The 54,135-nt window shown below is 57.9% G+C and carries 47 protein-coding genes and 11 pseudogenes (1 of these 58 only partly in view); 33 read left to right on the top strand and 25 right to left on the bottom strand.

The window, feature by feature from the left end; all coding sequences use genetic code 11:
* Positions 1 to 361: 361 nt before the first annotated feature.
* From traI to trbI, 12 genes are read left to right on the top strand one after another with little or no spacing between them, the layout of a single operon-like run.
* Positions 362 to 997 (top strand): acyl-homoserine-lactone synthase, encoded by a 636-nt coding sequence (gene traI / locus N2599_RS37560; RefSeq protein ID WP_027513407.1) that lies wholly within the window; start codon positions 362 to 364, stop codon positions 995 to 997.
* Positions 994 to 1,965 (top strand): P-type conjugative transfer ATPase TrbB, encoded by a 972-nt coding sequence (trbB, locus tag N2599_RS37555; RefSeq protein ID WP_027513406.1) that lies wholly within the window; start codon positions 994 to 996, stop codon positions 1,963 to 1,965. Before traI ends, trbB begins: the two co-directional genes overlap by 4 nt.
* Positions 1,955 to 2,362, top strand: a complete 408-nt coding sequence (locus tag N2599_RS37550; protein ID WP_027513405.1) for a TrbC/VirB2 family protein — start codon at positions 1,955 to 1,957, stop codon at positions 2,360 to 2,362. The genes trbB and N2599_RS37550 overlap by 11 nt, the downstream gene beginning before the upstream one ends.
* Complete coding sequence (locus tag N2599_RS37545) at positions 2,355 to 2,654, top strand: conjugal transfer protein TrbD (RefSeq protein ID WP_027513404.1); 300 nt, start codon at positions 2,355 to 2,357, stop codon at positions 2,652 to 2,654. Before N2599_RS37550 ends, N2599_RS37545 begins: the two co-directional genes overlap by 8 nt.
* A 9-nt stretch (positions 2,655 to 2,663) precedes the next feature.
* On the top strand, positions 2,664 to 5,132 hold the full coding sequence (locus N2599_RS37540) for a conjugal transfer protein TrbE (protein WP_027513403.1): 2,469 nt from the start codon (positions 2,664 to 2,666) through the stop codon (positions 5,130 to 5,132).
* Positions 5,133 to 5,151: 19 nt separating this feature from the next.
* Positions 5,152 to 5,913 carry a P-type conjugative transfer protein TrbJ gene (trbJ, locus tag N2599_RS37535; RefSeq protein WP_245209324.1) on the top strand — a complete coding sequence of 254 codons (762 nt, stop codon included), beginning with the start codon at positions 5,152 to 5,154 and terminating at the stop codon, positions 5,911 to 5,913.
* Positions 5,910 to 6,137, top strand: coding sequence for an entry exclusion protein TrbK (trbK, locus tag N2599_RS37530; protein ID WP_027513401.1), 228 nt, complete (start codon positions 5,910 to 5,912; stop codon positions 6,135 to 6,137). The genes trbJ and trbK overlap by 4 nt, the downstream gene beginning before the upstream one ends.
* Complete coding sequence (gene trbL, locus N2599_RS37525; protein ID WP_027513400.1) at positions 6,131 to 7,321, top strand: P-type conjugative transfer protein TrbL; 1,191 nt, start codon at positions 6,131 to 6,133, stop codon at positions 7,319 to 7,321. Before trbK ends, trbL begins: the two co-directional genes overlap by 7 nt.
* 18 nt (positions 7,322 to 7,339) lie before the next feature.
* Complete coding sequence (locus N2599_RS37520; protein WP_027513399.1) at positions 7,340 to 8,002, top strand: conjugal transfer protein TrbF; 663 nt, start codon at positions 7,340 to 7,342, stop codon at positions 8,000 to 8,002.
* 17 nt (positions 8,003 to 8,019) lie between these two features.
* The gene (gene trbG, locus N2599_RS37515) at positions 8,020 to 8,865 is read left to right on the top strand and encodes a P-type conjugative transfer protein TrbG (protein WP_027513398.1); all 846 of its coding nucleotides are present in this window, start codon (positions 8,020 to 8,022) and stop codon (positions 8,863 to 8,865) included.
* Positions 8,865 to 9,326 (top strand): conjugal transfer protein TrbH, encoded by a 462-nt coding sequence (trbH, locus tag N2599_RS37510; protein ID WP_027513397.1) that lies wholly within the window; start codon positions 8,865 to 8,867, stop codon positions 9,324 to 9,326. Before trbG ends, trbH begins: the two co-directional genes overlap by 1 nt.
* A 13-nt stretch (positions 9,327 to 9,339) precedes the next feature.
* On the top strand, positions 9,340 to 10,644 hold the full coding sequence (gene trbI, locus N2599_RS37505) for an IncP-type conjugal transfer protein TrbI (protein ID WP_027513396.1): 1,305 nt from the start codon (positions 9,340 to 9,342) through the stop codon (positions 10,642 to 10,644).
* 89 nt (positions 10,645 to 10,733) lie between these two features.
* Here trbI and N2599_RS37500 read toward each other — a convergent pair.
* Both N2599_RS37500 and N2599_RS37495 read right to left on the bottom strand, forming a co-directional pair.
* A pseudogene (locus tag N2599_RS37500) lies at positions 10,734 to 12,211 on the bottom strand (NAD-dependent succinate-semialdehyde dehydrogenase).
* A gap of 133 nt (positions 12,212 to 12,344) precedes the next feature.
* A pseudogene (locus N2599_RS37495) lies at positions 12,345 to 12,428 on the bottom strand (Rid family hydrolase); the annotation flags it as partial.
* Here N2599_RS37495 and N2599_RS37490 point away from each other — a divergent pair.
* Positions 12,423 to 12,701: pseudogene (locus N2599_RS37490) on the top strand (transposase); the annotation flags it as partial. The pseudogenes N2599_RS37495 and N2599_RS37490 sit on opposite strands and share 6 nt — an antisense overlap.
* A gap of 13 nt (positions 12,702 to 12,714) precedes the next feature.
* On the opposite strand, the gene N2599_RS37485 reads toward N2599_RS37490, so the two are convergent.
* The 6 genes from N2599_RS37485 to N2599_RS37460 form a co-directional block, all read right to left on the bottom strand.
* On the bottom strand, positions 12,715 to 13,689 hold the full coding sequence (locus N2599_RS37485; RefSeq protein WP_051336826.1) for an ornithine cyclodeaminase family protein: 975 nt from the start codon (positions 13,687 to 13,689) through the stop codon (positions 12,715 to 12,717).
* A 617-nt stretch (positions 13,690 to 14,306) separates the two neighbouring features.
* The gene (gene dapF / locus N2599_RS37480) at positions 14,307 to 15,194 is read right to left on the bottom strand and encodes a diaminopimelate epimerase (protein ID WP_037143937.1); all 888 of its coding nucleotides are present in this window, start codon (positions 15,192 to 15,194) and stop codon (positions 14,307 to 14,309) included.
* Between the two features lie 14 nt (positions 15,195 to 15,208).
* A complete protein-coding gene (gene lysA, locus N2599_RS37475) occupies positions 15,209 to 16,552 on the bottom strand; it encodes a diaminopimelate decarboxylase (RefSeq protein ID WP_156915372.1) in 1,344 nt (447 codons plus the stop codon).
* Between the two features lie 263 nt (positions 16,553 to 16,815).
* Entirely contained in the window at positions 16,816 to 17,634 is an 819-nt protein-coding gene (locus N2599_RS37470; RefSeq protein WP_087003020.1) for an IS5 family transposase, read from the bottom strand.
* A 230-nt stretch (positions 17,635 to 17,864) separates the two neighbouring features.
* Positions 17,865 to 18,134 (bottom strand): aldehyde dehydrogenase family protein, encoded by a 270-nt coding sequence (locus tag N2599_RS37465; RefSeq protein WP_027513393.1) that lies wholly within the window; start codon positions 18,132 to 18,134, stop codon positions 17,865 to 17,867.
* Between the two features lie 500 nt (positions 18,135 to 18,634).
* On the bottom strand, positions 18,635 to 19,624 hold the full coding sequence (locus N2599_RS37460) for a M14 family metallopeptidase (protein ID WP_027513391.1): 990 nt from the start codon (positions 19,622 to 19,624) through the stop codon (positions 18,635 to 18,637).
* 412 nt (positions 19,625 to 20,036) lie between these two features.
* Between N2599_RS37460 and N2599_RS37455 the strand changes: the two genes are divergently transcribed.
* A complete protein-coding gene (locus N2599_RS37455; protein ID WP_027513390.1) occupies positions 20,037 to 21,143 on the top strand; it encodes an aminotransferase class I/II-fold pyridoxal phosphate-dependent enzyme in 1,107 nt (368 codons plus the stop codon).
* A gap of 610 nt (positions 21,144 to 21,753) precedes the next feature.
* On the opposite strand, the gene N2599_RS37450 is transcribed toward N2599_RS37455, so the two are convergent.
* A complete protein-coding gene (locus N2599_RS37450; protein WP_087003020.1) occupies positions 21,754 to 22,572 on the bottom strand; it encodes an IS5 family transposase in 819 nt (272 codons plus the stop codon).
* A 333-nt stretch (positions 22,573 to 22,905) separates the two neighbouring features.
* On the opposite strand from N2599_RS37450, the gene ehuB reads away from it, so the two are divergent.
* From ehuB to N2599_RS37430, 4 genes are all read left to right on the top strand, one after another.
* Positions 22,906 to 23,784: an ectoine/hydroxyectoine ABC transporter substrate-binding protein EhuB gene (ehuB, locus tag N2599_RS37445; RefSeq protein WP_027513898.1), complete on the top strand. Its 879-nt coding sequence runs from the start codon at positions 22,906 to 22,908 to the stop codon at positions 23,782 to 23,784.
* 67 nt (positions 23,785 to 23,851) lie between these two features.
* On the top strand, positions 23,852 to 24,466 hold the full coding sequence (ehuC, locus tag N2599_RS37440; protein ID WP_375714172.1) for an ectoine/hydroxyectoine ABC transporter permease subunit EhuC: 615 nt from the start codon (positions 23,852 to 23,854) through the stop codon (positions 24,464 to 24,466).
* Positions 24,456 to 25,109: an ectoine/hydroxyectoine ABC transporter permease subunit EhuD gene (gene ehuD / locus N2599_RS37435; protein ID WP_027513899.1), complete on the top strand. Its 654-nt coding sequence runs from the start codon at positions 24,456 to 24,458 to the stop codon at positions 25,107 to 25,109. Before ehuC ends, ehuD begins: the two co-directional genes overlap by 11 nt.
* A 107-nt stretch (positions 25,110 to 25,216) precedes the next feature.
* A complete protein-coding gene (locus tag N2599_RS37430; RefSeq protein WP_375714171.1) occupies positions 25,217 to 26,011 on the top strand; it encodes an amino acid ABC transporter ATP-binding protein in 795 nt (264 codons plus the stop codon).
* A 245-nt stretch (positions 26,012 to 26,256) separates the two neighbouring features.
* On the opposite strand, the gene N2599_RS37425 is transcribed toward N2599_RS37430, so the two are convergent.
* Both N2599_RS37425 and N2599_RS37420 read right to left on the bottom strand, forming a co-directional pair.
* A protein-coding gene (locus N2599_RS37425) for an IS630 family transposase (protein ID WP_156915391.1) occupies positions 26,257 to 27,338 on the bottom strand; the annotation gives its coding sequence in 2 pieces (ribosomal slippage) (positions 26,257 to 26,799 and positions 26,802 to 27,338; 1,080 coding nt in all).
* Between the two features lie 55 nt (positions 27,339 to 27,393).
* Positions 27,394 to 28,517 (bottom strand): annotated as a pseudogene (locus N2599_RS37420) (IS3 family transposase); the annotation flags it as partial.
* 345 nt (positions 28,518 to 28,862) lie between these two features.
* On the opposite strand from N2599_RS37420, the gene glyA reads away from it, so the two are divergent.
* The 3 genes and pseudogenes from glyA to folD all read left to right on the top strand — a co-directional run bounded on the left by glyA (position 28,863) and on the right by folD (position 32,074).
* Positions 28,863 to 30,140 (top strand): serine hydroxymethyltransferase, encoded by a 1,278-nt coding sequence (gene glyA / locus N2599_RS37415; RefSeq protein ID WP_260308676.1) that lies wholly within the window; start codon positions 28,863 to 28,865, stop codon positions 30,138 to 30,140.
* A 155-nt stretch (positions 30,141 to 30,295) separates the two neighbouring features.
* Positions 30,296 to 31,180 carry a formyltetrahydrofolate deformylase gene (gene purU / locus N2599_RS37410; protein ID WP_260308675.1) on the top strand — a complete coding sequence of 295 codons (885 nt, stop codon included), beginning with the start codon at positions 30,296 to 30,298 and terminating at the stop codon, positions 31,178 to 31,180.
* A 3-nt stretch (positions 31,181 to 31,183) separates the two neighbouring features.
* Positions 31,184 to 32,074, top strand: a pseudogene (gene folD, locus N2599_RS37405) (bifunctional methylenetetrahydrofolate dehydrogenase/methenyltetrahydrofolate cyclohydrolase FolD).
* A 66-nt stretch (positions 32,075 to 32,140) separates the two neighbouring features.
* Here folD and N2599_RS37400 read toward each other — a convergent pair.
* The 5 genes and pseudogenes from N2599_RS37400 to N2599_RS37375 all read right to left on the bottom strand — a co-directional run bounded on the left by N2599_RS37400 (position 32,141) and on the right by N2599_RS37375 (position 36,683).
* Positions 32,141 to 32,794, bottom strand: a complete 654-nt coding sequence (locus N2599_RS37400) for a LysR substrate-binding domain-containing protein (RefSeq protein WP_260308674.1) — start codon at positions 32,792 to 32,794, stop codon at positions 32,141 to 32,143.
* Positions 32,795 to 32,799: 5 nt separating this feature from the next.
* Positions 32,800 to 33,021: a LysR family transcriptional regulator gene (locus N2599_RS37395; protein WP_245209344.1), complete on the bottom strand. Its 222-nt coding sequence runs from the start codon at positions 33,019 to 33,021 to the stop codon at positions 32,800 to 32,802.
* A gap of 404 nt (positions 33,022 to 33,425) precedes the next feature.
* A complete protein-coding gene (locus N2599_RS37385) occupies positions 33,426 to 33,929 on the bottom strand; it encodes a nuclear transport factor 2 family protein (protein ID WP_037144521.1) in 504 nt (167 codons plus the stop codon).
* A 228-nt stretch (positions 33,930 to 34,157) separates the two neighbouring features.
* A pseudogene (locus tag N2599_RS37380) lies at positions 34,158 to 36,315 on the bottom strand (xanthine dehydrogenase family protein molybdopterin-binding subunit).
* Positions 36,316 to 36,329: 14 nt separating this feature from the next.
* The gene (locus N2599_RS37375) at positions 36,330 to 36,683 is read right to left on the bottom strand and encodes a (2Fe-2S)-binding protein (protein WP_084606784.1); all 354 of its coding nucleotides are present in this window, start codon (positions 36,681 to 36,683) and stop codon (positions 36,330 to 36,332) included.
* 29 nt (positions 36,684 to 36,712) lie between these two features.
* On the opposite strand from N2599_RS37375, the gene N2599_RS37370 reads away from it, so the two are divergent.
* From N2599_RS37370 to N2599_RS37350, 5 genes and pseudogenes are all read left to right on the top strand, one after another.
* Positions 36,713 to 37,702 carry an IS701 family transposase gene (locus N2599_RS37370; RefSeq protein WP_260308673.1) on the top strand — a complete coding sequence of 330 codons (990 nt, stop codon included), beginning with the start codon at positions 36,713 to 36,715 and terminating at the stop codon, positions 37,700 to 37,702.
* Complete coding sequence (locus N2599_RS37365) at positions 37,699 to 37,908, top strand: hypothetical protein (protein ID WP_260308672.1); 210 nt, start codon at positions 37,699 to 37,701, stop codon at positions 37,906 to 37,908. The genes N2599_RS37370 and N2599_RS37365 overlap by 4 nt, the downstream gene beginning before the upstream one ends.
* A gap of 21 nt (positions 37,909 to 37,929) precedes the next feature.
* Positions 37,930 to 38,606, top strand: a pseudogene (locus N2599_RS37360) (IS3 family transposase); the annotation flags it as partial.
* Between the two features lie 648 nt (positions 38,607 to 39,254).
* Positions 39,255 to 40,784: a group II intron reverse transcriptase/maturase gene (gene ltrA, locus N2599_RS37355; RefSeq protein ID WP_027513924.1), complete on the top strand. Its 1,530-nt coding sequence runs from the start codon at positions 39,255 to 39,257 to the stop codon at positions 40,782 to 40,784.
* Between the two features lie 64 nt (positions 40,785 to 40,848).
* Positions 40,849 to 41,306 (top strand): annotated as a pseudogene (locus N2599_RS37350) (transposase); the annotation flags it as partial.
* A gap of 28 nt (positions 41,307 to 41,334) precedes the next feature.
* Here N2599_RS37350 and N2599_RS37345 read toward each other — a convergent pair.
* The gene (locus N2599_RS37345; RefSeq protein WP_087003020.1) at positions 41,335 to 42,153 is read right to left on the bottom strand and encodes an IS5 family transposase; all 819 of its coding nucleotides are present in this window, start codon (positions 42,151 to 42,153) and stop codon (positions 41,335 to 41,337) included.
* A 545-nt stretch (positions 42,154 to 42,698) separates the two neighbouring features.
* Positions 42,699 to 42,878: a hypothetical protein gene (locus tag N2599_RS37335; RefSeq protein WP_027513719.1), complete on the bottom strand. Its 180-nt coding sequence runs from the start codon at positions 42,876 to 42,878 to the stop codon at positions 42,699 to 42,701.
* A 119-nt stretch (positions 42,879 to 42,997) separates the two neighbouring features.
* On the opposite strand from N2599_RS37335, the gene N2599_RS37330 reads away from it, so the two are divergent.
* Genes N2599_RS37330 through N2599_RS37315 form a run of 4 tightly spaced genes read left to right on the top strand, consistent with a single transcriptional unit; the run spans position 42,998 to position 44,234 of the window.
* A complete protein-coding gene (locus tag N2599_RS37330; RefSeq protein ID WP_051336849.1) occupies positions 42,998 to 43,207 on the top strand; it encodes a hypothetical protein in 210 nt (69 codons plus the stop codon).
* Complete coding sequence (locus tag N2599_RS37325; protein ID WP_245209334.1) at positions 43,194 to 43,520, top strand: helix-turn-helix domain-containing protein; 327 nt, start codon at positions 43,194 to 43,196, stop codon at positions 43,518 to 43,520. The genes N2599_RS37330 and N2599_RS37325 overlap by 14 nt, the downstream gene beginning before the upstream one ends.
* 10 nt (positions 43,521 to 43,530) lie before the next feature.
* A complete protein-coding gene (locus N2599_RS37320; protein WP_027513720.1) occupies positions 43,531 to 43,923 on the top strand; it encodes a helix-turn-helix domain-containing protein in 393 nt (130 codons plus the stop codon).
* Between the two features lie 8 nt (positions 43,924 to 43,931).
* On the top strand, positions 43,932 to 44,234 hold the full coding sequence (locus tag N2599_RS37315) for a Y4lK-related protein (RefSeq protein ID WP_037144213.1): 303 nt from the start codon (positions 43,932 to 43,934) through the stop codon (positions 44,232 to 44,234).
* A gap of 26 nt (positions 44,235 to 44,260) precedes the next feature.
* Here the strand turns inward: N2599_RS37315 and N2599_RS37310 are convergent, their stop codons facing one another.
* Both N2599_RS37310 and N2599_RS38125 read right to left on the bottom strand, forming a co-directional pair.
* A complete protein-coding gene (locus N2599_RS37310) occupies positions 44,261 to 44,761 on the bottom strand; it encodes an ATP dependent DNA ligase (RefSeq protein WP_027513721.1) in 501 nt (166 codons plus the stop codon).
* 44 nt (positions 44,762 to 44,805) lie between these two features.
* Positions 44,806 to 45,162: pseudogene (locus N2599_RS38125) on the bottom strand (ATP-dependent DNA ligase); the annotation flags it as partial.
* A gap of 82 nt (positions 45,163 to 45,244) precedes the next feature.
* On the opposite strand from N2599_RS38125, the gene N2599_RS37305 reads away from it, so the two are divergent.
* Positions 45,245 to 45,442 carry a hypothetical protein gene (locus N2599_RS37305; protein ID WP_027513722.1) on the top strand — a complete coding sequence of 66 codons (198 nt, stop codon included), beginning with the start codon at positions 45,245 to 45,247 and terminating at the stop codon, positions 45,440 to 45,442.
* 109 nt (positions 45,443 to 45,551) lie between these two features.
* On the opposite strand, the gene N2599_RS37300 is transcribed toward N2599_RS37305, so the two are convergent.
* The 4 genes from N2599_RS37300 to N2599_RS37285 all read right to left on the bottom strand — a co-directional run bounded on the left by N2599_RS37300 (position 45,552) and on the right by N2599_RS37285 (position 49,179).
* Entirely contained in the window at positions 45,552 to 46,388 is an 837-nt protein-coding gene (locus tag N2599_RS37300) for a hypothetical protein (RefSeq protein ID WP_051336851.1), read from the bottom strand.
* A gap of 34 nt (positions 46,389 to 46,422) precedes the next feature.
* Complete coding sequence (locus tag N2599_RS37295) at positions 46,423 to 46,935, bottom strand: hypothetical protein (protein ID WP_027513724.1); 513 nt, start codon at positions 46,933 to 46,935, stop codon at positions 46,423 to 46,425.
* A 62-nt stretch (positions 46,936 to 46,997) separates the two neighbouring features.
* The gene (locus N2599_RS37290; RefSeq protein WP_051336852.1) at positions 46,998 to 48,428 is read right to left on the bottom strand and encodes a nucleotidyl transferase AbiEii/AbiGii toxin family protein; all 1,431 of its coding nucleotides are present in this window, start codon (positions 48,426 to 48,428) and stop codon (positions 46,998 to 47,000) included.
* Complete coding sequence (locus N2599_RS37285; RefSeq protein WP_209444092.1) at positions 48,418 to 49,179, bottom strand: type IV toxin-antitoxin system AbiEi family antitoxin domain-containing protein; 762 nt, start codon at positions 49,177 to 49,179, stop codon at positions 48,418 to 48,420. Before N2599_RS37285 ends, N2599_RS37290 begins: the two co-directional genes overlap by 11 nt.
* 653 nt (positions 49,180 to 49,832) lie before the next feature.
* On the opposite strand from N2599_RS37285, the pseudogene N2599_RS37280 reads away from it, so the two are divergent.
* Both N2599_RS37280 and N2599_RS37275 read left to right on the top strand, forming a co-directional pair.
* Positions 49,833 to 52,852 (top strand): annotated as a pseudogene (locus N2599_RS37280) (TrlF family AAA-like ATPase).
* Positions 52,853 to 53,040: 188 nt separating this feature from the next.
* Positions 53,041 to 53,380, top strand: a pseudogene (locus N2599_RS37275) (OB-fold nucleic acid binding domain-containing protein); the annotation flags it as partial.
* Positions 53,381 to 53,868: 488 nt separating this feature from the next.
* Here the strand turns inward: N2599_RS37275 and N2599_RS37270 are convergent.
* Positions 53,869 to 54,135: the 3' portion of a helicase-related protein gene (locus N2599_RS37270; RefSeq protein WP_260308687.1), read on the bottom strand. Its footprint extends 36 nt past the window's final position; 267 of the gene's 303 nt are visible here — the last part of the coding sequence; its start codon lies off the right edge, out of view; it ends in the stop codon at positions 53,869 to 53,871.

Raw genomic sequence — 54,135 nt, 5'->3', positions numbered from 1 at the left:
TTTGCCCTACGACGGTTTTTTGCCGATCGTCTCTGATTTTCCGTCGCACCACAGTTACCCGATTCCCATCTTCCGTCAAACTTTACTTGGTTAACCAATGGTTAAGACGGATTCGCCTTCTCTCCGGCCGGCCGCCAATTCCTCATTGTATCTCAGTTAGTTAGGCTATGTCCTGTTGCCCGCAACAGCGTGCAACAACTGCAAATTTGCACGTCTTATCAACAATTCGTCTCCCGCATCCGTTCGAAGTTCCAGGACTATGCCGTTGATTCGGTAGAATCGCCGAGGTGCAAATTTGCACGTTGCCACATGTGGGTCGTGTTGCTCTTCCTAACGCCGGTTCGTTTTCACGGAGGGGAGCATGCACATCACTATTGTTTCGCCAGACCTCTACGAGCAGCATTCCGGCCTGCTCACCAAGATGCATCGCCTTCGAGCCGAGGTCTTTGGATCGCGCATGGGCTGGGATGTAACGGTCGCTGCCGGCAAGGAGCGAGATCGCTACGACGCCCTTGGGCCCACCTATGTCTTGGCTATCGACGCCGAACGGGTCGCCGGCTGCGCGCGTCTTCTTGCCGCCTCCGGGCCGACGATGCTCGAGGACACGTTTCCGCAGTTGTTGGCCGGCGGCTCGCTAGCCGCTCATGCGGGAATGGTCGAGAGCTCACGCTTTTGCGTCGACACCTCGCTCGAAGCGGGAAGGGGAGGCGGCCAGTTGCACATGGCGACACTCACCACGTTTGCAGGCATCATCGAGTGGTCGATGGCAAACGGCTATGACGGGATCGTCACCGCAACAGATCTTCGGTTCGAACGCATCCTGACGCGCGCCGGATGGCCGATGACGCGCCTCGGCGAGCCTGCCCCGATTGGCAACACGATCGCTGTCGCCGGCAGTCTTCTCGCCGATCACGCAAGCTTCGAGCGCGTCCGCCCACCAAGCTACCGATCGGAAATCACACTCGCGAGCGACGCGCGTGACAGGAGTGCCGCATGACCCAGCTCCGCTCTCACTCCCGCCTGGTGCGCAAGCTGCAGGACGCGCTCGGCGACCAGCTTTGCGTGGCGCTGGACGATGCGACCGTTGTCGAGATCATGCTGAACCCGGACGGACGGCTATTCATCGAACGGCTCGGCCGCGGCATCGCCCCGGCCGGAGAGATGTCGCCGGCTGCGGCCGAGGTCGTGATCGGCAGCGTCGCCCACGCGCTCCAGTCCGAGGCAGATCACGAGCAACCGATCATTTCCGGCGAATTGCCGATCGGCGGCCATCGTTTCGAAGGACTGCTTCCGCCGGTGGTTTCGGCGCCAAGCTTTACGATCCGACGCCGGGCATCCCGTCTCATTCCGCTCGACGACTATGTGAAGAACCAGGTGATGACCGAAGCGCAGGCCTCGGTGCTCAGGAGCGCCATAGCATCACGCCTGAACATAGTTATCTCCGGCGGAACAGGGTCGGGCAAGACGACGCTGGCCAATGCGGTGATCGCCGAGATCATCAAGACCGTGCCGGAGGATCGCATGGTGATCCTCGAGGACACCGCGGAGATCCAGTGCGCGGCCGAGAACGCGGTGTGCCTCCACACGAGCGACGGCATCGACATGGCGCGACTGCTCAAGAGCACGATGCGCTTGCGCCCGGACAGGATCATCGTCGGGGAAGTCCGCGATGGCGCGGCTCTCACGCTGCTCAAGGCCTGGAACACCGGTCATCCGGGCGGCGTCACCACTGTGCATTCCAATACGGCAATGTCCGCCCTGCGCCGCCTCGAGCAGCTCACCGCGGAGGTCAGCCACCAGCCGATGCGCGAGGTGATCGGTGAAGCCGTCGATCTCGTCGTCTCAATCGAGCGAGCGGGGAGAAGCCGGCGTGTTCGCGATGTGATCCATGTCGCAGGTTTTAGCGGCGCGACGTATCAAACCCAACACTGTGCCCAGATAGATGAGGTCAGCCATGCAGCGTAAGCGTCACACTATATTGAGAGCTGGAGCTGTTGCTCTTCTATTGTCGGTGATGCTGGCGTCGCCGGCACTCGCATCATCCGGTGGCGGTGGCCTGCCCTGGGAGGCGCCGCTCCAACAGATACAGCAATCGATCACTGGCCCTGTCGCCGGCTTCATCGCGCTGGCGGCGGTGGCAATCGCCGGCGGCATGCTGATCTTCGGCGGCGAGCTCAACGACTTTGCCAGACGGCTTTGCTACATCGCGCTGGTTGGCGGCGTTCTGCTCGGCGCCACCCAGATCGTCGGCCTGTTCGGCGCAACCGGTGCCACGATCGGCAGCCTCGAGCCAAAGATGCACGAGAGCCTGAGCTGGCAGATGGCGTCCGCCGAGCGGGAAGGGGAGAGGGCGCATGGCTGAGTCCGGCTCCAATCTTATCCGCTCACGAATCCATCGTGCATTGTCGCGGCCCAATCTGCTGATGGGCGCGGATCGCGAACTGGTGCTCCTGAGCGGGCTCGCGGCCGTGATCCTGATCTTCGTCGTGCTTACCTGGTATGCGGCAATCTTCGGGATGATGTTCTGGCTGGTTGCCGTCGCGGCCCTTCGCATGATGGCCAAGGCCGATCCGCTGATGCGCCGGGTCTATCTCAGGCACGTCTCTTACAAATCGTTCTACAGGGCCACTCCGTCGCCCTGGCGGCGTTACTGAGGCCGCGACATGGTAGCCTTGAAGCAATTCCGGCATTCCGGTCCGACGTTTGCCGACCTCGTTCCCTATGCGGGCCTGGTCGACAACGGCATCATGCTCCTGAAGGACGGCAGCCTGATGGCCGGCTGGTATTTCGCCGGTCCGGACAGCGAGAGCTCGACCGACACTGAACGAAACGAGATCAGCCGTCAGATCAATACGATCCTGGCGCGCCTCGGCTCCGGCTGGATGATCCAGGTCGAGGCGGCGCGCGTTCCGACCACCGATTATCCTGATGAGGCAGATTGCCATTTTCCGGATGCGGTGACGCGTGCGATCGATGCGGAGCGGCGGGCGCATTTCGGGCGGGAGCGGGGGCATTTCGAGAGCCGGCATGCGCTGATCCTGACGTGGCGGCCACCGGAGCCGCGGCGATCCGGATTGACACGCTACGTCTATTCGGATGCCGCCAGCCGTTCCGCCTCCTATGCCGATGGCGTTCTCGACGCCTTCCGCACCTCGATCCGCGAGATCGGGCAGTATCTCGCCAATATCGTTTCCATCCGCCGGATGATGACGCAGGAGACCGGGGACCGCGGCGGATTCCGGGTCGCACGCTACGACGACCTCTTCCAGTTCATTCGCTTCTGCATCACCGGCGAAAATCACCCGGTACGCCTGCCGGATATCCCGATGTATCTCGACTGGCTGGTGACAGCAGAGCTTCAGCACGGTCTGACGCCGACGATCGAGAACCGCTTTCTCGGCGTCGTGGCGATCGATGGCCTGCCGGCTGAGAGTTGGCCGGGCATTCTCAATGCACTTGATCTCATGCCGCTGACCTATCGCTGGTCCTCGCGCTTCGTCTTCCTCGATGAACAGGAGGCGCGGACGCGGTTGGAACGCACCCGCAAGAAATGGCAACAGAAAGTACGACCCTTCTTCGACCAACTGTTCCAGACGCAGAGCCGCTCGCTCGACCAGGACGCCATGACGATGGTGGCCGAGACGGAAGATGCGATCGCGCAAGCGGCCTCGCAGCTCGTTGCCTATGGTTATTACACACCCGTCATCGTCCTCTTCGACGACGAGCAGCCGCGCCTGCAGGAAAAGTGTGAAGCCATTCGCCGGCTGATCCAGGCGGAAGGGTTTGGCGCGCGGATCGAGACACTCAACGCAACGGACGCCTTCCTCGGCAGCCTGCCGGGTGTTTCCTATGCCAATATCCGCGAGCCGTTGATCAATACCCGCAACCTTGCCGATCTCGTGCCGCTCAATACGGTCTGGTCGGGAAGTCCGGTCGCTCCCTGCCCGTTCTACTCGCCCGGCTCGCCGCCGCTGATGCAGGTCGCGAGCGGCTCGACGCCTTTCCGGCTGAACCTGCATGTCGACGATGTCGGCCATACCCTGATCTTTGGCCCGACCGGATCGGGCAAGTCAACACTGCTGGCGCTGATCGCCGCGCAGTTCCGCCGCTATGACGGCGCCCAGGTCTTCGCCTTCGACAAGGGACGGTCGATGCTGCCCCTAACACTTGCTACCGGCAGCGACCACTACGAGATCGGAGGTGAAACCAGTGGGGGAGGGGAGGCGGCCTCTCCCCCACTGGCCTTTTGTCCGCTCGGCGAGCTGTCTGGGGATGGTGACCGCGCCTGGGCGGCCGAATGGCTGGAGACGCTGGTGGCGCTGCAGGGCGTCACCGTGACGCCGGATCATCGCAACGCCATCTCGCGGCAGATCGCCTTGATGGCGCAGTCGCGCGGCCGGTCGCTATCGGATTTCGTGAGCGGCGTGCAGATGCGCGAGATCAAGGATGCGCTGCATCACTATACCGTCGATGGGCCAATGGGCCAGCTTCTCGATGCCGAAGAAGACGGCCTGACGCTCGGCGCCTTCCAGTGCTTCGAGGTCGAGGAGTTGATGAACATGGGCGAGCGCAATCTCGTGCCCGTGCTCACCTATCTGTTCCGGCGGGTCGAGAAGCGGCTGACCGGCGCGCCGAGCCTGATCATTCTCGACGAGGCCTGGCTGATGCTCGGTCATCCGCTATTCCGCGACAAGATCCGCGAATGGCTGAAAGTGCTGCGCAAAGCCAATTGCGCGGTGGTGCTCGCCACCCAGTCAATCTCGGACGCCGAGCGCAGCGGCACTATCGATGTGCTCAAGGAAAGCTGTCCGACCAAGATCTGCCTGCCGAATGGTGCCGCGCGCGAACCCGGCACGCGGGAGTTTTACGAACGGATCGGTTTCAACGAGCGGCAGATCGAGATCGTCGCCACTGCCCTTCCGAAGCGCGAATACTACGTCGCCTCGCCCGACGGACGCCGGCTGTTCGACATGGCGCTTGGGCCCGTCGCGCTCTCCTTTGTCGGCGCATCCGGAAAGGAAGATCTCAAGCGCATCCGGGCGCTGCACTTCGAACACGGGAACGAATGGCCGAAACACTGGCTCAAACAGAGAGGGATTGCTCATGCGCCAACCGACCTTCAAATCGACTGATCATCGCTACACCGCCGCCATGCTCGCCATTGTGGCAGCGTTGGCTCTGCCAGCTGCTAGTATCGCCGGGGGCGTCACTGGCGAAGCGACGGAGTTCACCCAGCTCGCCAACAATGCCGAGCTCGTCGCGCTGGTCGGCAAATCGGCCGAGCAGGTGAACAACCAGATCACCCAGATCAACCAGTTGGCGCAGCAGATCCAGAACCAGCTGAGTATCTACGAGAACATGCTGCAGAACACGGCGCAGTTGCCGGAGCATGTCTGGGGTCAGGTCGAAAACGATCTCAACCGGCTGCAGAGCATCGTCGGGCAGGGGCAGGGGATCGCGTTTTCGATGGGCAATATCGACGACCAGCTCCAGCAGCGGTTTCAGAGCTACGCCGAGATGAAGAGCAGCCTGCCCAGCCAGGCAAGCTTTTCGACCACCTACCAGTCCTGGTCGGACACCAACCGTGACACGATCGCCGGGACGCTGAAAGCCGCAAACCTCACCGCCGAGCAGTTTTCCAGCGAGGAATCCACCATGTCGTCGTTGCGCTCGATGTCCGAAAGCGCCGACGGGCAGATGAAGGCATTGCAGGTGGGCCATGAGATCGCCACCCAGGAGGTGGCGCAGATGCAGAAGCTCAGAGGCCTCGTCTCCCAGCAGATGACCATGATGGGCACATGGTATCAGTCAGAACAGGCCCAGAAGGATCTCGCCCAGGCGCGGCGTGAAAAGTTCTTCAACGCGCCTGAGCACGATATCCGCAGCGGCCAGACGATGGAGCCGCGCTGGTGAGCCCGCGTCTGATCATCGGCCTTGCATTGGCAGGGATCGTCGCGCTTTCCGCTGGTGCCAGCTGGATGCTCGCGCAGCCGCGACCAGAGGCGCAATCCGGCGTAGGTGCTACCGCCGCAGAGCCCGCCAACGACGCCAGGCGCCGGGCGCATCGCGAAAAGTTCTTCAGTGGCGACCCCGAACGGGATGTGCGCGGTGGACAGGAGATGAAACCGAGATGGTGATCACCCGCCCCTCACGCAAACTGGAGCTGACGTTCATCACGTTCGGCATGCTGCTGTTGGCGGCTGTTCCAGCGCTCGCCCAGCAGGGTCAGGTCTTGACGACGCTTGAGAACTCCGTCGTCACCGCGGCCAAGGGGTGGGAAACCACCATCATGAATGCCGCGCGATCCCTGTTCTGGATCCTGGCGGGGATAGAGGTCGGTATCGCCGCCGTGTGGCTGGCGATCAATGCCGCCTCGCTTGACGCCTGGTTCGCAGAGCTTGTCCGGCGGATCATGTTCATTGGGCTCTTCGCCTTCATTCTCGACCACGGCCCAACGGTCGCCCGCGCCGTCGTCGACAGCCTCTACCAGATCGGTGCCGGCAGCGGCTCGGCGTCGCCGGCAAACATCTTCGATGCGGGTATCCGGGTGGCGTCAAAAATGTCCGAGCAAGCGAAGTTCGGGCTTTGGGAGGATAATGCGCTGGCGATCGCCGCGGTCTTCGCCATGGTGATGGTGGTCGTTTCCTTCAGCCTTGTCGCCGCGATCTTCGTGGCCGTCATGGTAGAGATGTATATCGGCCTGCTCGCGGGCATGATCATGCTTGGTCTCGGCGGCTCCTCCTATACCAAGGACTTCGCGGTTCGGTATCTCGTCTACGCCTTCTCCGTCGGCATGAAGCTGATGGCGCTGGTGATGATTGCCAAGATCGGTTCCGACATCCTGCTTTCGCTTGCCGAGACGCCATCCACCGACACCGACCAGTTCATCTCGACGCTCGCGGTCGCCGGCATCTCCGTCGTCATTTTTGTCATTGCCATGTATGTGCCGCCGATCATCCAGGGCGTGGTGCAAGGCGCTTCGGTTTCGGGTGGCATGGAGGCGATCCGGCATGGCGGGCACGCGGCGAGCTTTGCGGCGGGCGGCGCCTTTCTCGGAGCAACTGCCGCAAGAGCAGGCGCCGAGACCGCACAAACTGCAAGGGCAGGGGGATCGTCGATCGCAAGTGCGGCGTTGCGCGGCATGGCGTCGACCATTGGCAACGCGGGATGGGCTGCCGGATCGGCGGCCAAGGAAAAGGCGATCGGTTCTCCCGGCGCGTATGCCGGCTCGCTGCTCGGCCTGGCCAATGCCAAGCTGGACGGCGGCCGCAGCAGTCGTAGCGCGCCGAAGCCACCTCCCGAACGCAACGATCAAGCATAATCAGAGAGGACGGGAGAAATGGCAGCGAACCGCGCGCCCGACAACCCCTATCTTGCCGCACGAAACGAATGGAACGAGCGCTACGGCTCGTATGTGAAGGCGGCCTCGGCGTGGCGCATCGTCGGCATCACCGGCATGGTCATGGCCGTGGTCGGCTTTTCCTATGCGCTTTATCAGAGCACGCAGGTCAAGCTCGTGCCCTATATCGTCGAGGTCGACAAGCTCGGCACGGCCGCAACGGCCGGGTTCCCGCAACAGATCGAATATGCCGACGCGAGAGTGGTGCGCGCCACCCTTGGCGGCTTCGTCTCAAACTTCCGCTCGGTGACGCCGGATGCCGTGGTCCAGAAGCAATATATCGACCGCACCTATGCGCTGCTCAGAACGACGGATCCGGCGACCGAGAAGGTCAATGCGTGGTTTCGGTCGAGCTCGCCGTTTGAGAAGGCGAAGACGGCCACTGTCTCCATCGAGGTCAATAACATCGTCGCACTGTCGAACCAGTCCTATCAGATCGACTGGACCGAGTTCGAGCGCGATCGCAAAGGCAAGGAGACCGCTGTGCGCCGGTTTCGCGGCATTGCCACGGTGACGCTCACACCGCCTCAGGACGAGGGTATCATCCGCTTGAACCCAATCGGGCTTTATCTCCGCGACTTCGACTGGACTGCACAGCTTTGAAAGGCATGGCCACGCACATGAACATGAGAACAAACACGCGACGCGCCGGGCTGATCCTTGCCCTGGCAAGCGGGCTGATCACCGGAACAGGTCTGACGTCGGGCGCGCTTGCAGGCGGTGTGTCGGCCAACGAAGAGAAGGGCATCGACATCTCCGGCAAGTGGCGGGCGAGCCGCGGCCTGGTGACCCGGGGCGACGACGGCAAGGTCATCTTTTTCTTTGGCGAGGTGCAGCCTTCGGTCGTCTGCTCTCCCTTGCAGGTCTGCGATATCGAACTCCAGCCCGGCGAGGTGGTGCGCGACGTGCTGGTGGGCGACACCGTGCGCTGGAAGGTCGAGCCCGCGACCTCGGGCGCTGCCGGAGGCCAGGCAATCCACCTGATCGTCAAGCCGTCCGAGTCAGGTCTTGTCACCTCCATGGTGGTGACGACCTCGCGGCGGACCTATCATATCCAGCTGAAATCCCATCCGACGCAATATATGGCCCGGGTCGGTTTCGAGTATCCGGAAGACGTGTCGGACAAGCTCGCCGACATCAATGCCCGGCTGGAGGCCAGCACGATCCCCGGCGCCGACGTGCCGGCCGAAAAGCTCAGCTTTTCCTACTCCGTCTCCGGCCGCGCCGGTTGGCGACCGACGCGGGTCTATAGCGACGGGCAGAAGACCTACATCCAGTTCCCTCGGCGGATTTCCGGGCGGGACGCGCCGGTGTTGTTCGTCGTTTCCGGTGGCCAGAATCGGATCGTCAACTATCGGATGAAGAACGACATGATGATCGTCGATTATAATGTCGAAAAAGCCGTCCTCGTTTCGGGCGTTGGCTGGAAACAGGAGAAGGTGACGATCCGGCGGGGAGGGCGGTGATGCGAGCTCTTCTCCTTCGCCCAATCCGCCAGCTCGCCGCCGCCGGCCTCATCGTTCTCGTTCTTTCCGGATGCCAGACCGGTGGCACCGATGACGTCGTCGCCAGCGAGGCGCCGCCGGATGTTTCCGGTCCGGCGGCAAGCGCCATCGCCGGCGATATGGTCAGCCGCCTCGCCGAGCAGATCGGGCCTGGCAAGGTGACGATCGCGCTCAAGCCGGACGCGTCGCCCTTCGGTCAGGCGCTGGAGGCGGCGCTCAAGGGCTGGGGCTATGCCGTCGTCACAGACCAGAAGACGGACAGCAGCAAGAGCGTCATCCCGCTCGCCTATGTGCTCGTCCCCTTCGAGGGCCAGGTCCTGGCGCGGCTGTCGACCGGCAAGGTAGAACTCGGGCGTGCTTATACGGTATCCGCCAGTGGTGCGACGCCAGCGAGCGCGCTGTCGCTGCTCAAGCGCGGGTAGGGGAGAGAAGAACATGGTACAATCTCTCAAGCTCGGTGGCAGCACCGCCGAGGACGCGCAGTCAGGCATGCGCCGGATCAACCGCCTGCCGATCATCGTCGTGATCGCGCTGGTGATCCTTTTCCTCGGGGTGATCTTTTACGGCCTTACTTCCCGCGGGCTGTTTTTCAAGGATGCGGGGCTGGAAACGAGTTCCGGAACGCCCGCCTCAACCTTTGCCGATCAACTCAAGCGCGGTGTCTCCGACGGCATCATCGGCGACACCGAACAGCAGGTCACTTTCCAGCCGACACCGGTCGAGAAAAAGGAAGACAAAGCGACAAATCCCTTCACGGAGCAGCCGGTCCGGGAAGAACCGCAAAGGAACCAGCAACTCGAGCCGGAGGCGATTTGGCGGGCCCGCCTGAAGCGGGAGCAGCAGGAGCAATATCTGCGTGAGCGGCAACGTCAACGCATGGCACGCCTGCAGGCGAATGACGCGGCCTATGACGCACCACTCGCCATCGACCGAAGCAAGCTGGAGGCAAGAGCTGACAAGACAAGCGACCAAACCTCGGCCGACAAGTCGACGGCATCATCCGCGACCACCACCCTGCCGGATCTTTATGCCGCTGCCCTGAAAAACGGGCTCGTGGGGCAGGACCTCGACCAGAACGGCCAGAAGTCAAAGGAGGATTTCTTCAACACCGATCTCAAGGAGCTTGGATATCTGTCCAACCGTGTTGTGCCGCAGCAATCGCTCTTTGAGCTGAAGCGTGGCTCGGTGATCCCCGCAACCTTGATCACAGGAATCAATTCGGACCTTCCAGGCCGCATCACCGCCCAGGTCAGCCAGAACGTCTATGACAGCGCCACCGGTTACCGGCTGCTGATCCCGCAGGGGGCAAAATTATTCGGGCGCTACGACAGCAAGGTTTCCTTCGGGCAAAGCCGCGTTCTCGTCGTCTGGATAGATCTTATCTTCCCTAATGGATCGACACTTCAGATCGGCGGCATGGCGGGCACCGATGCGCAAGGCTACGGCGGTTTCCATGACAAGGTGAATAACCACTACTGGCGGACGTTCGGTTCCGCAGCGTTGATCGCCTTGATCGGAACCGGCATCGACGCGTCGATGCCGGAAAGCTCCACGCTCGCCACCCAGGAGACCGCGTCGGATGCGGCACGGCGAAACTTTGCAGAAAGCTTTGGCCGCGTTGCCGAGCAGACGATCAGCCGAAATCTGAATGTCCAGCCGACGCTGGAAATTCGACCCGGCTACAAGTTCAATGTCCTGGTTGATCAGGACATTATATTCCCAGAGACATACCGAAACTAGGGTCGACGTGCTGTTAGCACCGGGGACTCCCAGCCGCGGGAAAAGCGCACCGCCGAGTTAGACACACGGCGCCGGGACCCCGGTTTCGTTCAAAGCCCGCCGATGCAGAGATACTTCATCTCGAGATAGTCCTCGAGCCCGTGCCGGGATCCTTCACGTCCGATGCCGGACTGCTTGATGCCGCCGAAGGGTGCTGCCTCCGATGACATGCGGCCTGTGTTGATGCCGACCATACCGTACTCTAGAGCTTCGGCAACGCGCCATACGCGCCTGAGATTGGAGGCATAGAAGTAGGCGGCGAGGCCATAGATGGTGTCGTTGGCTTCGCGCACGACGTCATCGGAATCGTCGAAGCGGATGATCGGCGCCAGAGGTCCGAAGGTTTCCTCCTGAGCCAGCCGCATAGAGCTGACGACTTCGGTAATCACGGTCGGCTCGAAGAATGTGCCCGAGGTACCGATACGATGACCACCGCATTGAACCTTTGCACCTTTCTTGACGGCGTCATCGACATGCGCCTCGATCTTTGCCAAGGCCTGGGTATCGATCAGAGGGCCGATGGCGACGTCCGGATCAAAGCCGTCGCCGACCCTGAGCGTGCGGACGCGCTCGGTGAACTTTTCGGCAAATGCGTCATAGACGCTCGCCTGGACGTACAGCCGATTGGCGGACACGCAGGTCTCTGGCCGGCATTGCGGAACTTGGCCTGTATCGCGCCATCGACGGCAGCGTCGATATCCGCGTCGTCGAAGACGATAAAGGGCGCATTGCCGCCGAGCTCGAAGCTGATCCGCTTGATTTGGTCCGAGCACTGCCGCATCAGCAACCGGCCGACCTCGGTCGACCCGGTGAAGCTGATTTTCCGCACCTTCGGATTGGAACAGAGTTCGCGGCCGATCGCGTCGCCTTCTGAGGCATAGACCAGATTGAGAACACCTTCCGGGAAACCGGCCAGTCCTGCCAGAGCAAACATGGCGCCGGCGACCAGAGGCGTTTGCTCGGCCGGCTTGAGAATGACGGTGCAGCCGGCGGCCAGGGCCGGCGAGATTTTGCGCGCAACCATTGAGGCGGGGAAGTTCCAGGGCGTGATCGCGCCGACGACACCGATCGGCTGCTTGATCACCAGCATGCGCCGGTCATTCGAGGGGGCCGAGATCGTCTCGCCATAAATCCGGTTAGCCTCTTCGGCATACCATTGAAGATAGGCTGCCGCGTGCAGGATTTCGGATTTGGCTTCGGCCAGCGGCTTTCCCATCTCGGCCGTCAGGATGGCCGCAAGGTCGTCGCTGTTTTCGAGGATCAGCCGGTGCCAGTTCCACAGAATGTCCGACCGCTCGCGAGCGGTGAGCCCCGCCCAGTCTTCTTGTGCGGCATGCGCTTTGTCTATGGCCGCGGAAACATCCTCAGCGCTCATGTCCGGGATCTCGGCTAGCAGTTCGCCTGTTGACGGGTTGAAGACGGGGAAACGGTTCCGCGACTTGGCCGCAAGCGCATCGGGGCCCGCAGCAAGGCCGGCGAACCGCTCCGCGTTTTTCAGATGCCTCGTCAGTGCCGGTGTCAGCGTCATCCTCTTTCCTCCTCGAATGGTCAACTTTCACTGATCGTGTCTTGCGACACCTGTATGCGGAAACGCAAAACCGGAGCAATGGGTGATCATTGCTCCGGCTCGCTCCTTTGCTCGCGGGGCTGCCTATGTGCCGTTAGCTCAAGGCGATGACGGCCTCGATCTCGACCTTTGCGCCTTTCGGCAGGGCCTTGACTTCATAGCAGGCGCGCGCGGGGTACCCGCCGACGTCGTAATGACCGACACCGCTTATGACAGCGATCGCCTGCGCAATGCCATCGCTGATAAAGGCGCTGTGGCGGTGATCCCCAACAATCCTTCCCGCGCGCAAAAATACCCGCTGGACAAGCATCTCTACGCCCAGCGCCACCTGATCGAATGCTGCTTCTCGAGACTCAAGCAGTTCCGCAGGGTCGCTACGCGCTTCGAAAAAGCTGCCGAAAACTACCTCGCAGTCGTCACTATCGCAGCAATCGTCCTATGGATCAGATAACTGTCCACACTTGCTAGAGCGGCAGAGTGACGCCAATATTCATTTCGGATGCTCGTTGAAAAATGAGCGAGGCGATAGCCGTATCGATTATACCGGGCCCACTGAAGATTAAAGCAACGCGATCACTATCGGCACGGCGAACAAGCTCGCCGCGAGCTACCGCGATCAAGTCTCCAGAGAGATGCTGTGCGTCAAAGTTAATCGCCTCCATTCCACCAGGACCGCTTAAAGCCATATCGTCGGTGATCACGGTATCAAGTGAAAGTAGTGATTCAGCATTCCAGCTGTAGCCCCTGTCGACCATCGAAATAAATGTGCCAGATGCAACAGCGTCCCCGCGCAGCTGAAGGTTTGTTTCGGAGGCGTGCGGAACGCTTGTAATTATGATGGAAGCTTGCTCCAACACCGCTTGCGGGGACTCACAAATCTCAGTTGTTAGCTCCATCGCCTCGGCCTTGCGGCAGAACTCCCCGGCGGTTGCAACTTTTCTGCTATAGGCGAAAATCTTCTTGATGCAGAAGACATCTTTCAAGATGTTGAGGTGAGCCAAGGCCTGTGCACCACAAGCGATAAACCCTAGCGACGAAGATGTAGGCAGCGCGAGATGCTTCGCTGCGAATGCCGAAATGGCAGCCGTGCGAATTTCAGAGATCCACGTTCCGTCGAGGACAGCCACTGGCACTCCCTGCTCGGCTTCGTTCAGCATTATCATCGGGTGAAAGTCTGGGAACTTGATGTCGCTGTTTCCTGGGAAGTACCCGAACCACTTAATTCCACAAATAGATGGATTTCGAATGAGGCCGCTCTTGGCAACAAACCGTGACGTCTCCGATACCGGCATAATATAAGACGGGAATTGTATTGCTTTACCTTCAGCCACCTCGGCAAGACATCTGCCAACCTCGGAAACAAGTTCGTCCGCGGCGATCGGAACTGAAGCGACGTCGTTCCGGGACAAATAGAGAAGGGAAGTTGTTTTTTGTTTCATCAGTGTTGTGCCACTCAAGCTTGGAGGCGTCACGCATCATTAAGCTGCTGGTTCGCCTTTGACCATGTGTCCAGAAACAGTCTTGTACCGGTGCTTGGCTGAGGCAGGCCATAATGCCTGACCCGTGCACCAAGTTTGGAACGCTGCGCCGACTGCATCCTTGGCTGCAATGACCCGCTTCTCAGTTCAGCACTCTAGAATTCAAAGGTCTCCATGACACGGTAACTGGCGTCCCTTCTGCAAAGTGCGCTTGACCTCGGTTTTGAAGCTTTGTAATCATGGGCTGATCACCCCGCGTACAAGGTACCGCGTTGCTGCCCGAAAGGGACATTCTCCACTATGCCGTCAAGGCTGTTGGATCATTCGTGAATTTTGAGCCCGGGCCGATCACTACATTTCGCACGAAGAGCCAGCCCTGGCTTACCAGAGTTCGTTGAGCCCTTGATCAAGCCGTCCTGGAACCGTCACTTCGCCGGCACCATTTTCGACGTGCTCGACCCAACTTGGGCTCATTTGGCCACTAAAATGAGGCAAGAAGCCGGCTGATCCGCTTGCCATCTCCGCCGCGAGAAATTTCGCTGAGTTAATTGAGTGAGAAGCAGCAGTTCCGGAAATCTTCAAGCGGCAAGTCTGCCTTCGATGTACCCGTGGCAGCAGAACGCCACAGGCCCGGTCATCACAACCATGTCGTTCTCGATAAGCTCGATTTTTAGCTCTCCTGCCGGAAGGTACACTTTGACTTTCATCGAATTTACGAAGCCCCGCTTCAGGGCAGCATAGGCAGCGACGCACGCGCCTGTACCACACGCTTTCGTCAGAATTCCGGGACGTTCCCAAACGGCTAGACGTATACTGTCGGCGTCAATTGCCTCAGCCACCCCGACGTTCACCCCTTCGGGAAAAAGCGGGTCGTTCTGTATAGCGGGAGCGAACAGGGGAATGTCGTCGTGTACCAGCCGGTCGACGAAGAAAACAGCATGAGGATTTCCGATGTGAAGCGCCACGCCATCAGAAAGGGGGCCGCTCTTCAGAGGGAGATGAAGCGTGTCAACTTCGCGGCTCATAGGGACCTTCTGCCAATCGAGGCTGATTGGCCCCAGCGTGACGCTGATTTGTCTTGAGCCGGCCCTGTGGCACTTCAACATTCCGGATGCCGTTTCAATAACCACTTCTTCAGTGCGCGTTTCCTCCAGAAGCAAGTAGGCCATACAACGTGTCGCGTTGCCGCACGCTCCTACTTCGTTTCCGTCAATGTTGAAAATCCGCATGGCTGCATAAGCACCTGCCGCCCGGCCCTCGCTGGAAGGTCGTTCGATAGTTAGGAGTTGTTCGCCTCCTGCTCCAACGTTCGTGCTGCAGATGCGAATAATATCCTCAACGGCGAAAGGCTTAGCGACCTCTCGTCGATCTAAGATGACGAAATAGTTCTCGAGGCCGTGCATCTTAACAAATGGCCAATGACCATCAGCCGGCACGGTCTGGGACAGAAATTCGATGTGATTCATTTTTGCCACCGGTTTCAAAGTGCGGTTGTCGCGTTAGTCTCGGAGCGGCATTTCTGCCAAGGCGTTGCGCTCTCTAGTTCGAGCAAGTCTTGTATCGTCTGACGACGGCGGATCACTCGGAACCGATCTGCCTCGACCAAAACCTCGGCGATCAAATCGCGGGAGTTATAGGTAGAAGCCATCGACGCGCCGTACGCGCCTGCGCACCCGAACGCGATGCGAACACCTGATTGGAGAGGCGGCAGAGCGTCATACGTTCCAAATACGTCAGATGACTCGCAAACTGGGCCGACGATTTGATAAGGGTGCGCACTGCGATGCCCAGGGTCCTGCAATGGTAGGACGGGATGGACGGCGTTATAGAGCGCCGGACGCATGAGATCGTTCATAGCCGCATCGACGATCACCAGAACGGTACCGCCGGCTTCTTTAAGATTGAGGACTTCGGTAACAAGAAGACCGGCCGGCCCGACGAGCCAACGACCGGGCTCGACTGTCAATTCGCAATGCAGACCGCCCACCGTCTCCTTGACGATGGCCGCGTACTCGCCAACATCGGGACCTACGCCGAAATTGTAGTTGATCCCCAACCCGCCACCGAGGTCCAGGCTGCGCACCGGCAGATCCCGTGACCTAAGCTGATCAACCAAAGATGCAAGACGGCGATAAGCAGCGCGATAAGGAGACAGGTTCAGGAGCTGCGAGCCAATGTGGACTGCCAAGCCTGCGACATCAAGCTCGGTGCATGCTGCAGCCTTAGCATAAAGCTCCTCAATGAGCTCTATATTGATGCCGAACTTATCGCCTTTCTTCCCCGTGCTGATTTTCGCATGAGTATGAGCGTCAACATCCGGATTCACTCTAAAAACTACTGGCGCCCGGCAGCCCAGATCACGTGCGACTTCTCGAATTGAATCCAGTTCCGCCGGGGATTCGACGTTAAGCTGATGGATACCAACTTCAAGCGCACGGCGTATCTCGCGCCGCGTCTTTCCCACGCCAGAAAATACAATCTTACTTGGCGCTACTCCAGCCGCGAGGGCCCGCTCCAGTTCTCCGCCAGAAACGATATCCATCCCGCACCCCAAATCAGCCAGGAGCTTGAGAATGGAGATATTGCTATTTGCCTTGACAGCGAAGCATACTGAGGCATGCACCGGCTTAAGTTTGTCAGCCAGCAAAGTAAAGGCATTTCGAATTGTAGAGGCGCTGTAACAATAAAAGGGAGTCGAAACCTCGGCTGCGATGTCCTCGACGGCCAGTTTTTCGATGAACAGCTCCCCGTTCCGATAAGACAAACTATCATGGTTTAACCGGATCCGTTCTGTTAGATCTTCTCTTGTCGGCGCGTATGTCATCTCATCTCCAGGCCCTGTCCATTCATGGGTCTGACTTTTGCAGATGACAAAAACATCGCAAAATACTATGTGCCGGCCATCTAATTCAGACTCGATATGGACCGAGCTCGGCTCTATCGCTCCATCAAAGCGGGCAAGGTTGAAGCACGCGAGGTTTGAATTCGGCAGTCGAGGACGCCTAGCTCGTCCCGTTTTGATCGAGCTCTCTGAGAAGACCCGTTGCTCCTGAAGTAAAATTGCAGGTCCGAATTCTAAGAGTCCGTTCAAGAAAGCGGATATCGAGCGAGCCTTCTTGTCATTAGCTTGATCATAGCGGTCTGAATGAAGGCGAGGCTTGTGCCAGAGAAGCGCTCGAAATCCTTTGCCATTCGGCGGTTTATGCCGAGCCACGCCAACGTCCGCTCGACGATCCATCGCTTCGGGAGCACCTGAAAGCCGGCCTGATTGCGTTTGACGATTTCCATCGATCGCGGACTGGCCTCTTCGACTGTCGGGCCCTGATACCCGCCATCGCCGCAAATTTTCTCGATGAATGGAAAGCGGTTGACGAGCCTGTCGAAAACAAGTGCTGCTCCATCACGATCCTGAATACCTGCCGAATGAACCTCCGCTTTCAGAAGCATGCCCAGGGTATCAACCAGAATGTGCCGCTTGCGGCCCTTGATCTTCTTGCCTGCGTCGTATCCGATATCGAGACGGGCATCTGGGCCGGTCTTCACCGATTGGCTATCGATGATGGCAAATGACGGCTGTTCTTCGCGCCCCTCAAGCCGCCGCGTCCGGCAGTAGAGCGCGTCATGGATACGACGCCACGTCCCGTCCCGGCAGAACCGCTTGAAATAATGATAGACCGTGCTCTTCGGTGGAAAATCATGCGGCAGCAATGCCCATTGGCAGCCTGACTGCAGCAGATAGAAAATCGCGTCCATCACCGCCCGAAGCGACGTCTTGCGTCGGCGGCCCAGTCGAGGCTGCCTTGGCATAAAGGGTTCGATCAGGCCCCACTCACGGTCAGTCAGATCGCTTGCGTAGCGCATGCGGCTTCTGTCATGATGACGCCGGGTGAAGGGTGTCCAGGCCATTCGATCTCTCCGTATTTGTCGCAAAATACAAAGAATCTGATTGCCGCCCTTCACTCAACCCCACGACCGCCAGCCATTCTTGAACAGACACTAAGGAAGCGCCTTTGCCGCCGAAAGATCTACAACTTAGAAGAGGTCAGCGCAGCTCACCAACCAAGGAAAACTGTACGGGTGTCAGGTGAGGTTGAAGGAGCTTGCGATAATAGCGCCGGCGAACAACCCGATCGGCATCATACCACCTGAGCCAAGATCCATTTCATGAACTGGTCAATACTCGCTTGAGTTCCTTTCCTTTCCAGTCCCACAAGCCAATACGCGTTGTTGGTTGACATGGGGAGATCAGCAATCGCGCCGACGACTCGGACTGGCTGCTTGACAAAGAGCAAGCGTCTGTCATCGATGGGAGGCGAAATAGTTTCGCCGTAGATCCGATTTGCTTTTTCGGCATAGCATCTGATGTAAGCGGCTGCATGCGAGATCTCCAACCGCGCTTCGTTCAATAGTTTTCCTATTTTCTGCGATTAGTATGGCTGCGAGATCATCGACATTCTCGACGATTAGCCGGTGCAATTTGCCAACAAGTCGGAGCGCTCGCGTGCGGGCTTAGCAGCCCATTTTGCTCGAGCGTTATAAGCCCGGTCGATGGCTTCCAAAACATCCACTGTGTCCGCATCTATCAATTTCTGCCAGAACATCGCCGGTGGAGGGATTTAGGACCAAAAAGCGATTTCTCGAGCTTGCGCACTCCTGCCCCAACTCAGAACTGGAACTGGTAAATGGAGATGGATTTCTGAGATGTTTGGTGAGAGACCGTGTCAACATTCAGTCTGCCGTCCCTCTCGGTGTCGCTCAGAGCGTCGCCAAAACTGGACGAAGCGAGGCGCCACCAATCGAGGCAGCCGATATCACGCTGTGAGGAATACCACCATTGAGCGGCCTCTTCGTTAATCCTAGCCAGCGACAACTGAACCGCGGCAGCCCTTCCCAATCGTAGGTTCGATCAAGCGCTTTTCGCTTCCACAGCTACTGCAAGTATTGGGGATCCCTCAGGAATGGACGGATGTGTCATGTGCCAGAGAAGAAAACCTGCTGCAGGTGCAGTTATTTCCGCCAGATGCTCGCCAAAAAAATTGCGAACAGTCCCAAGCTTTTGGTTCTTCTCGATGCGTTGGCCAGGCTCTACTGCAGCGTGGTACTCACCACTCACCGGCGACTTCACCCAAAGGTAATTATCGCAGAGAATACGCGCATTGCGGAACGTCGAAATTGACGTATCAAGGATACCCAGCTTACGCGCTATATTGAGAACACCATCAACGTGAAATGCGATGGCATCCTCCTCCAGAAGCCCATTCGAGCCCGCCTCGGACATTAAGGCGACGCGATTGTGTTTCGCAAATCCGGTGGGAGGTCTGCCGGGTTTGGTCATTAGCTCGGGTGGCAAACCCATTACAAATTCGGCATCGAAGCACTCTGCCATCTGGCGACTTGTCTCGTCCAGTTGTGGGTTGCTTGTGCGCTGATAGATGGTGAATTTCGAAACGCGTTCGCGCAGATCGCCGCCATGCATATCGATATAGCAGTCCGCATCAGCACACCACTCGTTCATGATCGCGTAGCTTAGCGCTTCGGAGAACGAGCCATCGCTTTTGCCAGGGAAGGTATAGTTGATGTTTTTGTCGTCAAGCGGGCAAACGTACTCCGTATATCTGAAAAGTGCCGGTTGGTTGATTAAGGGGATAATCGACACCGTTCCTTTCATTTTGGAAGGCTCAAATAGTTTTTGCAGGCGCACCGCGGCTTCGATCCCAGCCACCTCATTGACGTGCACCCCGGCCGAAACGCAGAGCTTCGGGCCCGGCTCAATACCCCGGATTTCGCAGATCGGCCAAGTGTAGCCAGCGAGCCTTGGGTTATCAAAGGTTAGATGCCCACGACATATGCCGGGCTGACCGATTAAACAACTGTCTTTCGAAGCACTGAGCTGCATGGATCTGTCTTTGGGATCAAGCGATTGCCACTTCTAACAAGGCAAGTACGCCACTTCTGTATGAGCCTGTTGTATCGACTACAATTGCAGAAAGCTAAAGAGCGTGAAAATATCATAAAGCCTTGCCAAAATTCATCCCAGATATAAGAGACTTCCCGCACGCATCGGTCGATGGCCGTACTTGAAACCAGGCTGCTCATAAGTGCGGAGGCGCCGCAACCGCTCAGGGTTCAGGGCGTTCTCGACGACCTTCCATATCGAAAGCGAATTAGAACCTGTCGATAATGTATTTTCCTGTCATCATTCAATTTGGGAAGATGATTACCAGCTAGGGATGCCTTTCGGTTGAAGCGGCGCGCAGATTGCATGTTGGCGGCTCCTCAGGCGCCGTTTGAAATGTAAAGGACTGACGATGGAAGAACTTCCCGAGGGACTGCAATTCAGGATGGAATCGCCCGTCGGTCCACGTATGCGTATTGATGGTCGAGAGGTCAGTTATTTTAGCGGAACAAGTTACCACACCCTGCACGGCCACCCGGTCGTTATCGACGCCGCCATCAAAGCGTTACAAGCATTCGGTCTTGGCTCTGGCACACACGCTGCGATATCTGTCTACGAAGAAGCAGAAGCAGCGGTTTGTGCGCATTTCCGATGTGAGAAGGCCATCTCCGTAGCCTCCGGATATCTCTCGATGATGACGCTTTTGTCCGCGTTGCGTGATGATTATGATATAATATTTGCTGATGAGCGGTGTCATTTCAGCGTTAAAGACGCGCTCATTTGCTCTCAGAAACCGGTGGTGCTTTTTCGGCACCGAGATCCGGGGGATCTGTCTGACCAAATGGCGCGTCATTTAGGGGAGGGGCAGGTTCCGCACGTAGTGACGGACGGAGTCTTTTCATCTACCGGAGCTCTGGCGCCTCTGGATCGATACGCGCATCTTCTTAAATCCTACTCATATGGCATGCTATGTGTCGACGATTCACACGGCGTCGGTGTTCTTGGTGCCACTGGGAGGGGTACTTTGGAGCATTTCGGCGTCGAAGGCGAGAACGCCCATTCTGCTGGAACTCTAAGTAAGGCTTTTGGTGGTTTTGGAGGCATCATTCCAGCGAGCAAAGTGCTGGCGAAGAAGATTGCCGCAACCGGAGCAATCGCAGGAGCCTCCTTTGTCCCTATCCCCGCCGCAGCGGGTGCTGCAGCTGGACTGCGTCTGTTTATGAAGGATCAAACGATCTTGCAAGCTTTGCGCGGGAACGTGGAGCAAATGCGGAAAGGTTTCAGAAGTCTCGGATTGTCTGTTCCAGAGACACCCGTTCCGATTTTCACTATCCAGGCAGACGTCGATCTAAGACGCGTTAATAAAGCACTTCGAGACGCGAACATAATTGTCAAATATATGAAGGCCGGTGGATATGCCGATGCTCCGCCAGTGGAGACGTTAAGAGTTGCGGTGTTCTCAAGCCACTCGCACGGCCAAATAGATGAACTGGTTTCGGTGCTTCGCAAGCATCTGTAGCAGGCAAATAAGCTATCAAGATATTGTTCGGCACACGGGGATCTACTCCCCGTGTTGTTTGATCTAGCTCATTCCCGAATGCGCTGTCCCGGCGGGTATTTTCCTCCAGAATTCGATAGACACCGGCCCATTGCATGCCGGGCTGCTTCAAAAGCAAAGATTTACAAAAGAGCAATTTTGGTGAGGGAGCAGGAGATTGGCGGGTGGTAGCCTCACTGAAAAGCACCGAGTTTTCGCGAAATCGTTTTATTCGAAAGCCCGGCACGTCGGCATGGAAGTCTTCCACGTGAAGCAATCATGCATCCAAAGGATGACCTCTCGAAGCGACAGAGCACCAGATAGTACTACCGTGCGTAGGACGCCCGCTAGCAGTCAAACCGACAGCCCCGATGCACGACGGCCCTGCGGATAACGGCAATCGTTGGGCTTAGGCTGTCGCGCATAAGCTTCATTACGATCATCGGCCAAGCCATGCCGAGCATCATGATCCGGACCGACGGTGCGCACGCGGGAGATAGCCGGCGGAGCCGATTGAGCCGGAAGTCTCGGCGACTCCTCCTGACAGACGTCCGACTGCAGTCCCGAGAAGACCTAAAGCCTTAGAGTCCGTTCAAGAAAGCGGATATCGAGCGAGCCTTCTTGTCATTAGCTTGATCATAGCGGTCTGAATGAAGGCGAGGCTTGTGCCAGAGAAGCGCTCGAAATCCTTTGCCATTCGGCGGTTTATGCCGAGCCACGCCAACGTCCGCTCGACGATCCATCGCTTCGGGAGCACCTGAAAGCCGGCCTGATTGCGTTTGACGATTTCCATCGATCGCGGACTGGCCTCTTCGACTGTCGGGCCCTGATACCCGCCATCGCCGCAAATTTTCTCGATGAATGGAAAGCGGTTGACGAGCCTGTCGAAAACAAGTGCTGCTCCATCACGATCCTGAATACCTGCCGAATGAACCTCCGCTTTCAGAAGCATGCCCAGGGTATCAACCAGAATGTGCCGCTTGCGGCCCTTGATCTTCTTGCCTGCGTCGTATCCGATATCGAGACGGGCATCTGGGCCGGTCTTCACCGATTGGCTATCGATGATGGCAAATGACGGCTGTTCTTCGCGCCCCTCAAGCCGCCGCGTCCGGCAGTAGAGCGCGTCATGGATACGACGCCACGTCCCGTCCCGGCAGAACCGCTTGAAATAATGATAGACCGTGCTCTTCGGTGGAAAATCATGCGGCAGCAATGCCCATTGGCAGCCTGACTGCAGCAGATAGAAAATCGCGTCCATCACCGCCCGAAGCGACGTCTTGCGTCGGCGGCCCAGTCGAGGCTGCCTTGGCATAAAGGGTTCGATCAGGCCCCACTCACGGTCAGTCAGATCGCTTGCGTAGCGCATGCGGCTTCTGTCATGATGACGCCGGGTGAAGGGTGTCCAGGCCATTCGATCTCTCCGTATTTGTCGCAAAATACAAAGAATCTGATTGCCGCCCTTCACTCAACCCCACGACCGCCAGCCATTCTTGAACAGACACTTAGGTTTTGGAACGGCATCGGCCGCTCACAGTGCGTTAGCATCAAGCGCGCCATATCATTTTTGAAAGATCTGGTATGAAAAATTGCGTTTACAGATGGGACGGATGAAGGGACTGTCAAGTGCCTGGATGAAGAATGCGTGAAGAACAAGCGGTGGAAAAACCGGCTGCACACATCTCGACCTCGGAGCCAATTCACCTTGGGTGAATAGCAGAACGTCAAAAACGAAAGGAATAGGGGAATGCTAAAGATCGCGAATATTTCTCACCGAACAGCGGCGCTAGCTGCCGCTCTTGTTGTGGCCTCGATGTCGAGTGCTAGCGCGGAGACGCTTTTCGAAAAGGCCAAAGCATCTCGCACCGCCGTGGTAGGCATCGCCAACGAAAAACCCTACGGTTACCTCGAAACGGACGGGACGATGAAGGGAGTGATCATCGACGTCCTCCGCGCCGCGCTCAAGCCTATCGGCATCGATAAAGTCGAAGCGAATGTCAGCGAATTCTCCGCAATGATCCCCGGAATCAATGCGCGCCGTTTCGATATTATTGGGGCTGGCATGGCAATCAGGCCCCAGCGTTGTGAATCGGTCGCTTTTAGCAGCCCGATCTCCCGACTGGCCAATGTTGTGGCGGTTAAGGCCGGCAATCCGCATAATATCCACTCGCTTGAAGATATCGCTAAATCCGGCACTCTGAAGATCGGATCGCAGATCGGCTCGTCGCAGCTCGCCGACCTTCCCAAGGCTGGCATCCCTGAGGACCGGGTTGTCTCGTTTGCCCTCGATACAGAAGCAATCGCCGGCCTGAAGGCGGGCCGAGTCGATGCAATCTATTTTCCCTCTTTGCAGCTTTCCGACCTGATCAAAAATTTCGGAGACGGCGTTGTGGAGCGCGCGGAGCCTTTCCAGGTGGCCAAAGATGACAAGGGCGAGCCCCTCTATGTCTTTCAAGCTTTTGGCTTCAACAAGGAAGACAGTGATTTCGTGAACGCACTCAACGTGGAAATAAGAAAGCTCAACGAATCTGGAGAGCTTTTTAAGATTCTCGAGCCTTATGGGTTCACGAAGGAAGACGTTCCGGATTCCAATTTGACAGCAACGCAGCTTTGCTCCGTTTCTTGATCGCGCCATGGACGCTTTGTTCAATCAACTTGATCAGCTCCTGCCCCTCCTCACACGAGGGGCAGGTGTGACGATCAGTATCGCAGCGCAATCAATGGTCGTCGCAATCGCCTTGGCATTCGTGACCGGGATGGCCCGCCGGTCATCGTCACGAATAATCCGCCAGGTGGCTCTCGTCTACGTCGAGCTGTTTCGCGGCACATCTCTCCTCGTACAGCTGTTTGTTCTTTACTTCGTGTTGCCGATTTACGGGATCAGACTCCCTGCCGAGGTCGCCGCGATACTCGGCCTTGGACTTAACCAGGGCGCATACGGGTCCGAGATCGTGAGATCCGCGATCGACAATATCAGTACCGGACAGATCGAAGCAGCACGCGCGTTGTCGCTTCCACGTATTATCACATTTTGGAAGATCATCCTGCCTCAGGCCGTGATTATCATGCTTCCCAGCTTCGGGAACTTGGCAATAGAAACAGTTAAGGCGACGGCCCTTGTTTCGTTGATAACGATCCCGGAGCTCACGTTTTTCGGCAAAAGCCTGATTTATTCGACAGGCCAAACCTTCCTAGTCTGGGCGTCCGTTGTCATCGCGTATCTTGCAATCAATACCCCACTAAACTTGCTCGTACTATGGGCGGAGCGTAAGGCGGGACACTATCGGGAGGCCAGCCGTGGAGTTTAGTTTTGAGTTCGCGCGAAGCATCCTTCCAACTCTCCTGCAAGGCGCGGTGATCACCGTCATTGCCACATTTGGAGGTTTCGCCGGTGCGCTCGTCGGCGGCGGAATTCTGAGTGTATTCCTTAGATCAAACATAGCGCCACTCAGAATATTCGCTATCGGCTACATATATTGTATCCGGAATACGCCGCTGCTCGTTCAATTATATCTCGTCTTTTACGTATTGCCCGACATGGGGATCACGATTAGCGCACTGGGATGTGGCATACTCGGCCTATCTTTACACTACTCCACCTTCTTCTCTGAAGTTTATCGAGCCGGCATCGCGTCGGTGTCGCGAGGGCAGTTCGAGGCGGCCGATGCGCTAGGGCTTCACACAACAAAAAAGTGGATGCTCGTAATTGGTCCTCAGGCGATCAAGCCAATCTTGCCTGTATTGGGGAATTATCTGGTCGGAATGTTCAAGGAGACACCGCTTCTCGCTGCGATCACGGTGGTAGAGTTGTTTGGCAAAGCGCAAAACATTGCTGGTCAGACTTACCGGTATAACGAGCCGTACCTGATGGTGGCGTTGATATTCCTGATCATAAGCGTTCCATGCTCCTTTGTTATCAGGAAGCTTGAGACGAACGGGAACCGACACTGACAAGGTTTGCCAGATGCCTGGCACCCCCAAATAGACCCTCAACCAGTCGTGGCCGAGCGTCAGGGCTTGATCAACCGCATTTGGCACCGATGGAGGTGAACAATTCAATGAACCCGGTAAACCCGTCTCAGATAATCCAGAAACCTTCGCCGTTGCAAGTTTCGGAAACGGAAGTCGCAGTCGAGATCATTGGAATGCACAAGTCGTTCGGCAACTTCCATGCCCTCAAAGACATTAACCTCACTGTCATGAAGGGTGAGCGGATCGTGATATGCGGTCGATCAGGGTCTGGAAAATCGACCCTAATCCGGTGCATCAACCGGCTGGAAGAACATCAAAGGGGCAAAATTATCGTTGACGGAATTGAGCTCACCACTGACCTGAAGCGCATCGACGATGTCCGACGTGAGGTTGGGATGGTCTTTCAACACTTCAATCTTTTCCCTCATCTGACGATCCTCGAGAACTGCACGCTTGCACCCATATCGGTAAGAAAGATGCCACGGAAAGATGCTGAAAAAACTGCCATGCACTTCCTTGAACGGGTCAAGATACCCGAGCAGGCGCACAAATACCCTGGACAACTCTCCGGCGGCCAACAGCAGCGCGTAGCTATCGCGCGTTCCCTCTGTATGAATCCACGTGTCATGCTTTTCGATGAGCCAACCTCGGCGCTCGACCCGGAAGTGATCAAAGAGGTCCTCGACACTATGGTGTCCCTTGCCGAGGAGGGGATGACAATGCTCTGCGTCACTCACGAGATGGGGTTCGCTCGGCAGGTAGCCAATCGTGTTATTTTCATGGACCAGGGACAAATCATTGAGGAAAATGAGCCCGGCGCGTTCTTCAAGAATCCGCAGCACGAGCGCACCAAGTTGTTCTTGAGCCAGATTATGCACTAGCGATGATAGCCGCGGCACGCCCGATCATCTGCCTATACGAGCGAGCGCCGTACAGAGCTTGATTTTTTGGCGTGAGGCGAGGGGCTTGGCTCCGCTTCACGCTACCAGCATCTCATCGGTTTGGTCACGTGCCGGCGACTGTGCGGGAAAGGGAGACTGGACTTGCTTCGGAGAAGTGGAGAGGTATTTTCAGATCATGCGGCCAGTGTCTCGAACTGTGCGGGGCTTATACCAAGGCTCGATGACTAGAACTCATTCGTCCATTTTCTGCGTCCGATTGACATGATGCGCCAAGGCTGACGTTGAAGCTTGCGCCAGGCATCGCAGCAGTGATCGACGATGTCTTCGTAGGATGTGAAGACACGGTTTGAGAGCCAGTTTTCGCGCATGAACTGCCAGAGATTTTCGATCGGATTGAGTTCGGGCGACTTCGCCGGCAGCGGTAGAATGGTGATGTTTTCGGGCACGATGAGTTTGTTCGATAAATGCCAACCTGCCTGATCCATGACGAGGATGGCGTGGGCGTCATTGGCAACATGGCTGGAGATCTCGATCAAATGCTGGTTCATGGCATGCGTATCGCACCATGGCATGACGAGGGCGGCGGCCTTGCCGAATCTCGGGCAGATAGCACCGAAGATATAAGCGGATTTCGTCCGCTGATCATGCGGAGCGGAGGGCCGTGTCCCTCGTTTGGCCCACCGCCTGGCGATCTTATTCTTCTGGCCGATGCGGGCCTCGTCCTGGAACCAGATTTCTATTCGCTTGCCTTTGGCGGCCTCGGCGGCGATTTCTCCCACTGCGGCGGGGAAGTTTTTTTAAATTCCTCAATCGCATTCGGGTCTTGCGCATGATGCTTCGGGCGGGCGGTGAGTTTGCGATAGCCCAGGGCATTCAACTCGCGCCCCAGCGTCTGGCGGCTGACGGAGATGCGGTGCTCCTGCCAAAGCCATTGCGCCAGATCGACCAGTCGCCAGCGCACGACGCCATCGAGATAGGGAACCGGACCGTTCTCAACCGCCGCGACCAGCGCCTTGCGCTGCTGATCATTCAACAAGGGCTCACGTCCCTTCGCCTTTCTCGTTTTCAGGCCATCTGGACCATGCAGATTGAAACGTTCGACCCAGTCACGGACGATTTGCAATCCGACCCCGCCCATCGATGCGGCCTGGCTGCGGGAACCACCCTCGTAAATGATCGACAAGGCCAACAATCGGCGCGACCAATCCGCATCACGGCTCTGCCTTGCCAGTCGACGCAGATCATCAGCCGTATAGTCTCCACGAATGGTCAGTGCTGTTCCCATGGCGAAATCTCCTTCCGCCATGTTGAATCATGATTTGCCCAAAAATGGAATCGCGTGAGTCATCCTCATCAAGCTCCGGTATTAGGTAGTCAAGCGCCGAGTGCCGCCGGGTGGGATTGTAGAAGCCATCGATGTAGCGGGCAATGGCAATTTCGGCCTGATTTCGCGTCTGATAGATGGTCCTCCAGATAAGCTCTGATTTCAACGTCTTGAAGAACGTTTCGACCATGGCGTTATCATAGCAGTTTCCCTTTCCTGACATCGAGATTAGGATGCCATTGCTGCGCAGCAGGGCCTGATAGTCAACTGAACAATATTGACTGCCGCGGTCGGAGTGATGGATCAGGCCAGGCTTTGGTCGACGCATGATAATGGCTTTTCGAAGAGCATTGACTGCCAGTTGGCGATGGAGCCGATCACCGGTATCCCAGCCGACGACGCGGCGGGAGAACAGGTCGATGACAACGGCCAGATAGAGCCAGCCCTCGCGGGTCCATACGTAGGAAATATCAACACCCCATTTCTGGTTTGGCCCGGTCGCTGCAAAATCCTGATCGATGATATTGGGGGCTACCGGAAAGGCATGTTGGCTATCCGTGGTGCGCTTGAACCTCCGCCTCTGCCGGGCATGCAGGCCATTCTCGCGCATGAGCCGGGCGGTTCGTCGTCGACCGATGGCAAAGCCGCTGTCCTGCAATTCTCGCGTCATGCGTGGGCTGCCGTAGGTCTCGTGAGAAAGCGCATAGGCAGAGCGCACATGCGCCAGCATCACCATGTCTTCGCGCTGCCGACGACTTGCGGGCCGGTCTTTCCAGGCAAAATAGCCGCTCTGGCTGACGCCCAGAACCTTGCAGAGACGGTATGCGGGGAATTCCGTTTTCGCCTGGTCGATGAAACGGAACTTCATCGACTTCCCTCCTTGGCGAAAAAAGTCGCGGCACGCTTCAGTATCTCGCGTTCCTGCCGCAGGACTTCGTTCTCCCGGCGTAACCGTTTCAGCTCGGCCGCCATGTCCTCGGTGGCAGCCGACCCTATCGGCGCGTCCATCGCCTGATCACGGCTACGGCCAATCCACCGCACCAGCGTCGATAGGCCGACGCCCAAGTCCTGGGCAATCTCGCGCTGCGTCCGGCCGCTCGCCTGCGCCAGGCGCACCGCTTCTTTCTCAAATTCCTTGGTAAAATTCTTCTGCTTCGGCATTCCGGTTTCCTTTCAACTCAAGAAAACCTCTCCACTTCTCCGAAGCAAGTCCAGACCGCTGTCCGCTGCTCGCCGGTGAGACTATTCCAATGGGTTCTCCGTCAAGTCAAGAGCACCGGAACTCATGTGCTTCGCGAGAGCAAACGGGGATTTGGCTGCGCCGGCGCCTTTCATATCAAAAACGCATGAAGGGCCGCCGACTCTCTATTTTCCAGCCTAAGTCGTTTCTGCCATGATCCGTTCAAGCGAGCATCCCTCGCGCCCGACCCAACCAACAGACCAATAAAATAACTGCAGTCGCGCGCTGGTGAAAGCGCAGACATACCGTTCGCAAAGGAGATCGGAATGAGTACAAACGCATGGTTTTTTGAAGATACGCTTTCTAAGGCGGACCCCGAAGTCGCCCTCCACATCGCTGCCGAGGAAGCGCGCCTACGTGGTCAAATCGAGCTTGTTGCGCCAAAGAACTACCTCAGCCGGGCTGCTCGTGAAGCCATGAATTCGATGGTCGTGTTTGCGACGATTGAAGGTTACCCCGGCAAGAGATACCACGCTGGCGTCGAGAACTTTGATGCAATCGAGCGGTTGGCGATTGAGCGGGCGAAGGCGATGTTCGGGGGAGGGCATGCAAATGTGCAGCCTCATTCCGGTACCCAAGCGAACCAGGCGGTTTATTTCGCGACCTTAAGCCCTGGCGACACCGTGCTGAGCATGGACCTCGCCTCTGGGGGGCACTTGAGTCACGGGCTCAAATCCAACTTGTCAGGTCGATGGTTCAACACCGTTTCTTACGGAACAACAGATGAAGGCTTCATCGATTACGATGCGATGGAGCAGCTGGCGCGTGAACATCGACCGAAGCTCATAATCGTCGGGGGTTCGTCTTATCCACGAGCAATCGACTTCCAAAGGGTATCGGCGATCGCAGCCGAGGTAGGCGCAGCGACCTTGGCGGATGTCGCACATTTCTCTGGGCTAATCGCAGGCAAGCAGTACCCGAGCCCATTTCCGCACATCGACTTCCTGACATCCACGACCAACAAAAATCTACGCGGCCCTCGCGGAGGTCTGGTCGTTTGCCGCGATGCGGCCATGGGTCGGAAGATCGATTCAGCAGTGTTCCCCGGTATCCAAGGCGGGCCGCACCCGAACGTGATGGCGGCCAAGGCTGTTTGTTTTGGCGAAGCTTTGCGGCCCGAGTTTGTTGAATACGCAAGCTCAGTGCTCAAGTGCGCACGAATCTTGGCGCGGGAATTGGGCGGGCGCGGATACAAAATCGTCACCGGTGGCACGGATACTCCGTTCACCATGGTCGACCTCCGTACGCGAGGTATCACTGGCGATACTGCCCAGAAGGCTTTGGAAGAACATGGGATTACGGCCAATCGCAACCTTGTGCCGAATGACAAGGAGTCGCCGAACGTCACGTCCGGGCTTAGAATGGGCACGTCAGCGATCGTGGCTCGTGGAATGGGTGAGACCGAAGCGTCCGCACTAGCAGGAATGATTGCGGATGTGCTGGATCAAGTCGCAGCCAATCCTGGCAAGGACCTGAAACCCGATGCCAACATCGTTGAAAAGGTCTCCTCGATGGCGGCGAAGTTTCCATTGTATCCGGTTTAATCATACGTTTAGACCTCGTTTCGTGCCCGTACTTACGAGTGCGGCACAGTCCGACAAACAATCTGCCAGGTATCGAAAGTTCAGGGCAAAGATCGCGATCCTTGTCATCTTCCCCCGACGACGCGTGCCGCAACCAGTCAAAGCGGATGTAGAAAATGAAACAGTATGTAATCACCGTCTCATGCAAATCGAGGCGCGGGATTGTAGCGGCGATCTCAAATTTCTTGGCGTCCCAGGGCTGCAACATTGTCGATAGTTCGCAGTTCGATGGTCTCGATACAGGCATGTTTTTCATGCGCGTCAGCTTCATTTCTGAAGAAGGTGCTGATCAGGCCAAGCTCATCGAAGGCTTCAAGCCGATCGTTGCCGAATTCAAAATGCAGCTCGACGTCCAGGATGCCAATAGACGCATGAAAGTGGTGTTGATGGTCTCCCGCTTTGGCCACTGCCTAAATGATTTGCTCTATCGCTGGAAGATCGGTGCGCTGCCGATCGACATCGTCGGTGTCGTGTCCAACCATTTCGACTACCAGAAGGTGGTCGTCAACCACGACATTCCGTTTCACCACATCAAGGTGACGAAGGACAACAAGCCGAAGGCCGAGGCCCAGTTGCTCGAGCTCGTCGACCAGACCGGCGCCGAACTGATCGTGCTTGCCCGCTACATGCAGGTCCTTTCGGATGCGATGTGCAAGAAGATGTCGGGCCGGATCATCAATATCCACCACTCCTTCCTGCCGAGCTTCAAGGGCGCCAACCCCTACAAGCAGGCCTATGAGCGCGGCGTGAAGCTGATCGGCGCGACGGCGCATTACGTCACCGCTGATCTCGACGAGGGCCCGATCATCGAGCAGGACATTGCCCGCATCACTCATGCGCAGTCGGCCGAGGATTATGTCTCGATCGGCCGTGATGTCGAAAGCCAGGTGCTCGCGCGCGCCGTGCATGCCCATATCCATCACCGCACCTTCATCAACGGCAACCGCGCCGTGGTGTTTCCGGCAAGTCCAGGATCCTATGCCTCTGAGCGCATGGGTTGAGATATGGCAAACGCGATTGTAATCGACGGAAAGAAAGCGGCGGCGAAGGTTATCGACGCCGTGCAGGCCGCAGCATCGGTGCTTGAGGCCGAGACCGGTGTGAAGACCGGTCTGGCCGTGGTGATCGTCGGTGATGATCCGGCGAGCCACACCTATGTCAGCGCCAAGGGCCGGATGGCCAAGGATTGCGGCTTCAATTCCGGCCGAGACGACACAGGACCAACTCGCAAAGCTGGTGGCCTCGCTGAACGAGGATGCGTCCATTCATGGCATCCTGATGCAACTGCCGCTGCCGAAGCATTTGGATGCCGATGCGATCATCCAGTCGATCAAGCCGGAGAAGGATGTCGATGGCCTGCATGTGGTCAACGCCGGCAAGCTGGCAACGGGCGATCTCGCGACCGGGCTGATTTCCTGCACGCCAGCCGGCGCGATGCTTTTGGTTCGCTCCATCCACGGCAAGGACTTGTCGGGGCTCAATGCTGTCGTCATCGGCCGCTCCAACCTGTTCGGCAAGCCGATGGCGCAATTGCTGCTGAATGCCAATGCGACTGTCACGACGGCGCATTCGCGGACGAAGGATCTCGCCTCCGTGGCACGCGCGGTGCCGATATCCTGGTGGCGGCCGTCGGCCGTCCGGAGATGGTGAAAGCGGACTGGATCAAATCAGGAGCAACAGTCATCGACGTCGGTATTAATAGGATCGATGCGCCGGAGCGGGGCGCGGGCAAGAGCCGGCTAGTGGGCGATGTCGCCTATGATGAGGCATCCGAAGTCGCCGCAGCGATCACGCCTGTTCCCGGTGGTGTTGGCCCGATGACGATCGCCATGTTGCTGGAGAATACCATCATAGCGGCTTACCGCGCAAACGGCCTGACGCCGGAGCTCCTTTAGGATCGAGAAACGTCGCCAAGGCGAGATAGGGACCCATTATGCCACTGAGCAATATCCCATCCAACCTCATTCTCCCAGCTGTGCTCTTAATTGCTGCTTCACGGTTGCCGTCACTTCGTGAAGCACTTTGACGAATAGATCGGCGTGGGTAGATCGAAGCCCTTCCGCTGGCCTCCAGAGAGTAACCTGGTACGGTACGCGGACACTCAGCCTCTTCAGGACGACACCTTTCTTGCAGTAGTGAGCAGCCGTAAAAGGGTTAACGATCGAAACGCCTACTCCAGCCGCGACCATCGAGCAGACGCCAGTTGCGGTTGTTGTTTCTACCGAATAACGGCGCGAAATTCCTTCAGCATCGAAAATGTCATCGAGCTTGCGGCGATAAGGATCTTCTTGCGAGAAGTACACGAACTCCACGCCTTCAAAATCGCTCGGTCGAATGATATTTTTTTCCACCAAACGATGCCCTGCTGGAAGCACGCATAACAATTCGCCGACGTCAATTTTCTCAGTCGTCGTTACGTCGTGCTCATAGCTTCCCTCGGTCAATCCGACGTCAAACATTTGAGTGGTGAGGTCGTGTCGAAGTGGGACTTCTTCGAGCGAGTGAACGGAAAGAAGGACCCCGCGGACGACTATCGAGAAACCGCCTCGCCACGACGGGCATAAGTGCTTCTGCGTAAGCAGGGATACAGGCAATCCTAAGATAGGCACCGTCATGACCCCTAATCGCGATCGCCACGCGGCTGATTTCCTCCATTCCGACAAAAAGAGCGAGCAACCACCGAATGAAGCAGCTGTGCCTGGTTCGTGGGCGTCAGTCGTTTGCCAAACCGATTGAAAAGATCAAATCCGATCTGTCTTTCAAGGTCCCGCAACTCGCGGCTCACTGTAGGCTGGGATGTCCTCAGGGAGGTCGCGGCTGCCGTCACACTCTTATAGACCATGATAGCGTTGAAGATCTCCATCTGGCGCTGGCTAATCCGCACGTTGCTCCCCTTGCATATCGAAATGAAATCAATGCCGCACCCTTAGTGTACCTTTCGGCATGATCTCTGTCGACGGGCTAGAGACTTTTAGCAACAAATATCACAGTGATCCGAAGGAGCGCACCGGCACAGACATGCAGAACCTTGCCTCGCAAGGCTTGGGCCTGATCTATTCGTCGACGCGTTTCCCGCATCGGGAAAGCTTGCAGACGGCCAGCTTGAACCCGTCCTGCTCGACTATTCACCGGGCAGCGACGGGCTCTTTCTATACTTTACCAAGACAACGCAAAGCCAGCCGAAGCTGCGTGCGTTCATTGACATGTGTTTCCAACTAAGGCGCTCATTGGCCGCTTAAGCCCGCGTTACCGGGCGATGTTGGGCGCTTCGTTTATGAGCGCCGGATCCCAGTGCTCGACCGCCCTGCCGTCCTTGATGCGCCAGGTGTCGAACCAGGCAGTGGTATATTCCTTGCCATCCGCGGTTTTTCCCTTGCGTGGATAGATGACGGTGACGAGATCGGCCTCGGCCATTACTTCGACGACCGGCCAGCTCATCTTCTCGGGGACTGGGCTCGGTTCGGCCTTCACCACTTCAGTGAAGAAGTAGACCACCGCTTGGAGGCCGTCGCGGACATTAGGATTGTGCTGGACGTAGTCATCAGCGATGAACTCGTGCGCCCGGTCCCACTGATTGGCCTCCAGGAGCACCTTGATGATGTTGTACGCCACCTGCTTGTTGGCATGGAGCTTCGGGTCGGGGCTAGTGAACAGGACCTCGGCGTCGGGCACTGCGACGACCGCCGTTTGTGCAAAGGCCGGGATCGACATCGCCGCGCAAATGAGCACAGCGGTGAGTGTCTTCTTCATTCCAACTTCCTTTCGGTTCGTGGCTCGTGTGCCCCGGCGCGGCGACGTTATACGCCACCGCCCAGAACCTTTTCGATCATCTCGACCGGCTGCGCGCCGGACAGGAGGTATTGTCGACGGCGATTATGGTGGGCGGGAAGTGACGCCTATGCCGCGCCATCTGGCCTCCACATTGCGCGTTTTGCGGGCGTAGGGGTCGCCAGCCCTCTCATTGGTCCCGGACTACGTCTAGGCTTTCCTCAGGTCTTCGGGACTGACCGGCAGCGTTCGTACACGCTTCCCTGTTGCCGCGAAGATCGCATTGGTGACGGCTGGAAACACCGCCGAAGTCGCCGCTTCGCCTATTCCACCTGGCGGCTCTGCGCTTTGAACGATGTGAGTTTCGACATGTGGCGCCTCACCGATACGAAGCGGCAGGTAGTCGTGGAAATTGCTTTGCTCGACGCGGCCGTCGTGGAGGGTAATCGCGCCATATAGAGCCGCCGTCAGGCCGTATAACGCGCCACCTTCCATCTGGGCCGCAATCGTATCGGGGTTCACTGTCAGTCCGCAGTCCACAGCGGTCACGATACGTGTGACCCTAACAGCGCCGTCAGCCTCGACAGTGGCGTCGGCAACTATTGCGAGATAAGAGCCGAACGCGAACTGCACGGCGACACCGCGGCCCTGCCGGGCAGAAAGAGGCTTGCCCCACTCGGCCTTCTCCGCAGCCAGTTCCAAGACCCTCAACGCACGAGGGTTTTCCGTCAGCAGCCGTTTGCGGTATTCGACCGGATCGGCCTTCGCCGCAGCGGCGAGTTCATCGATGAAGCTTTCGACCATAAAGACGTTGTGGGAGGGGCCCACGCCGCGCCACCAACTCGTAAGAACGCCTTGCGGCTCGACCTGGTTGAACTCGACCTGGATTGCTGGAAACTTGTATGGTGGATGGGCCGCCCCCTCCACGCCATCGGGATCCACGCCGTTCTGCATCGCGGCTGGCGCGATCCGGGCAAAAATCGACGACCCGGAGACACGATGCATCCAGGCGACAGGGTTCCCCTGTTCGTCAATCGCGCCTGACATTCGATCGTAGTAGTACGGGCGGTAGTAGCCATGCTGAATATCTTCCTCACGGCTCCAGATGACCTTGACCGGGCTGTCGACGTGCATCGCAACCTTCACGGCGTGGACGATGCCGTCGACTTCGAGACGGCGGCCAAAACCGCCGCCGACAATGTGATTGTTGATGATTATCTTCTCCGGCTCTAGGCCGGTGACCGCCGCGGCAGCCGCTTTGGCTGCAGAGAGGTTCTGGGTTCCGACCAAAGCTCGCAGGCATCCTCGCGCACGTGCACCGTGCAGTTCATCGGCTCCATTGCCGCGTGGGAAAGAAAAGGCAATTGGTAAACGGCATCGATCCGCTGCGCCGCGCTTGCCAGCGCCGTTGTCACATCCCCTTCACTGCGTGCTATGGCGCCGGGCTTTAAGGATTCCTGCTCCAGATGCCGTACGATGTCGGCGCTGGACACCTGCGCGTTGGGACCGTCATTCCATTCGATCGAAGCTGTTTCAAGCCCCTTCTTGGCCGCTCCCGTGTGATCCGCCACGACTGCCACGGCCTCGTCCGTCATCACCACCTGGCGCACCCCACTGATTGCGAGCGCAGCCTGCACGTTTACCGATTTCGGCTTGCCGCCAAGAACCGGAGATATGGCGATCACGGCAATCCTGGGCCATCGGGAAATGCGTCGATGCCATAGTTGAGCGACCCGTCGACCTTTCCCGGCGTATCCAGCCGCTTTGCCGACCTTCCCAGGAGTTTGAAATCCTCCGGAGACTTTAGCGTTACGGTTTCCGGGGCGGGAGCAGGAAGCGTCGCAGCAATGCCGACCAGCTCCCCATAGACCAGCCTCCTCGTCCCGCTCTCGTCGAGAACGAAGCCATCCTCGGCGCGACAGGTAGCGGGATCCACATTCCACTCCCTTGCTGCGGCCTGGATGAGCAGGGTGCGGGCCGTCGCACCAGCCGTCCGCAAGGGTGTCCAGAACGCACGTATCGACGTGGAGCCACCCGTCATCTGGCGCCCGAACATCGGATGGCCGTACAGGGCCTCGTTAACGGGCGCATGTTCGAGCTTCACATCATCGAGTGCGACTTCCAGCTCTTCGGCGAGCAGCATAGCCTGGGCGGTGTAGATTCCCTGGCCCATTTCCACTTGCGGCATGACGAGCGTGACGAGGCCTTTGCGGTCGATGCGAATGAAAGCATTGGGAGTGAAGTCCGCGGCGACTGCAGGAAAGCCTGCGCCAAGGGCGAGATTGACGACGAGACCACCGCCAACCACAACGCTTGCCTTCAGGAAATGACGCCGGTTCAATCGCGGGCTGAAAGCACTGTTCGACATGATCTTCTCTCCCGTTATGCGCTTGCCCGCTTGATGGCGGCGCGAATGCGCTGATACGTCCCGCAGCGACAGACGTTGCCTGACATCGCATTGTCGATGTCGTCGTCGGTCGGTTTCGGCGTTTCGTTTAGCAATGCGGCGGCAGACATCAGCTGCCCTGACTGACAGTAACCGCATTGAGGGACCTCAAGCTCGATCCACGCATCCTGAAGCGCCTTCCCATGCGCGACGGTATCTAAAGCTTCGATCGTCGTGATCTGCCTTTCTTCGACGCTTTCTAAGCTCGACTTTGTACAAAATCGGTTGTGATTTCGGGCGCTGCTGAGCAGCTCGGGTGAATCAATTCGCCGCAGGTTTCGGCCTTGCACCTTTCGTTTGGTCGGATTCGAACGGATGGATGAGCGAACAACAACATGATCGTAGCAGTGAGCCGGGAGACGCGGTCCCCCACATCCTTCGCCAATGGCTGTCGCCATTTCGTTTCTGGTTTACCGCGCCGAGTTGGGAGCATCTGCTGGTCCTGGTGATGGGTGCGCTTCTTTCGCCTGGCAAGCGAACTGTGACGGCCTGCTTGCGGATTACCGGTCGTGCGAAGGCAAGCAATTTTGCCGCCTATCATCAACTCCTAAACCGCGCCCGCTGGAACCCCCGCCTGTTGGCGGCCCGCCTGCTATCCATCATCGTTGCCAGGTTCGTGCCCGTTGGCCCCGTCGTGATCGGGATGGACGATACAATCGAACGGCGTTGGGGCCAACGCATCGCCGCTCGTGGCATTTATCGTGACCCGGTGCGCTCAAGCCACGGGCACTTCGTCAAGGCAAGCGGCCTGCGCTGGTTGAGCTTCATGGTCCTTTCCCCTGTCCCATGGGCCAAATGCATCAAAGCCCTGCCGGTGTTGACGATCCTGTGCCCCTCTGAGCGTCATGATCAGAAGAAGGGCCGAAAGCACAAGCTGCTGACGGATTGGGCAAGGCAAGGCGTCTTGCAGCTTTGCCGCTGGCTGCCGGACCGCGAAATCATCTTTGTCGGCGATAGCAGCTTTGCCGTTCATACACTGGCTGCGGCTCTGCCCGGCACGGCCACTCTCATCACGCGGTTGCGTCTGGATGCCAGTCTCTTTGCTCCACCGGATCAGAGGCACGAACATACTCTGGGGCGACCGGCGCAAAAAGGCAGGCCATTGCCGAAACTGAAAACGCTCCTCAAAGACACGAAGACCGAGTGGCAACGCATCGTCGCATCCTCTTGGTACGGCAAGCAAACCGACAAACCCTTGATGTCACCTCAGGAACCGGCCTCTGGTATCGGCGTGGAACGCCCCCGAGACCAATTCGCTGGGTTCTCGTTCGAGACCCGTCAGGCCGTCGTGAACCCCAGGCGTTCATGAGCACCAACGTCAACCTTGAGCCCGCTCAGATCATTGCCTACTTCGTTCGGCGCTGGCAGATCGAGGTCACCTTCGCCGAAACCCGTGCGCATCTTGGCGTGGAAACCCAACGGCAGTGGAACGACAAAGCCATCATGCGCACGACACCTGGCTCGGGAAATTTGAACAGCCGGTATAAGTGGAATTTCTGCCTGAATTTGGCTTAGATGCCGGAAACAGGAGATAGCATGACGAGACGACCGCGCCGGAACCACAGCCCGGCTTTCAAGGCGAAGGTGGCGCTCGCAGCCATCCGGGGCGAACAGACGCTGGTGGAATTATCCCAGCAGTTCGACGTGCACACCAATCAGATCAAGCAATGGAAAGACCAGCTCCTTGAGGGGGCGACCGACGTTTTCGGTGATGAGGCCAAGGCGGAACCGGCGGCCCCCACTGTCGATATCAAAATACTCCATGCCAAGATTGGAGAATTGACGCTGGAGAATGATTTTTTATCCGGTGCGCTCGGCAAAGCGGGATTGCTGAGCGGAAAGAAATGATCAACCGCGGGCACAAACTGTCGGTCGTCCGCCAAGCGAAGCTTCTCGGGTTCAGTCGTGGCACTGTCTATTATTCGCCGCGTCCTGTGTCAGACGGCGATCTGGCCCTGATGCGGCGGATCGACGAACTGCATCTCGACTTTCCATTTGCCGGAAGCCGGATGTTGCAGGGGCTTTTGAAGGCGGAAGGACTTCAGACAGGACGGCTTCACGTCGCGACGCTGATGAAGAAGATGGGCATTGAGGCGATTTACCGTCGTCCCAACACGTCTAAGCCGGCACCTGGTCACAAGGTCTATCCGTATCTTCTGCGCAAGCTGGCGGTCACCAGACCCAATCAGGTCTGGGCTATGGACATCAGCTACAGTGCGCCTCGCCCCAATCGGGGAGGCATATGACTGGAATGCAAAGAGAAAGGAGGATGTGAAGAATTGCCTGTCCCCTGCTGTGAGGGGGCATGAGCCCAAGCGGCGGTGACCTGCTGTCAACTGGCAGGGTGACGTAGCCCGCAGGTAAAGGGGATTGAGGCGAAGTCGTTACGCCAAGATGGTTCCCGAGGCTGAAGTATTGGAAGGTTGAGGAACACGAACCGGTTCACTCGCATCTGAGGGCTGGAATGTCGCCTTCGCCTACACGGCTTAACAGGCGAAATGCTGATGATGACGCCTGAGATGTAAGCCAGCGTCATCCCAACACGGACGCAAATGTAGGCTGTCCGTGGCAGCCATGGGGAGAACGCAGCCAGACCATGGCATCGGCATCGACTTGCGGAAAGCAAGGGAAAAGACTGCGACCGGCAGCCTCACCAATACGCAGACGTCCAGCATATGAACGAGGGAAGGCATGATGGAATGACAACGGAGTTCTGCGTCGCAAGGGAGTTGACCCTGATGTCCATCATGTTGGCGGAGTTCTCGTAGTAGTCCGCAGCAGGGAAAGCCTGCCACATGGCGAAGGGGAACAGTTCAAACTGCTTGAAGTGCAAACTATCTGACCAAGCGAGGTGAAGACCTTTGATAATCAGCGAAATGCAGCACAAGCTCGCAACATGGGCCGAACACGATCCGAACCGAAGGTTCGATCGGCTTCTTCGGCTGATTGCCGACCGGGAATGGCTTGCTGAGGCTGCTCGGATCGTTTTGGCGTCAAGCGGCGCACGAACACCGGGCATCGACGGAATGGACAAGCAACGACTTCAGGTCAAACTGGATCAACATCTGGACGACCTGAGGACAAGCCTGCTGGAGGAGAGTTATCGTCCTCAGCCGGTCAAGCGCATCTATATCCCGAAATCCAACGGCAAGCTACGACCATTGGGTATTCCGACCCTGACGGATCGCATCGTCCAACGCGCCATGCTGATGGCCATGGAGCCAATCTGGGAGAGCGATTTCCATCGTTTATCCTATGGCTTCCGGCCGGAACGGAGCGTGCATCACGCCGTCCGCACCGTGAGGATACAGCTACAGGATGGAACCGACACGACGAGGGGCCGCTGGATCATCGAAGGTGATTTAGCAAGCTACTTCGATACGGTCCATCACCGGCTGCTTCTCAAATCTGTGCGGCGACGGGTGCAGGACGGGCGTTTCGTCGATCTTCTCTGGCGGCTCCTGAAGGCAGGCCACATTGATCGTGGCCTGTTCATGGCCTCCAGGGAGGGTGTTCCGCAAGGTGGCGTTCTGTCACCGCTCCTGTCCAACATCATGCTCCATGAGTTTGATGCCTGGCTGGAGGCGAAATATCTGAGCAACAAGGCCCGCAAGGACCGATGGGCATGGAACTTCGGCATCAAGCAGGGCCGCCCCATTACGGTTCGAGAGAACCGGCAATGGAAACCGGCCGTCGCCTATTGCCGATACGCTGACGACTTCGTCGTGATCGTAAAAGGAACCAAGGCACAGGCAGAGGAAATCCGTGAGGAATGCCGGGCGTTTCTGGAAGGGGAGTTGAAGTTGACGATGAACATGGACAAGACCCATGTCACTCACGTCAATGACGGCTTCGTCTTTCTGGGGCACCGGATCATTCGCAAGCGAGGGGCACACGGACGGATGTCCGTCGTCACGACGATACCCAAGGAAAAGGCCAAGGGGTTTGCTCGCAGACTTACCGAAACCCTTTCCGGCAATCATAGTGTCAGCACGGTCGATATGATCGCCAGCCTGAACCGCCAGTTGGTGGGATGGGCGGCATTCTACAAGTTCACCGACTTCACGGCGTACGTATTCCGGCGCATCGACCATGTCGTGTTCTGGAAAATGGCGCATTGGCTGGGGCACAAATACCGATCTCGCATCAAACCTCTGATGCGGAAATGGTACCGGGTCCCAGAACCGGGCAAGGCGAAAACCTGGCTCGTGTTTGGTCGGAATGAACGCGGCGAACCCGTCGGAAAAGCGCTGCAACGGCTTGTCTCAAGCCCAAAGGCGCAATTCCGTTGGCGTAATCCGGAGGAGAACCCGTACATCTTCCGGGTCGCAAACCGCAGCACCGTCACCTCGCACTATCAAGATATTGCTATGGCCATGGGCCAAGCTTGAATAGAGAGCCGTATGCGCTGAAAGGTGCACGTACGGTTCGGGGAGGAGAAGCGCATCTGCGCTTCTTACTCCACTCCCAATGGCGCGGGGCTTCGTCTATCTCTGCGCTGTCGTCGATTGGTTCAGTCGTGGCGGCTGTCGATCACGATGGAGACGGCTTTCTGTATCGAGGCCGTCGAGGAAGCGCTTGCTCGGTATGGAAAGCCGGGCATCTTCAACACGGACCAGGGATCGCAGTTCACCTCCATCGACTTCACGGCGGTACTGAAGAAGGCGGAGATCGACATCTCGATGGACGGCAGGGGTGCGTGGCGCGACAACGTCTTCGTCGAGCGGCTCTGGCGGTCGATCAAATATGAGGAGGTTTATCTCCACGCCTACAAAAGCGTGCCGGAGGCCCGTGCCGGGATTGGCCGTTATATAAGCTTTTACAACCAACGACGCACACATTCATCGCTTGACCGGCAAACGCCGGATCAGGCTTACTTCAATGCGCTGATGCCAATCCTGGCAGCAGCATAATCGAGGCGGAAATCCACTTAGAGTCCGTTCAAGAAAGCGGATATCGAGCGAGCCTTCTTGTCATTAGCTTGATCATAGCGGTCTGAATGAAGGCGAGGCTTGTGCCAGAGAAGCGCTCGAAATCCTTTGCCATTCGGCGGTTTATGCCGAGCCACGCCAACGTCCGCTCGACGATCCATCGCTTCGGGAGCACCTGAAAGCCGGCCTGATTGCGTTTGACGATTTCCATCGATCGCGGACTGGCCTCTTCGACTGTCGGGCCCTGATACCCGCCATCGCCGCAAATTTTCTCGATGAATGGAAAGCGGTTGACGAGCCTGTCGAAAACAAGTGCTGCTCCATCACGATCCTGAATACCTGCCGAATGAACCTCCGCTTTCAGAAGCATGCCCAGGGTATCAACCAGAATGTGCCGCTTGCGGCCCTTGATCTTCTTGCCTGCGTCGTATCCGATATCGAGACGGGCATCTGGGCCGGTCTTCACCGATTGGCTATCGATGATGGCAAATGACGGCTGTTCTTCGCGCCCCTCAAGCCGCCGCGTCCGGCAGTAGAGCGCGTCATGGATACGACGCCACGTCCCGTCCCGGCAGAACCGCTTGAAATAATGATAGACCGTGCTCTTCGGTGGAAAATCATGCGGCAGCAATGCCCATTGGCAGCCTGACTGCAGCAGATAGAAAATCGCGTCCATCACCGCCCGAAGCGACGTCTTGCGTCGGCGGCCCAGTCGAGGCTGCCTTGGCATAAAGGGTTCGATCAGGCCCCACTCACGGTCAGTCAGATCGCTTGCGTAGCGCATGCGGCTTCTGTCATGATGACGCCGGGTGAAGGGTGTCCAGGCCATTCGATCTCTCCGTATTTGTCGCAAAATACAAAGAATCTGATTGCCGCCCTTCACTCAACCCCACGACCGCCAGCCATTCTTGAACAGACACTTAGCAAAACGCCCGAAACTGTTCAGACAAACCGAACCACCTCTGATCGCTGGTGCATCGATATCACCGACGAACTAATCGAGGTCATTGAGGAGAGTTGGGCGCGGGAGGAGACGCTCGACCCATATATGATCTACGTCAATATGCGAGGCTCTACGCTGCGCCGGTCGTCGATGCCATTAACCAGATGCATTTGCCGCGCTACGGCCTCGGGAACTATGTCGCCCCCAAACCGCACAAGCCACCCACGCCGAATGAGGCGAAGCAGCTCGATGACCTTTCTCGCGCGGGCAAGCGCCTCATGGGATTCTGCCGTACCAACCTCTTCAAGCGGCTGGAAAGCAGCGGTGAGGCGTTTCAGCAATCGCTGGAGCGTCATATCCTTCGAAACTACATCTTCCTGCACGCCATCGAGAACGATCTTCCTCTGCCGCTCGGCACGCAAGATGCTGGGCTATTGGACACCGCGAACTATGACGAGGATGTCGACGATCAGAGCGCCGACGCCGAACTGTTTTCGGAAGGTGAGGACGAGAATACGCAGGATTCTGAAATGCTTGATCTGCGCGATGAGGCAGCCTTTCGCGCGCGTGCCGCAGAGACCGGCCGTAGGCGGGCTCCGTGCCAGAGGCATAGAGCGGTTTCGCAAAGCGACGCGCCCTATAATTTTGCCATATCCACCAGATTCGAAGGTGCATCGACACACCCAAATCGGTTACATAGAAAAACGAACAACAGCAATCGGCAGGAGAAATGGCAGGTCCGACTTTCGAAGAATGGATATTTCATCTCGGTTTGCAGCAGATTCACGATCCGCATTTTGACAAGCCGGTCTATCGCAAACCCAGCTTCGGCGAACTGGAGTTAAGCGCCGAATCGAAAAGAAAATCAGTATCAGCTTACGCAACGCTCGCGACCGGCGGAAATCCCGCGCTCGAAACTTGCGCCGATGCTTGGGCTTAGCGACCAGGTTTGTAACCGGTACGAAAACGCCGTGTCCCGACTGACGGTCAGCCGGTTGCTCCACATTTGCGAGGTACTGCAAATTTCGCCGGTGGAGATCCTGTATCCCGTCGTACCGCATCTTTGGGGCGAAGCAGAGAGCGAGGCCGAAGTCCGAAAATCGATCATCGACAAGCTGGAACTGTTCGACGGTCCGACCCTGACGGCTATTCTCGGCTTTCTGCAACATTTGCAGATAAAGCAATGGAGAACGGCGATGATCAGGGCGCGGCGCAAGCCGCGCCCTGATCATCGCCGTGGCGCAACGAAATAGGAGATTATGTTTGGAGAAGAAGAAACCGCACCCGACAGATGTTGAAGTCGGTAGCCGAATTCGCATACGGCGCAGAATCCTAAGAATGAGCCAGACGACGCTCGCCGATAAGCTTGGCCTGACCTTCCAGCAGGTTCAAAAGTACGAGAAAGGCACGAACCGCGTCGGTGCCAGCCGCCTTCAGGCGGTTGCCGACGCGCTGGAAGTGCCTGTCTCTTTTTTCTTTGATCCGCTAGAATCGACGCCGGAACTCATTGGAGGATCGGGGATGGAACGCGACCTCATTGACTTTCTTTTGTCGGCTGAGGGTATCGCCCTTAATCAGGCGTTTCGCAAACTTGCGTCCGCCGATGTGCGCCGTCGTCTCGTGGCTGTCGTGAAGGCCGCAGCCGCAACCGGATAGGAGGACCTATGACTGCACCACCGAAGCGCCTCATGAAGGAAGATGAGATCCCAGCCTTTGTTGAGGCTGTCATCGAAGCGGGCTGCGATATCTGCGCCGTCGGCCACGACATGTACCTGTTTGGAGACGCCGAACTTACCGAAAGTGAGTTGGAAGTGGCGTTGCCTAAACTGGCGCAGATCGAAGAGACCTACGGCGATCGCGATTTCCTGATACTTGAGATCGTCGCCTACCTGCGCTCCTTGGGCCGTTATCTGGAAATCGGATCCTCAGCGGCGCATTGGTCAGAAACACGAAAGCTAGCTAATTGAGGCTGAGGGATTATGCCCTGTAATCATCATTGCACGCTGGCCACTGACTTAAAAGGATGCCGCAAAAGGCCGTCGCCGGTGCGGCCGCGATAGGCGACGTTGACGGTGACGAGCGGCCGGACCCACCTGACGCCAGGAAAGAGTTTGCGCAGCGGTGGCCTTGCGAATGGAGGGTCTGGCTGCACGATGATTTCGAGTGCTGCAGCAAGCTCAGTGGCGAGTTTCATCGTCCAGCCAGTTCCGACTTTGCCGGCAGGCTTCAGCTCGCCCCCGATCAGCTCGGCAAGGACAAGCGCGCCGACGCCGCGTTTATTGCCGCTATTGGGGATGAAACCGGCGACAACGAATTCACTTCGTTGTTCGCATTTCGTTTTCCGCCAGGCGTCGGATTTCCCGGATCGGTAGCGGCTGTCGCGAAGTTTTGAGACGATCCCCTCGAGCCCGAGAGCGCACGCGTGCTCGAAGATGGTACAACCGTCGCCCTCCAGAAACTCGACATAGCGGATTCCGCCCGGTAAGAGGGGCAACGATCTCGGCGAGCATTCTCGTTCGCTCGACGAGCGGGAAGCGCTCGCAGATCCTTGCCGCCCAGAAAGAGCAAATCAAACGCCCATAGCGAGGCGTCAGGGCAACGCCCGGCGCTGGCGCAGGCGTGCAGAGGCGGCCAATTGGATATTCCGTCAGGGCCATCGCTGACGACCTCGCCGTCAATGTAGACAGATTTCTGGCGCAGCGCGCGCGCTGCCTGATCGACGAGCGGAAAGCGAGACGTCCAATTCAGGCCGCGTCGTGACAAAAGCCGGACGTCGCCGGCCTCGATCCGGACCGCAAGCCGATACCCATCGTGCTTGATTTCATGGATCCATCTCTCGCCAGTCGGAGCAAGCTCGACCAGCTTCGGAAGGCAGGGCTCAATGTAGGTCGGCATTGTCATATCGGCGTGATTTTAGCGGATTTTTTGAAGATGCAGGCGGCAATTCCTTGACGCAGCGAGGCGCGCCGCCCTCGCGATGAGCGAGAAAACGCGCTATATATGCCTCATGGCAAAAACAACGACACAATCGACGGCGACGGTACGCAACGCGAAGACGGGGAAATTCGTCACCGTGCGCGGCGCTGGCTCGTTGAAAGGTAGCAAGTTGAAGATCAAGAAGGGTGTCGACCTGACCAAGCCCATCGCTTCCCAGACTCTGAAGCGCAAGGGCTGACGGGTCATTGCCGGGAGTTCTGCTCGATACGCATGCGCTCTATTGGCTGGTGAGCGGGGAACAGGCGCTTTCCGAAGATGCCCTAATCGCATTGGTGAAAACCAGAAAATTAGGTTTTTCCAGCGGTATGCAAAGCCATCAGGACATCAGGGTCATTAGCCAGCAACCGGGCAATGCCGTGACCATCCAAAATATCTATTGGGCCGCCAGCCGGATAAGCCAGTTTGGGAATTGCTTGCACGGAGGCGAACTTCGCTTCCAATTTCAGCCTCGGGCACGCCCATTCAATAGCCGGCCCTAGTTCTAGCCACTGGGGCCGGCTGTGCCCAAAAAGGATGAGGTCGAGATAGAAATTCGGGCCGGGTAGGCCTCCACCCGTGCCCGATGATTCAGCGACGTATGCTTTCGTGAAAGCGAAATTCGCCTGGAGTTGAGGTACGATGTCAAAGCGGGGGCGCATCGCCGCCGCCTCATGGACGGCTTGCTGCGCATCGATCGCACCGTCCTGCAAACGGGTGATGATCGACTCGAAATGGCTTCGTGATGCATCGAGGCCGGCGCGGCGGCCTCGCATTCTGAAGCCACAAGACAGCACAAGGCGTGCACCCGGATGGCCCAGCTTTTGGTCCTCGGCCTTAATGGCTTCAAAGAGACGCCACGACCGGGTTAGGAAGTCATGGGTCACGGACCGGCTTCTCATGGATAGATCGCGGTAGGCGACCGCCCCGTCATTCATCACCAGCGTAGGAAAATGGTGCGCGCTGTGTTCCGCAACAGTCTGGTGAAATCTGCGGATTCTCGTGATCGCTTTCTTTGCGTTGAGATGAAGCGGATTGAAACCCGCATCCGCGATCATCCGGCCATAACCGAGCAGATCAATCCAGCACGCTATCGCAACCTGAAAAGGGAAAGAAGTGCTTTTGCCAACGATCGGGGATTTGCTCATACTTGCGGACCTTCGCAGAGAAATGTCCGGCCAGTTACAAGATCAACAATCTCGACGCCCGGGACACGATTAGCAAAACCGGGTTTGCACAGAGCCGTGAAGGCATCCGGGTCCGTAACAAACATGAAGCGATGGGCCGCATCAGAAGCTGCCATCTTTTCAAGTCCTTCAGCATCATCGTCCGTTGTTGAGCGCCGAAGCCGGGCTCGTACGGCTTGGTCGTCTTCAACTCGCCGACAATCGGCTTCCCGTCCTTAGTTATGGCTTCGATGTCGACGCCCGCAGCACCCTGGGCCTTTCCGGCGGCATCGAAGTCTAAGATGCCGAAGCGGTCCTGCAAATAGCGTTTTACGAGCAAGGTCGCTACGAATGCCAGATCATTATTCAGATTTCCCAATGCGGATTTGATGCCGGTCAAATAAGTGAGCCATGTCTGGGCATCTATATGATCGGGCAGCCTCGATCCACTGAGGAAATCGCGCAGCGCGCGGTCCTTTCCTCTGATGATTTCGCAGAACCGCTGTTCTGACGACGAGAATGAATCCACTTCCCTACAAACCTCCTGCTCGAATTAGGCTGCCTTGCCGTAGCCTGGTCCACGTAACCAGCTCAATATTCGGTCCCTACGTACATACCGCTGCGCCCCGGGCACGCGTATCCGTTGGTTCCTTTGTGGGCGTTAAGCGTAGCTGTCATCGACTTGCGCTTGAACCTTTTCTGACAGTAGGGGCACTGATAGACATAGTTCGGACCGAACGAGGGCTGTGCTACCCGACCCGGCGCAGCCGGGCGCGCAGGCCGGAATGATGGCGCCGCGATCGGGGGAGCCGCAGTATGAGCAGTCGGCGGGATAAAGACGGGGCCGGACGGAGTCAGTTCAACGGCGTAGCGCGGCGTGAAAGTCTGGTTGGTGCTCCGAGCTCCTTCTATCCGATCGACACGGTAGCTGCGGTGCTCGTTACGGTCGATATTCCAGGCGTGCAGAACGACATTGCCGTCCTGGGTCTGCCGGAGCGAATACGGCTCGATGCGTCGGGTGCCGCCCTGGTAATGCAGTTCGACAATAAGGCGGTTGGCAGCTGCGAAGCGGATGATTTCAAGAGCGGATTGACCCGGAAGCCCAATGGGTAGCCGGAGCGCGCGCTGGCGGATCAATATCTCCCCGGACGCGCTTGCATAGGCCGCAGGGATGACCGGCGCGGAACCTCCTTCGAGCCATGCGAAGAATTCGGGCAGGACGCTCCAGAACACATCGACCGGCGGCAGCGCGGGAAGCTGGTGCCCCAGCATGTGACCCCACGCCCCCTCAAGATCGCCGCGATGGCCGTCAAGATCGCCCGCGCGCGGCACTGCGATGCCCTTGAAGTCACATTTCTGGCGCAACACATGCATTAGCACGGTTGCGGCAGGCCGCGCTTCGGTGTTGCGGTAAAGGTTGACCACGTCATAGAGATCGCGCGGTCGTGTCCGCTCGGCCAGCGCGCGGACCTTTTCCCCGAAAGCCTCTTCGTAAGCATACGACAGAACGGTGATGCCGTCTTCGGGCGCATCCGTGTAGGGATGAAAGATGGGCACGCGCACGGGTGGCAGAACGATGTGTTCGTCGGCGGTCAGGTCGAGCTTGACCCGCGGCAGCCCGCCGGAACTCGACGACACGGGTCCGCGATAGCTGAGCTTGCCCTGGCAGCTGGGGTTGCCGCGCGGATTGGTCAGCATCTCGAAATCCTGGCGATCCGCCGGGAACTCAAGGCCGGTACGCTCATAAATCCATGCCGACACCTCCCCGAAAACCCTTTTGAGAAAGGCTTCGTCAAGATGGGCGGGATCAAGCAGCGTGAAGTCGAGGTCTTCCGAGAACCGATAGGTCTCAAAGAAACATTTCTTGAGGCAGGTTCCGCCCTTGAATACCCAGCTGTCGGCTATCTCCGGGTGCGCGAAGATGCCGGCCAGCGCCCAGCCGAGCGCGTAGTCCTTTTCCACCACGCTCGGGTTGAGGCCGACCCGCGCAGCCGTATCAAGAATTTCGCGCTTACCGATCATGCGCCGGCCCGCTGACCCAGCTGTCGGGTACGCGCAAGCGCCAGCGCGTTATCAGGCGCGGGCAAGCAAGTGCCGGGTCCAATAGCGCGTTGCCCCTGGTCAGGTGTTCCTTACTCGCCGCGGCAAGCTCACCGCCGTCTTTGTGGCGCTCGGCCAGAAAACCGAGTCGCTTGAAGACAGCGCCGTTGCCGAGCCGTACGGCATAGCTGACGAGCTTTGCCATATCCCGGTCGGGGCGGCGCATGTACTGGCCGAAACAGTCGGCCACATGCTGGATGCCGCCACTGGCAGCAGGATCGTCGAGCATATCGACGATGGTGCGGTGAATGTCCGAGACGTCGATTTTCGTCTGGCCGCGCCAGACGGCCTGGGTGCCGAATATCTGCTCTTTTCGCGTATGCCTCACTGAAAACACGGCACCCTGCCGCTCGACTACCGGGCGGTTCACACGCCGGGCGGTGTAGACGACGATGTCGCGGAAAATCTGCTCGGTCAGGTCCCAATGCTCGGCAGCGGTCCGGCCGCCGATATAGGCTGGGTCAAACAGCACGGGCACCAGAATCCACGGGTCTTCGACGACTTGGTCAGCATCCAGAAATTCCAGTTGCACGGGCACATAGGCACCGACGCCGACCCTTCTGAGCCATCCCTGTCCTGCCCAGCGGGACAGTTGTTTGGCGGCCTCGGTCCGTGAAATATGCAGGGCCTTTTCAGCATGCTCGATGCGTACGACAGCTCCCGCCGTCTTCATGACGGCGGCCAGGCGGGCTCTTCCGGGCGGCAAGGCGTGCGAATCCATAGTTTAATAATATCACGGAAATTCGCGATAAATGCGAATTTTCTGTAGCGCAGTATTTTAGCGCCCGAAAGTATAGTAAAATACTAAAAATTCTCTGAAATCGCGAACCGCAGGGAGGTGAATATCCCAAGCTCTCATTCTGGCGTTCAGCCGGGGATGCCTTGGTGGCGGTGCGGCAGCACCCCTGGCCCTCGCCGAGAGCAGGTCCGGGTCGGTGCGATTTCAGGGCGGGCCGGGTTGCGGCCTGAGCGGGGCCAATGCCCCGCGAACAGACGCGGCCCTGCCTGCCGGTAGAAAGCGTGCCGAGGAGGGAGGCGCCCACCTGACCCCTTCCCGGTGCCCGAACGACCGCCCGACTTCCCACTGTGCCAGGGATCGTTATCGGGAATGGCGGAAACAACGACTCCGTGGCGCAGCCATAGAGCCCGATCCGCGCAAAGCGGAGAGCACCCTGTGGATAAAAACTTCGAATAATCTGGCGATCCGCATGCCGAAGGTTGTTAATTGCCTCCGTTGCTACCCCAACTACTGAAACGACTCATCTATATTGCGGGCTGACCGTATAGTCAGCCATTGGGGCTCGGAAAACAATACTAGGGGTATGTATGACCACGAATCCTTGGCCGCGCGGTGCTGAATGGCGAAAGTGGCCACCCCCGCCTCCCACAATTTTCAAGGGGACTGGAACGGCTTCATTATCCAACTCGGGAATGCCGACTGCGATGTGATCGGTATCAACGACTATTTCTCTGTCGCCGGTTACCGGGAAGTGAAGCGCCGCCTCGATGATCCGGGCGCTGCTACGGAAGGCAACAAGGCCTACCGGGAATCCCTTGAAAAGCTGCGCTCTAAGATGCTGATGCCGGTGGTCGAATGCCGTATGACCAACGTGCTGATGAACAAGAAGGGCACGGGCCAGCGCATCAATTTCCATCTTATATTCGATCCCGCGATTGATCCCGAGAACATCGAGACGTTCCTAAAGAACCAGCGCGTCAAGGACAGCTCCATCGGCAGCCGCTACAGTGACAGCCAGTTCCTGCTCGACGACGTATCGGTTGATTTCAATACCATGATCCAGGCGCTGCGGAGCGACGGCGTTTTCAAGGACCGCTTCCTGATCTGGCTGCCTTATGACGAGTATGGCGGCATCGATGGCATCAACCCGTCCACCGACAAGCTCTTCAAGGAAAACCTGATCTACAACGCCGATATCCTCGGCTCGTCGAACAAAAAGCAGGCTGATTTCTTCCTGTGGAAGGAGACCAGCTATACCGAGGAGCAATACCGAGGCTGGTTCCGGTGCCGGAAGCCCTGCATCAAGGGGAGTGACTCGCACAACGTCAATGACGAACTCGGGAAGCTGAAGGATCACAATTCACAACCGACAGACAAATATTGCTGGATCAAGGCCGACCCGACCTTCAGCGGCCTGCGTCAGATCATCAATGAACCCGAAGACCGAGTTTTCATCGGCAAGTTGCCGCCCAAGCTGGAAGGGGTGCGGGCCAACGCGACCCGCTATATTGACCGGCTTCACATCACCAAAACGCCGGACGCCGACACACCGGAATCATGGTTCGACTGCGAGTTGCCGCTCAACGCCGACATGGTTGCCATTATCGGCAACAAGGGCAGCGGCAAGAGCGCGCTTGCCGATGTCCTGGCCCTTGCCGGAAACACTCATTGCGACACGGCGCACTTCTCGTTCCTGACCAAGCAGCGGTTCTGCGAAAAGAACGGCAGGCTCGCAAAACAATTCGAGGTCCGACCGGTCTGGAAAGACGGCACCGAAAGCACGGCGTCGCTGAACGCGAGGCCTGATACAAACGGCGTTGAGCTAGTGCGTTACATCCCGCAAACCTACCTTGAAAAGGTCTGCACCGAAACCGAACCGGGCCAGCAGAGCGAATTCCAGCTCGAACTGCGCAAGGTGATCTTCTCCCACATCAGCGACGCTGACCGCCTCGACAAGGAAACGCTCGACGAGCTGATCGAGTACAAGACCGAGGAACTGAAGGGGCAGATCGAGAGCGCCCGCCGCGAGGTTTCCCGCATCAACGGCGATCTGGTGCGCCTGGAGGATAAGGCGACGGCGGATCATGCCGCGCAGCTCGACGCCAAGCTCAAGCTCAAGCAGCAGGAACTGAAAGCGCATCAGGAGAACAGGCCCGCAACGGTCGAGCAGCCCGGCAATGTAAGCGCGGAACACAAGGCCGCTTATGAGGCGATCGCAGAAAAACTCGCGGCGGAGCGGACCACGCTGAACGACCTCGACGCCAAAATTGTCCAGCAGCAGGCGCTGCAGAAAACCCTGACCGAGAAGATTGCCATCGCCCGGAAACTCGAAGGCAAGATCGATAATTTCGAGGCTGAATATGCCCGGCTCGAACGCGAGACGGCCGCCGACCTGCAAAAACTGGCGCTCGATTTCAAATCCATCGTGACGCTCACCGTGGACAAAACCGTCCTTGCGAAGGCGCTGGAGGCCCTGACCGCGCAAAAGACCGTTGTTGACACGGACCTCGCCCCGGAAACCGCGACGGGCGTTACCGCTCAAAAGGGCGCGTGTCTTGATCGCATCAACGCGCTCCAGGACCAGCTCGACGCCCCCAACAAGCAATACCAGCGCTACAACGAAGACCTGCGCTTGTGGCAGGAAAAGTCACAGGCTATCGAAGGCGATGCCGAGAAGGCAGACACCCTTAAATGGTATGAAGCGCAGCTTTCCTATATCGCTACAACGCTGCCCGTCGATATCGCCGCGCTCCAGGAACAGCGCAAAGCCATCGCCGTGGATATCCACAAATGCGTGGCCGCTATCCGCGACGTTTACAAGGAACTTTTCAGTTCCGTTCAGGAGCTGATCAGCGGAAGCGTCATAATTAAAGAAGGATTCAAGCTCACCTTCGAAAGCAGCATCGTCGAGCGCACCTTCCAGACTGAATTCTTTGAGCGCTACGTGTCGCAGGGCAATGCAGGGTCGTTCTATCAAAAGGAGAAGGGCGGAGCGGTACTTGAAGAGCTGCGCGCTGACTTCGACTTTAACAGCGCGGACGAAACAGTCTCCTTTATCGAGCGCGTGACACAGTACCTGCAGCACGACATGCGCAATCCCCAAAAGCCGAAGACCGGCATCGCGTCGCAACTGCGCAAGAACGTCGCCGTGAAAGAACTCTATGACTTCCTGTGGACGTTCGGCTACCTGGAGCCGGAATACTCGCTCAAACTCGACGGCAAGGATTTGAGCCACCTGTCACCCGGCGAGCGTGGAACGCTGCTGCTGGTCTTCTATCTCCTCGTCGATAAAAGCAATAAACCGATCATCGTCGACCAGCCGGAGGAAAACCTCGACAGCCAGACGGTCTACCGCCTGCTGATCCCCGTCATCAAGGACGTTAAAAAGCGCCGCCAGATCATCATGGTGACGCACAGTCCCAACATTGCTGTCGTCTGCGACGCGGAGCAGATCATCCACGCCCATATCGACCGCTCGGCGCGCAATGCCGTGATCTACACGATGGGCGCCATCGAATCCCCGGAAATCAACCGCTACCTCGTCGATGTCCTCGAAGGCACCCGGCCTGCCTTCGATAACCGCGATTCCAAATACTTCGCGCAATAGGGCCGCCGGTCTGTGCGGCCAACGCTGGTGGTTATGTCAACTTGACGACTTCGAATAGAAAAGGTTTCCCGCCTTCCTTGTTCGTCTCCTTGGCGTAAATGCGGAATTTTGTCCCGACGGGGCAAATCTTCCGCCTTGATCGTGAGCACTCCACGTCCATTGTAGTCGGATAAGGCTGCCCCGCGACCATGTTCATCACCCTTGAGGACGAGACCGGCATCGCCAATCTCGTCGTCTGGGTGAAAGTGTTCGAGAAATACCGGCGCATCGTGCTCGGTGCCGGCATGCTCGGCGTCTACGGCCGTATCCAGCGGGAAGGCGACGTCGTGCATCTGGTCGCGCACCGGCTGACCGATTTGTCCGCTGAGCTGGTGAGCGTTGGGGATCGCGAGGCGGCGTTTCCGTTGCCGCATGGGCGTGGTGATGAATTTCATCGTGTCGCCGACACCCGATCCGCGCGGGCTTCCGAAAGGACCGCGGCCGCGCGAGTTGTGCGCGCCGCCTCAACCGCACCCGGGCGGCCGTTAATGCTGACGCCGGCGCCGCGGTCTTTGGAAAGGGCGCTGGCGCTCACGCCTGATTATGGCGCTTATCGGCGGCTCAAGGTGAGAAGCCTCTGAAAGCGCACATCCTTCTCAAGCTTTGGCGCTAACTGCGTGATGTGCCTAAGTGCATCTTCGAGACCATGCGGAATAATAGCCCCCTCCTCCCCTCCGACCGTCCTGTCTAGCACAGACAAGATTGCCGATGCCTGGGCAGCATTGTCGATCGGCTTGAATTTCTTACCCTCTTCATCGTGGTCGAGCACTCCGTAATCCCCGAGTGACCAGCAGTCGAATGGCGTAAGGTACAAGAAGAGTCTGGCCGAACCGCTGTCCCAAATGGATCAAGGCATTATGGATCGGATTCGGCTCGATTGTCTTGGCCAGGATATCGGTAGCACGCGACGCATCGTACTCTGCTTGCTCGGGTCGCCATCGATGCGGCGCTCCAACATGCCAAGAACGACGTCGTACTCAAGGCAGGTCGTAGTTCACCAAGATCGCGCCGTCTTGAAGGTTCTGGCCCTCGCTGAGCACATCGGTCGCGATCAGGACGCGCAATTCCTCGGCGATTTTGATCTTGTCACGCTTGTTGTTACTGCCCGGGCTGAAACGCCAGGCGAAGCTGGTCGGGTCTGAAGTGTCTCCTGAGACAGCCGCCATCGCGTTAACGCCCGCACCCTTCAGCCGCCGTTCGAGGTAGCGAACCGTGTCGGCAAACTGGGAGAAGACAAGGACCTT

The sequence above is a fragment of the Rhizobium sullae genome, assembly GCF_025200715.1.
Taxonomy (GTDB): Bacteria; Pseudomonadota; Alphaproteobacteria; order Rhizobiales; family Rhizobiaceae; genus Rhizobium; species Rhizobium sullae.
Note: the sequence above shows the minus strand (reverse complement) of the source record. Positions and strands in the feature narration are given on the sequence as shown.

Coding starts and splice junctions, on each gene's coding strand:
- N2599_RS37540 (WP_027513403.1), top strand. CDS start 2,664: ATGGTAGCCTTGAAGCAATTCCGGCATTCCGGTCCGACGTTTGCCGAC.
- glyA (WP_260308676.1), top strand. CDS start 28,863: ATGAGTACAAACGCATGGTTTTTTGAAGATACGCTTTCTAAGGCGGAC.
- trbI (WP_027513396.1), top strand. CDS start 9,340: ATGGTACAATCTCTCAAGCTCGGTGGCAGCACCGCCGAGGACGCGCAG.
- dapF (WP_037143937.1), bottom strand. CDS start 15,194: ATGAATCACATCGAATTTCTGTCCCAGACCGTGCCGGCTGATGGTCAT.
- N2599_RS37290 (WP_051336852.1), bottom strand. CDS start 48,428: ATGATCGGTAAGCGCGAAATTCTTGATACGGCTGCGCGGGTCGGCCTC.
- N2599_RS37430 (WP_375714171.1), top strand. CDS start 25,217: ATGAACCCGGTAAACCCGTCTCAGATAATCCAGAAACCTTCGCCGTTG.
- lysA (WP_156915372.1), bottom strand. CDS start 16,552: ATGACATACGCGCCGACAAGAGAAGATCTAACAGAACGGATCCGGTTA.
- trbL (WP_027513400.1), top strand. CDS start 6,131: ATGGTGATCACCCGCCCCTCACGCAAACTGGAGCTGACGTTCATCACG.
- N2599_RS37450 (WP_087003020.1), bottom strand. CDS start 22,572: ATGGCCTGGACACCCTTCACCCGGCGTCATCATGACAGAAGCCGCATG.
- N2599_RS37520 (WP_027513399.1), top strand. CDS start 7,340: ATGGCAGCGAACCGCGCGCCCGACAACCCCTATCTTGCCGCACGAAAC.
- N2599_RS37385 (WP_037144521.1), bottom strand. CDS start 33,929: ATGAAGAAGACACTCACCGCTGTGCTCATTTGCGCGGCGATGTCGATC.
- N2599_RS37300 (WP_051336851.1), bottom strand. CDS start 46,388: ATGAGCAAATCCCCGATCGTTGGCAAAAGCACTTCTTTCCCTTTTCAG.
- N2599_RS37345 (WP_087003020.1), bottom strand. CDS start 42,153: ATGGCCTGGACACCCTTCACCCGGCGTCATCATGACAGAAGCCGCATG.
- trbJ (WP_245209324.1), top strand. CDS start 5,152: ATGCTCGCCATTGTGGCAGCGTTGGCTCTGCCAGCTGCTAGTATCGCC.
- purU (WP_260308675.1), top strand. CDS start 30,296: ATGAAACAGTATGTAATCACCGTCTCATGCAAATCGAGGCGCGGGATT.
- N2599_RS37370 (WP_260308673.1), top strand. CDS start 36,713: ATGAGCGAACAACAACATGATCGTAGCAGTGAGCCGGGAGACGCGGTC.
- N2599_RS37545 (WP_027513404.1), top strand. CDS start 2,355: ATGGCTGAGTCCGGCTCCAATCTTATCCGCTCACGAATCCATCGTGCA.
- N2599_RS37455 (WP_027513390.1), top strand. CDS start 20,037: ATGGAAGAACTTCCCGAGGGACTGCAATTCAGGATGGAATCGCCCGTC.
- N2599_RS37315 (WP_037144213.1), top strand. CDS start 43,932: ATGACTGCACCACCGAAGCGCCTCATGAAGGAAGATGAGATCCCAGCC.
- N2599_RS37395 (WP_245209344.1), bottom strand. CDS start 33,021: ATGGTCTATAAGAGTGTGACGGCAGCCGCGACCTCCCTGAGGACATCC.
- N2599_RS37365 (WP_260308672.1), top strand. CDS start 37,699: ATGAGCACCAACGTCAACCTTGAGCCCGCTCAGATCATTGCCTACTTC.
- N2599_RS37330 (WP_051336849.1), top strand. CDS start 42,998: ATGGCAGGTCCGACTTTCGAAGAATGGATATTTCATCTCGGTTTGCAG.
- N2599_RS37285 (WP_209444092.1), bottom strand. CDS start 49,179: ATGAAGACGGCGGGAGCTGTCGTACGCATCGAGCATGCTGAAAAGGCC.
- ehuB (WP_027513898.1), top strand. CDS start 22,906: ATGCTAAAGATCGCGAATATTTCTCACCGAACAGCGGCGCTAGCTGCC.
- trbG (WP_027513398.1), top strand. CDS start 8,020: ATGAACATGAGAACAAACACGCGACGCGCCGGGCTGATCCTTGCCCTG.
- N2599_RS37325 (WP_245209334.1), top strand. CDS start 43,194: ATGCTTGGGCTTAGCGACCAGGTTTGTAACCGGTACGAAAACGCCGTG.
- trbB (WP_027513406.1), top strand. CDS start 994: ATGACCCAGCTCCGCTCTCACTCCCGCCTGGTGCGCAAGCTGCAGGAC.
- N2599_RS37305 (WP_027513722.1), top strand. CDS start 45,245: ATGAGCGAGAAAACGCGCTATATATGCCTCATGGCAAAAACAACGACA.
- traI (WP_027513407.1), top strand. CDS start 362: ATGCACATCACTATTGTTTCGCCAGACCTCTACGAGCAGCATTCCGGC.
- N2599_RS37550 (WP_027513405.1), top strand. CDS start 1,955: ATGCAGCGTAAGCGTCACACTATATTGAGAGCTGGAGCTGTTGCTCTT.
- N2599_RS37485 (WP_051336826.1), bottom strand. CDS start 13,689: ATGAAACAAAAAACAACTTCCCTTCTCTATTTGTCCCGGAACGACGTC.
- trbH (WP_027513397.1), top strand. CDS start 8,865: ATGCGAGCTCTTCTCCTTCGCCCAATCCGCCAGCTCGCCGCCGCCGGC.
- N2599_RS37460 (WP_027513391.1), bottom strand. CDS start 19,624: ATGCAGCTCAGTGCTTCGAAAGACAGTTGTTTAATCGGTCAGCCCGGC.
- N2599_RS37335 (WP_027513719.1), bottom strand. CDS start 42,878: ATGCCTCTGGCACGGAGCCCGCCTACGGCCGGTCTCTGCGGCACGCGC.
- N2599_RS37400 (WP_260308674.1), bottom strand. CDS start 32,794: ATGACGGTGCCTATCTTAGGATTGCCTGTATCCCTGCTTACGCAGAAG.
- N2599_RS37470 (WP_087003020.1), bottom strand. CDS start 17,634: ATGGCCTGGACACCCTTCACCCGGCGTCATCATGACAGAAGCCGCATG.